Source organism: Plantibacter sp. H53 (assembly GCF_001650455.1).
Taxonomy (GTDB): Bacteria; Actinomycetota; Actinomycetes; order Actinomycetales; family Microbacteriaceae; genus Plantibacter; species Plantibacter flavus_A.
The window spans coordinates 1-57,671 of sequence record NZ_LWCT01000050.1 but is presented as its reverse complement, the minus strand read 5'-3'; the positions used below and the strand labels follow the sequence as shown (position 1 = coordinate 57,671).

The following is a 57,671-nucleotide window of genomic DNA, read 5'->3' as shown; positions in this document are numbered from 1 at the left end:
CGGGTAGGTGACGCCGTCGAGGTCGATCGTCTTGCCCGACGAGACCGTCGAGCGCGTAAGGAACGTCGCGCCGGAGGCGAGGTCGCGGAAGACGACGGCTTCGTACGTGGGGTGGATGTCAGATTTCATCAGCAGTCCTTGTTGAGTGGATGGTGTGGGTAGTACCCGCGCTCGGAACTCCAGGCACGAGGCAGAAAGCTCTTGGCTCCGCGAGCCAAAGGTCGACTTTACCAGACTCAGCGCGCGTCTGCTCGCCTGCCGAGGTCGACCCGCCGAGGCGCGGCCGTCAGGAAGGTGTGACGGCCGAGCGTCCGGCGCGGGCGGAGCGGGCGTGGAAGCGTCCGTCCTCCTCGGTCAGCTCGATCGGGAGGTCGAAGGTCTCACTGAGGTGCTCGGCCGTGAGGGTCTCGGCGATCGGTCCGGCGGCGACGACGCCGCCGTCGCGAACGAGCAGGACGTGCGTGAAGCCGACGGGGATCTCCTCGACGTGGTGGGTCACCATGATGATCGCCGGTGAGTCGTCGGCGCTCGCGTAGCCGCCGAGCAGCTCGACGAGCTCCTCGCGCGTGCCGAGGTCGAGGCTCGCGGCCGGCTCGTCGAGCAGGAGGAGTTCGGGGTCGGTCATGATGGCCCGCGCGATCTGCACGCGCTTCTGCTCGCCGTCGCTGAGCGTGCCGAAACGGCGGTCGGCGAGGTGGTCGAGCTTCCATTCGGCGAGGACCCGCGAGGCCCGCTTCACATCGATGTCCTCGTACTGCTCGACCCAGCGGCCGGTGACCGAGTAGGCCGCCGTGAGCACGACGTCCAGGACGGTCTCCTCCGGCGGCACCCGCTTCGCGAGGGCGGAGGACGCGAAGCCGATGCGCGGTCGCAGCTCGAAGACGTCGACCCGGCCGAGCGTCTCGTCGAGCACGGAGACCGTGCCCTTCGAGGGGTGGATGAGCGTCGCCGCGAGCTGCAGGAGCGTCGTCTTGCCTGCGCCGTTCGGGCCGAGGACGATCCATCGCTGGTCGCCCGTCACCGTCCAGTCGACGCCATCGAGGATGGGGTTGAGATTGCGGACGACGGACACATCGGAGAACTGCAACACGCTCGGCATGGTCCTAGCCTATCCGCCAAGACTCGTCGCGCGTCGCCGTCCTCCGAGGTGTCCGCAGGTGGTTCAGACCAGGCTGCGGTACAGCTCCGCCGTCTGGGTGGCGATGCGCGACCAGCTGAAGTCGGACTCCGCGCGTCGGCGACCAGCGGCCCCGTAGGCCCTCGCCTGGGCGGGATCCTGGACGACCTCGGTGAGGGTGGCGGCGAGGTCGGCGACGAAACGCTCCGGGTCGAGCGGGGTGCCGGTGCCGTCGGACGCCTGCGCGAGGGGGACGATCCTCCCGGTCACACCGTCCTGCACGACCTCAGGGATGCCGCCGGTCCCCGTCCCGACCACGGCGGCACCGCAGGCCATCGCCTCGAGGTTGACGATGCCGAGCGGCTCGTAGATCGACGGGCACACGAAGGTCGTGGCGGCGGTGAGGACGGTGCACAGCTCGTGACGCGGGAGCAGCCGTTCGATCCACACGACCCCGGTGCGCTCGCGCTGCAGCTCCTCGACGAGCCCCTTGACCTCGGTGAGGATCTCGGGGGTGTCGGGAGCGCCGGCGCACAGGATGAGCTGCACGTCGGGCGGCAGCAGGCGGGCCGCGCGGAGCAGGTACGGCAGCCCCTTCTGACGGGTGATCCGACCGACGAAGACGACGGAGGGACGGGACGGGTCGATGCCGAGCGACCGCAGCAGCTCGTCGTCCACGCGTGGCTGCCAGTCGGTCAGGTCGATGCCGTTGTAGATGACCTGCACCTTGGCCGGGTCGAGGCTCGGGTACGACCGCAGGATGTCGCGGCGCATGCCGTCGCTGACCGCCACGACGGCCGCGGCGCCTTCGTAGGCGGACTGCTCGATCCAACTGGACACGCGGTACCCGCCGCCGAGCTGCTCGGCCTTCCACGGCCGGAGCGGCTCCAGACTGTGCGCGGTCACGACGTGCGGGATGCCGTGCAGCAGCGACGCGAGGTGACCGGCGCCGTTCGCGTACCAGGTGTGCGAGTGCACGAGGTCGGCTCCGGCGACGTCCTGGGCGATCAGGAGGTCCGTCCCGAGTGTCGTGAGGGCGCCGTTCGCCCCCTGGAGCTCGGCCGGGACACCGTAGGCGACGGTTTCGGCCTCGTCGCGTGGAGCGCCGAAGCAGCGCACGGTCACGTCGATGTCGCTACGGAGGGATTTCACCAGCTCCGACACGTGGACGCCTGCGCCGCCGTAGATCTCCGGCGGGTACTCCTTTGTCACAAGATCAACTCGCATGTCTAGACGCTAGTACAGGTCTCGTCCGGCATCTATTGTGAAGCCATGGCCGCCTCAAAGAAGATCTTCGGAATCGTCCTCGCTGGTGGGGAAGGGAAGCGGTTGATGCCGCTGACCGCAGACCGCGCGAAACCGGCCGTACCGTTCGGCGGGCAGTACCGTCTGATCGATTTCGCGCTGTCGAACCTCATCAACTCCGGACTCACCCAGATCGTCGTCCTCACCCAGTACAAGTCCCACAGCCTCGACCGCCACGTCTCGCAGACCTGGCGGTTGTCCGGCCTGCTCGACTCCTATGTCGCGTCCGTGCCGGCGCAGCAGCGTCTCGGGAAGCGCTGGTTCAGCGGATCCGCCGACGCGATCCTGCAGAGCCTCAACCTGATCCGCGACGAGAAGCCCGACATCGTCGTGGTCGTCGGCGCCGACCACGTCTACCGCATGGACTTCGCGCAGATGATCGAGGCGCACATCGCCTCGGGCAAGAAGGCGACGGTCGCCGCGATCCGTCAGCCCATCTCCCTCGCCGACCAGTTCGGCGTCATCGACGTCGACGCGGACGACCCGACGACCATCGCCCGCTTCCTCGAGAAGCCGCTCGACGCGCCGGGCCTGCCCGACTCCCCCGGTGAAGTGCTCGCCTCGATGGGCAACTACGTCTTCGACGCCGACGCCCTCATGCAGGCGGTCATCGACGACGGCGAGGTGACGAGCTCGAACCACGACATGGGTGGCGACATCGTCCCGTACTTCGTCGATCGCGGCGAGGCGGGCGTCTACGACCTCCAGCGGAACGATGTACCCGGATCGACGGATCGCGATCGCTACTACTGGCGCGACGTGGGGACGATCGAGTCGTTCTACGAAGCCCACCAGGACCTCATCTCGACCCTCCCGATCTTCAACCTGTACAACCGGGACTGGCCGATCTTCAGTTCTCAGCTGAACTCGCCGCCGGCGAAGTTCGTGCGGGACGCGAAGGGCAACCTCGGCCAGACCATCGACTCGATCGTCTCCCTCGGTTCGCTGCTGTCCGGTGCCCACATCGAGCGCAGTGTCCTCGGGCCATGGGCGCTCGTGGAATCCGGCGCCCACGTCTCCGACTCGGTCGTGTTCGACAAGGTCCACATCGAACCGGACGCCGTCGTCAAGCGGGCTATCCTGGACAAGGATGTGGTGGTCACCTCCGGCGCGAGCGTCGGTGTCGACCACGACCGTGACCGCGCTCGCGGCTTCACCGTCACCGAATCCGGTCTCACCGTGGTTGGCAAGGGAGTACGCGTCGTTCCATGAGTACCGAGCGTTCGGCAGTGGCGGATCCAGAAGCAGCACTCCCCCCACAGGCCGGACGAGGCGTCCGGTTCCTCGCGGTCCTCGACGCCGACTCGACGCTCATCGAGAACGAGGTGATCGAGCTCCTCGCCGAGGAGGTCGGCAGCCTCCCCGAGGTCGCCGCCATCACCGAGCGTGCCATGCGCGGTGACCTCGACTTCGCCGACAGCCTCCGGGCCCGGGTCGCGACGCTCGCGGGCCTGCCCGTCGACCGGATCCCGGTGATCGCCGAACGGATCCGGACGACGACAGGCCTGGAGACGCTGATCGGCCGGCTGCATGCGCACGGGTCACGGATCGGTGTCGTGTCCGGCGGGTTCCATGAACTGCTCGACCCGCTCGCCGAGGCACTCGGCCTCGACCATGTGCGGGCGAACCGCCTCGAGACGGCCGACGGTCGGTTGACGGGAGGTCTCAGCGGTCCCATCATCGACGCGGCGGCGAAGGCGGCCGCACTGCAGGAGTGGGCCGACGAGGACGGCGTGCCGTTGGCACGGACGATCGCGATCGGCGACGGAGCCAACGACCTCGAGATGATGGCCGTCGCCGGGCTCTCGGTCGCGTTCAACGCGAAGCCGATCGTCCGCCGCCATGCCGACGTCGTCGCCGGGCGGGTCGACCTCGCCGGCGTCCTCCCGCTCCTCGGGCTCTGATCCGCGCGTCGGGGGTCAGCGCCCGAGTTCGGGTTCTGCTCGGTGCGGTGCTGCCCGGGTCAGTGACCCATGCCGAGGCCGCCGTCGACCGGGATCACGGCGCCGGAGATGTACCCCGCGTCGTCACCGGCGATCCACGTGACGACCTTCGCGACCTCGTTCGCACTCGCGAAACGCGCTGCCGGGATGCTCTTCTTGTACTCGGCCTGGGTCTCGGCGGGCAGTTCGGCGGTCATGTCGGTCTCGATGAACCCCGGGGCGATCACGTTCGCCGTGATCCCACGTGCACCGAGCTCGCGGGTGATGGACCGCGCCATGCCGATGAGGCCGCTCTTCGAGGCCGCGTAGTTGACCTGACCGGCCGACCCGTAGAGGCCCACGACGCTGGAGATGAGCACGATGCGTCCGAAGCGTGCCTTGAGCATGCCCTTGGACGCGCGCTTGACGACGCGGAAGGAGCCGCCGAGGTTCGTGTCGACCACCTGGTCGAAGTCGTCCTCGCTCATCCGCATGAGCAGGGTGTCCTTCGTGATGCCCGCATTCGCGACGAGCACCTCGACCGGCCCGAGCTCCGACTCGATCTCGCTGAACGCCGCGTCGACGGAGGCTGCATCGGTGACGTCCGCGCGGACCGTCAACGTGCCCGCTGGGCCCTCGCCGGATCGAGCGGTGACGGCGACGCGGTGACCCTGCGCGACGAACTCCTCGGCGATGGCGAAGCCGATCCCCCGGTTGCCTCCGGTGACGAGTACGGTGCGTGGTGCGGTCATGGTCGATTCCTCTCCTGCGGCGATACCGGCCGACTCGTGCGGCGGCCGTCGGGGCGCACGGCGTTCCGGCCGCGGACCCGTACCAGCATATGGGGGTCCTCCGGTTCTCCCGGTGATTTGGGGGCTTCGCCCACCCGCCGAGCGCGTAGGCTGGTCGTGGCATGAAGCAGCAGAGCATCACCTCCCTCCCACCGGCTCCCGAACAGGAGCGCCGGCAGCGGTTCATCAAGTACTCGATCACCATGGGTGTCCGGTTGCTTTGCCTCGCTGCGCTCCCGTTCGTCCAGGGCGGTTGGATGTTCGCGGTCGCGGCCGGTGCCATCTTCCTGCCGTACGTCGCCGTCATCATCGCGAACGCCGGATCGCTGCCGTCGCAGGGGGCCATCGAGCGCCCCACCGGTGTCGTCGTGTCCCAGCGGCCGATCATCGTCGACGACTCGGTTCCGCCTCGTCCCACCGACCAGGCATGATCGGGTTCGGTGCCGAGCCCGACGGCGTGATCTGCTCCCGGGCCGGCTGCCGCGCGGCGGCGAGCTGGCGGATCGAGTGGCGCAATCCGAAGATCCACGCGGAGGACCGCGTGAAGGTCTGGACCGCCTGCGACGAACACGTCGACTTCCTGGAGGCCTTCCTCGAAGCCCGCTCCTTCCCCCTTGAGCGGCGTCCGTTGACATCGGCGGTCGGCTCATGAGCGCGGGTTGGCGGTTCGCCTTCAGCCGCCGTTGGCTCGGCTACCTCGGCGTCGCGATCGTGTTCGCGATCGTGTGCGTCCTGCTCTCCAACTGGCAGCTCGCTCGGGCGAGCGAGAAGGAGGAGGAGGTCCAGCGCATCGAGACCAACTGGGACGCGACTCCGATCCCGCTCGACGAAGCGCTGCCGTCGCTCGACTCGTTCAGCGTGGCCGACGAATGGCACCCGGTGTCGATGAGTGGCACCTACCTGCCTGACGAGCAGCTGCTGGTGCGGAACCGTCCCAGGAACAACCAGGCCGGCTTCAACGTCCTCACGCCGCTCCGACTCGCCGACGGAGACGTGTTCATCGTCGACCGTGGCTGGGTCGCCGCGAACGATTCACTCGAAGCACCCGAGTCGGTCCCGGCGCCTCCGAGCGGAGAGGTCTCGGTCGTCGTCCGTATCCGACCCGGCGAACCGACGCTCCCGGGCCGCGGGGCCGCCGACGGGCAGGTGGCCACGATCAACCTCCCGCAGATCGCCGAACTCCGCGGCGAGACCCTCTACTCCGGTGCGTACGGCATGCTCCTCTCGGAGAGCCCGGCGCCGGCCGAATCGGCGCCGCTCGGTCCGATCAAGCCCGAGCCGAACGAGGGGATGCACCTCTCGTACGCGCTGCAATGGGTGGTCTTCGCGCTGATGGGCTTCATCTTCCTCGCCTATGCCATCCGTCAGGAGTACCGCATCCTGAACTCCGACGACCCGAAGGAACAGCGGCGTGCGGCTGCACGCGCCGAACGGCTCGCCGCGAAGGCACGGTCCGACGCCGACATCGAGGATGAGATCCTCGAAGCGAGTCGCTGACGCGAGTGCGACGAGCCGTCGACGGACGGGGCGTACCCGGCCGGTGATGCTCACGGACCGGGAGCGCTGGCCCGCTGGCGCTAGGCCAGGCTGACGAGGTCCTGGTAGTCCTTGTTCCAGTGGTCCTCGACGCCGTCGGGCAGGATGAGCACCCGCTCGGGGTTGAGCGCCTCCACGGCGCCCTCATCGTGACTCACGAGCACGACGGCACCCTCGTAATGGGCGAGCGCGTCGAGGATCTCCAGACGGCTGGCCGGGTCGAGGTTGTTGGTCGGTTCGTCCAGGAGGAGCATGTTCGCGCCCGAGACGACGATCATCGCGAGAGCGAGTCTCGTCTTCTCGCCACCGGACAGCACGCCCGCGAGCTTGTTGGAGTCGTCGCCGGTGAACAGGAACGAGCCAAGGACCTTGCGCGCTTCCATCTCGGTGATGTTCGGCGACGAGGAGACCATGTTCTCGAGCACGCTGCGCTTCACGTCGATCGTCTCGTGCTCCTGCGCGTAGTAGCCGATCCGCAGGCCGTGCCCGGGCTCGAGCTGCCCGGTGTCGGGCTGGTCCACTCCGGCGAGGATCCGCAGCAGGGTCGTCTTGCCCGCACCGTTGAATCCGAGGATGACGACCTTCGAGCCACGGTCGATCGCGAGGTCGACGGCCGTGAAGATCTCGAGCGAGCCGTAGCTCTTCGACAGGTTGCTCGCCATGAGCGGCGTCCGGCCACAGGGCGCCGGGGTCGGGAACCGCAGCTTGGCCACGCGGTCTTGCGCGCGGACCTCCTCGAGCCCGGAGAGCATCCGTTCAGCGCGAGCCACCATCTGGTGGGCCGCAGCAGCCTTGCTGGCCTTCGCACCGAACTTGGCCGCCTGGAGCTGGAGCGCGGTCGCCTTCTTCTCGACGTTGGTGCGCTCCTTCTTCCGGCGCTCCTCGTCGGCCTCGCGCTGACGCTGGTAGTTCTTCCAGTTCATGTTGTAGATGTCGATGACGGTGCGGTTCGCATCGAGGTAGAAGACCCGGTTGACGGTCTCGCCGACGAGCTCGATGTCGTGCGAGATCACGATGAACCCGCCCTTGTACTGCTTGAGGAACTCACGCAGCCAGACGACGGAGTCGGCGTCGAGGTGGTTGGTCGGCTCGTCGAGGATGAGCGTCTCGGCGTCGGAGAAGAGGATGCGCGCGAGTTCGATGCGGCGGCGCTGTCCGCCCGACAGCGTCTTCAGCTGCTGATCGAGGATGCGATCGGGCAGGTTCAGGTTCGACGCGATCGAGGCCGCCTCGGCCTCCGCGGCGTACCCGCCGAGCGCGTTGAACCGGTCGGTGAGGTTGCCGTACTTCTTCATGGCGGCTTCCGCCACCTTCGGGTCGTCGCTCGCCATGGCCATGCTCGACTCGTGCATGCCGAGTGCGAGCTGGCCGAGACCACGCGCATCGAGGATGCGGGTGCGGGCGAGGTCCTCCGGGTTGCCGGAGCGTGGGTCCTGCGGCAGGTACCCGATCTCGCCACCGCGATCGATCTTGCCGTTCGTCGGGAGGGTCTCCCCCGCCAGCGTCTTGGTCAGGGTCGTCTTCCCGGCACCGTTACGGCCGACGAGGCCGATCTTGTCGCCGGCGGACACGCGGAAGTTCACGTGCTCCATGAGCACGCGTGCCCCCACGCGGATCTCGAGGTCGTGCACACTCAGCACAGGCATAGTCCATTTCTTCGGGTGCGTTTCGACAACGCGGAGGGTGGGGGTCAGCCTCCCAGTATAAATCGTGAATCCGATGCTCAGCACCGCGGCCGTTCCGGCAGGGTCCCGGCGCGGCCGGATGTCCGTCAACGCAGGGCGGAGATCCGTCCGACCGCCTCGGTGAGGAGCTCGGGCGAGCAGGCCAGGTTGAGCCGTGCGTGGCCGACGCCTCCGGGCCCGAACGGGGCTCCCTCCTGCAGGGCCACGCGTGCTTCGCGCAGGATGCGCCGCGCCGGGGGCTCCGTCCAACCGAGCCCGGTGCAGTCCAGCCAAGCGAGGTACCCGGCGGCGGGCGGTCGGTAGCCGACCTCGGGCAGCTCGGCACCCAGCAGCTCACCGAGCAGCCGCCGGTTGCCGTCGATCAACGCGAGGAGCCCGTCCAACCAGGGCTCTCCCGCCTCGAAGGCGGCGACCGAAGCCAGCACACCGAACTGGCCCGTCCGCCAGAACACCTCGACCGGCATCCCCGCGACCACGCTCCGCGGTCCGGGTGCGGCGGTGACCATCACCGCGCACTTCAGGCCGGCGAGGTTCCAGGCCTTGCTCGCCGACAGGACGGCGTACCCGTGTTCGGCGGCCTCGTCGGACACGCTGAGATAGGGGACGAACCGCTCGCCCGGTTGGGTGAGCGGAGCGTGGATCTCATCACTCACGACCGTGACCCCGTAGCGCGCTGCCAGTGCGGCGACCGAGCGCAGTTCGTCGATCGTGTGCGGCCGACCGATCGGGTTGTGCGGGTTGCAGAGCAGGAAGGCCTTCGCGCCGTCGCGGAACGCGGCTTCGACACCGTCCAGGTCGAGCCGCCAGCCTCCGGCGGGATCGTCGGCGCGGCTGGACCCGAGCAAGGGGACGTCCACCACGACTCCCCCGGCCTCGGTGACGAGGTCGAAGAACGGCGGGTAGACCGGCGAGGTGATCACCACGCCCTCGCCGGGTGAGATGACGCGACGCAGGATCTCGACGATGCCCATGCTGACGTCGGCGGTGGTGAACACGGAGCCGGGATCCACCTCCCAACCCCAGCGTCGCGCTGCGAAGTCGGCGAACGTCTGTGGGAGCCGTGTGCGGCTCGCGACGTACCCGGCGTCGCCGCGGTCGATGGCCGCGTGCAGGACCTCGCGGACCACGGGTGCCAGCGGGACGTCCATCTCGGCCACGAACATGGGCAGGACGTCGTCGGAGTACTCGGACCACTTCTCGCTCGTCCGGCTGCGCAGGACGTCGAGGGGGTCGGCGGACACGATCTCGGTCATGCGTCGACCCTATCCGGGATCAGCCGGGCGACGCTGCCGGGAACAGGACGACGGACGGCTGCACTGCAGCCGTCCGTCGTCGTGGAGGATCGATCAGATCGAGAAGCCGAGGGCACGCATCATGTCGCGCCCGTCGTCCGTGACGCGCTCCGGGCCCCACGGCGGCATCCACACCCAGTTGATGCGGAAGGCGTCGACGATGCCGTCGAGCGCTTGACCCGTCTGCTCCTCGAGGACGTCCGTGAGCGGACATCCGGCGGAGGTCAGGGTCATGTGGATGATGAGCGCGTCGTTCTCGTCATCCCAACCCAGGTCGTAGATGAGACCGAGGTCGACCACGTTCACCCCGAGCTCGGGGTCCATGACGTCCTTGAGCGCCTCTTCGACCTCGTCGAATCGTTGCGGACTGAGCGTTGTTACCATGTCGTTATCTTAGACCGCTGGCGCGGCTTCAGGCACCTTCCGGGGCGACGACGGCGTCCACGAGGAAACGGTCGTAGCCTTCGTTCTCGAGGCGGTCGGCGAGCTCGGGACCGCCCTGCTCAGCGATCTTGCCGGCGACGAAGACGTGCACGAAGTCCGGCTTGATGTAGCGGAGGATACGCGTGTAGTGCGTGATGAGCAGGACGCCGAGACCCGTGTTCTCCTTCGCGCGGTTGACGCCCTCGGACACGATCTTGAGGGCGTCGACGTCGAGGCCTGAGTCGGTCTCGTCGAGGACTGCGAACTGCGGCTTCAGCAGCTCGAGCTGGAGGATCTCGTGACGCTTCTTCTCGCCACCGGAGAAGCCCTCGTTGACGTTGCGTTCCGCGAAGGCAGGCTCCATGCGCAGGTTCTTCATCGACTCGCGGACGTCCTTGATCCAGCCGCGGATCGCGGGCGCCTCGCCGTCGACGGCGGTCTTCGCCGTGCGGAGGAAGTTCGTGACCGTGACTCCGGGGATCTCGACGGGGTACTGCATCGCGAGGAAGAGTCCGGCACGGGCGCGCTCGTCGACGCTCATCGCGAGGACGTCCTCGCCGTCCAGCGTGATGGATCCGCTGTCGACGGTGTACTTCGGGTGGCCGGCGATCGTGTACGCGAGCGTGGACTTGCCCGAACCGTTCGGACCCATGATCGCGTGCGTTTCGCCCGTCCGGATGGTGAGGTCGACGCCACGCAGGATCGGCTTGGTGCCCTGCTCGGTTTCGACGCTGACGTGCAGGTCGCGGATTTCGAGGACTGACATGGTGCTAGATCTCTTTCGTTGCGGTCGGGTCGATGTAGATGTCGCCGTCGATGAGCTCGACGGTGTAGACGGGGACCGGCTCGTAGGCCGGAAGGGTGAGCGGCTTGCCCGTCGTGAGCGAGAACTGTGAGCCGTGTGCCCAGCATTCGAGGTTGCCGTCCTCGACGAAGCCTTCGGACAGCGAGATGTCGCCGTGGGTGCAGACGTCGCCGATCGCGAACAGTTCGTCCGACGCGTCGCGCACGAGGGCGATCGGCACGCCGTCCACCACGACCCGCTTGGCCTGGTTGACGGCGAGCTCATCGAACGAGCACACCTTGGTCGCCATCAGTGCTGCGCTCCGCCGGTGCCCTGTCCGTCGGCGCCGAGCAGTTCGGCCTCGATGGCCGCCGAGAGGCGCTCCTGCAGCTCGGTGTCACCGATCTGCTGGATGATCTCCACGAGGAAGCCGCGGACGACGAGTCGTCGTGCCTCGTCCTCAGGGATGCCTCGAGCCTGCAGGTAGAAGAGCTGCTCGTCGTCGAAGCGTCCGGTCGCGCTCGCGTGACCGGCACCGGCGATGTCGCCGGTCTCGATCTCGAGGTTCGGCACGGAGTCGGCACGGGTGCCGTCGGAGAGGACCAGGTTGCGGTTCTGCTCGTAGCTGTCGGTGCCGACGGCACGGTTGCTGATGAGGACGTCGCCGATCCACACGGACCGCGCACCCTCGCCCTGCAGTGCGCCCTTGTAGGTCACGCGACCGCGGGTGTTCGGTGCGTCGTGGTGCATGTAGACCTGCTGCTCGAGGTGCTGACCCGCGTCGGAGAAGTACACGCCGAGCGAGTCGAGGTCCGAGCCCTGACCGGCGAGGTGCAGGGTCGGGTTCACCCGGACGACCTTGCCGCCGAGCGACACCACGACGTGCTTGAGGTGGGCGTCGCGACCGATGGACGCGAAGTGGCTGGCGAGGTGCACGGCGTCGTCGTCCCACCACTGCACGGTCACGACGGTCACGTCGGCCTGCTCGCCGACGACGATCTCGACGTTCTCGGTGAGGCGGGCGTCGCCCGCGTTCTCGATGATGATGAGGCCGCGGCTGAACGGCGCGGCGGTGATGACGGTGTGCGCAGCGCGGGCGCCGTCGCCGAGCCCGCTCCGCTCGAGGCGCAGGGTCTTGGACTCCTCGCCCGTGACCGAGATCGCCAGTGCCTGGTCGAAGCTCGACCAGGCGTTCGCGGAGGCGCGCTCCTCCGGCACGCCGGCGGAGCCGACGCGGGCGTCGTCGCGACTGATCCACTCGACGCTGAATCCGTCGACGTCGTCGTGCGTGATCGGGGTGGGCGAGCCGTCGAGCTCCCCCGCGGTGAGGTCGGTGAACTGCGCGACCGGGCTGAGCTTCCAGACCGCCTCGCGTCCCGTCACCGCTGGGAAGTCGGCGACATCATAGGAGCTGAAGCGCTCCGATCGGGTCTGCACCGGGATGACGCGTCCTGCGCCGTCGCTGTGTGCCGTGATGCCGTGCTGTCCTTCGGTCTGAGTCGGTGCTGCAGTCGTCATTAACCGACGGATCCTTCCATGCCCATCTCGATGAGCTTGTTGAGTTCGAGTGCGTACTCCATGGGCAGTTCGCGGGCGATCGGCTCGATGAAGCCGCGGACGATCATCGCCATGGCCTCGTCCTCCGGCATGCCGCGGCTCATGAGGTAGAAGAGCTGCTCCTCGCTGACCTTGGACACCGTCGCCTCGTGTCCGAGCTGGACGTCGTCCACGCGGATGTCGATCGCCGGGTACGTGTCACTGCGGGAGATGGTGTCGACCAGGAGCGCGTCGCAGCGCACGGTGTTGGCCGAGTGATGGGCGTTGGCGTCCACCCGGACCTCGCCGCGGTAGCCCGCGCGTCCGCCCCCTCGGGCGATCGACTTGGAGACGATGGACGACTGCGTGTACGGAGCCATGTGGATCATCTTCGCGCCGGCGTCCTGATGCTGACCGGGACCGGCGAAGGCGACGGATAGGGTCTCGCCCTTGGCGTGCTCGCCCATGAGGTAGATGGACGGGTACTTCATCGTGACCTTGGATCCGATGTTGCCGTCGATCCACTCCATGGTCGCTCCCTCGGCGGCCGTGGCGCGCTTCGTGACCAGGTTGTAGACGTTGTTCGACCAGTTCTGGATCGTCGTGTAGCGGACGCGGGCGTTCTTCTTGACGATGATCTCGACGACCGCGGAGTGCAGCGAGTCCGACTTGTAGATCGGCGCGGTGCAGCCCTCGATGTAGTGCACGTAGCTGCCCTCGTCGGCGATGATCAGCGTGCGCTCGAACTGACCCATGTTCTCGGTGTTGATCCGGAAGTAGGCCTGCAGCGGGATCTCGACGTGCACGCCGGGCGGCACGTAGACGAAGGAGCCACCCGACCATACGGCGGTGTTCAGCGCGGCGAACTTGTTGTCGCCGGACGGGATGACCGTGCCGAAGTACTCCTCGAAGAACTCGGGGTGCTCGCGCAACGCGGTGTCGGTGTCCATGAAGATGACACCCTGCGCCTCGAGTTCCTCGTTGATCTGGTGGTAGACCACCTCGGACTCGTACTGCGCGGCGACGCCGGAGACGAGGCGCTGGCGCTCCGCCTCGGGGATGCCGAGCTTCTCGTAGGTGTTCTTGATGTCGTCCGGCAGGTCCTCCCAGGTCTGAGCCTGCTTCTCGGTGGACCGGACGAAGTACTTGATGTTCTCGAAGTCGATCTCGGAGAGGTCGGCGCCCCACGTCGGCATGGGCTTGCGCTCGAACAGCTGCAGGGCCTTGAGGCGGCGCTGCAGCATCCACTCCGGTTCGCTCTTCAGCGCGGAGATGTCGGCCACGACCTCGGTGGAGATGCCGCGGCGCGCTGAAGCGCCGGCGACGTCGCCGTCGTGCCATCCGAACTCGTATTGGCCGAGTCCGGCGAGCTCCGGGCGATCGATCAGGATGTCTGACATGTGTCCCTCTTTCCTCCCTGGAGACAACCACCGGCTGGAGGTCGTCATTCCCTCCCATGGCACGCGCCTGATCGGAGCGGATTGGGGAGGGGATGTGCGGGCGGCTTCTTCGCGAACCTACAATGTTCATGAACCATGGCGCTTCTCGCGCGCACCGTGAACCTCATAATCCTACAGCTTCCTGTGGGTTGTGGGTGAGGACGGTGGATACCGCAGCCGTGGCCACCGCGAACCGAAGGATCGACCCGTGTCACACCACTCCAAGACCACCGGTCGACCGACGCCGGAACCGTCCCTTCCCGACCGGGTGCGTGCCACCCGGTTCTGGCAGTGGTTGCCGACGACGATCGACAAGCGCGTGCGTGTCGTCGCCTGGCTCTCCTTCGCCTTCCAGCTCGTCCTCATCGGGACCGGGGGCGCCGTCCGCCTGACGGCCTCCGGGCTCGGATGCCCGACGTGGCCGCGCTGCACGGACGACTCCTTCGTCAACACGCCGGAGATGGGCATCCACGGGTTCATCGAGTTCGGCAACCGCCTCCTCACCTTCGTCCTCGCGGCCATCGTGATCGCCGCGTTCCTCGCGGTGATCCGTATGCGTCGGCAGCGCCCCGACCTCTTCCGGCTGACCCTGCTCCAGGGATTGTCGATCCCCGCGCAGGCGGTCCTCGGCGGCATCACGGTCCTCACCGGGCTGAACCCGTACGTGGTCGGGCTGCACTTCGTCATCTCCATCGTCCTGGTCGCCCTCGCGACGATGCTCGTCCATCGGGTCCACCGCGGTCCCCGTGGCGCGGTGATGGTCATGCCCGGCTGGTACCTCGGCGTCGTCCACCTGACGAGCCTCTTCGTCGCCGTCACCGTCGTGTTCGGCATCCTGACGACGGGCTCGGGCCCGCACGCCGGCGACAACTCAAAGGAAGTGCCGGCGCCGCGCAACGGGTTCGACCCCGAGTTCCTCCAGCACCTCCACAGCTGGCCCGCCTACGCGACGCTCGCCGGCACCATCGTGCTGCTCGTCGGCGTGATCGCGCTCGGCGCCCGCCGCGGGTCGCGCGGGGTGCGCACCGCGGTCTCGACCCTGCTGGCGGTCGAAGTGGTGCAGATCATCGTGGGGCTCACCCAGGCCCGCCTCGGACTCCCCGAGGTGCTCGTGGGGCTGCACATGGTGCTCGCCGGGTTGCTCGTCGCCGCGATGACCTGGGTCGTGCTGCAGCAGCGGATCCCGGTCCGGACCGCGTCACGCGTCGAGGAGTCGGCATCCCTCAGCGTCTCCCGCTGATGGCTCAGCTTCGCTCCTGCTGACGGGTCAGCGGGCCTGCTGACGGCTCACTGCACCTGCTGACGACTCAGAGCATCCCGACCGCGGTCACGCGGACGACCGCGGTCCCGGACTCGTCGGAGGCGTCGAGGTCGATGACGGCGCTGATCCCCCAGTCGTGGTCGCCGGCCGGATCGGCGAACACCTGACGCACCCGCCAGACACCGCCCGTGTCGCCCACGGGGCGCTCGTCCTCGTCGTCGACGACCAGCAGCGCCGGGCTCCGTGCTGCAGCACCGGTCGGGAGTTCACCGTGCTCCTCGAAGTACGGATCCATGGCGTCGGCCCAGGCGTCGGCGTCGAATCCGGCCGTCGCGTCGAGCTCGCCGAGCGCGTCGTAGTGCTCCAGCGACGCGAGCTGGACCCGGCGGAAGAGTTCGTTCCGGACGAGGACGGTGAACGCCCGGCGGTTGGCGAGGACGCTCCGTGGCGTGGGCGGGAGTGACCGACTCGCCTCCGCATGGCGTTCGGGGTCCGGGTGGGACAGTTCCTCCCACTCGTCGAGCAGACTCGAGTCGACCTGTCGGACGAGTTCGCCGAGCCACTCGATGAGGTCCTGGAGCTCCTCGTCCTTGAACTCGTCCGGCACGCTCTGCCGGATCGCCCGGAAGGCGTCGGAGAGGTACCGCAGAACGAGTCCCTCGGACCTCGAGAGACTGTAGAACGAGACGAACTCGCTGAAGTTCAGTGCACGCTCGATGAAGTCGCGCACGACCGCCTTCGGGCGGAGCTCGAGGTCGAGTGCCCACGGCTGCGCGGCGGTGTAGCTCGTGAACGCCGCCTCGAGGAGTTCGGCCAGCGGTCTCGGATGGGTGACCGCCTCGAGGAGCTCCATGCGCTGGTCGTACTCGATCCCCTCGGCCTTCATCGCCTGCACGGCCTCGCCTCTGGCGAGGTGCTGCTGGGCCATGACGATCTGGCGCGGATCGTCGAGCGTCGATTCGACCACCGAGATGACGTCGAGGGCGAAGCCGGGCTCCGCGGGGTCCAACAGCTCGAACGCGGCGAGGGCGAACGGTGACAGCGGAGCGTTGAGCGCGAAGTTCGGCTGCAGTTCGACCGTCAGGCCGATGACGACCTCACCCGTCTCGGGGTCGATCGTCTGGGTGATCACCCCTGCCGTGCGGAGGGTGCGGTAGATCTCGAGCGCCCGCCTGGCCAGGGCGAAGCGTCTCGCCCGAGGCTCGTGGTTGTCGAAGACGAGGGAGCGGATGGTGCCGAAGCTGTCGCCGCCGCGCGCGATGACGCTGAGCATCATCGCGTGGGTGAGCTGCATGTGGCTGGTCAGCGTTTCAGGCTCGGCCGCGACGAGGCGCTGGAAGCTCGGCTCCCCCCAGGACACGAACCCCTCCGGCGCCTTCTTCCGGATGATCTTGCGGCGCTTCTTCGGGTCGTCGCCGGCCTTCTCGATGAGCTTGAGGTTCTCGGTCTCGTGCTCGGGAGCCTGGACGACGACGGTGCCCGCGGTGTCGTAGCCGGCCCGACCCGCACGACCGGCGATCTGGTGGAACTCCCGGGCGTTCACCTGGCGCATCTTCGTGCCGTCGTACTTCGTGAGCGCCGTGAACAGGACCGTGCGGATCGGGACGTTGATCCCGACGCCGAGGGTGTCCGTCCCGCAGATGACGCGGAGGAGACCACGTTGGGCCAGCTGCTCCACGAGGCGTCGGTACTTCGGCAGCATGCCGGCGTGGTGCACGCCGATCCCGCTGCGGACGAGCCGGGACAGCGTCGTGCCGAACGCGGTGCTGAACCGGAAGTCGCCGATGGCGTCGGCGATCTCGTCGCGTTGCTCGCGGGTGACGACCTTGAGGCTGGTCAAGGCCTGTGCCCGCTCGAGCGCCGCCGCCTGCGCGAAGTGGACGATGTAGATCGGAGCCTGTCCCGTGTGGAGGAGGTCCTCCACGGTCTCGTGGATCGGCGTGGTCGCGTAGGAGAAATGGAGCGGCACCGGTCGTTCGACGCCGGTCACGATGGCGGTCTCACGGCCGGTTCGGCGCTCGAGGTCGCGCGCGAGATCGCCGACGTCGCCGAGGGTCGCGGACATGAGGACGAACTGCGTGTCCGGGAGGGTGAGGAGGGGCACCTGCCACGCCCACCCGCGGTCGGGGTCGGCGTAGAAGTGGAACTCGTCCATCACGACCTGGTCGATGCCGGCGTCCTCGCCGTGCCGGAGCGCCAGGTTGGCGACGATCTCCGCGGTGCAGCAGACGATCGGCGCGTCGGCGTTCACCGAGGAGTCTCCGGTGACCATCCCGACGTTCTCAGCGCCGAACATCTCGACGAGTGCGAAGAACTTCTCGCTGACGAGCGCCTTGATCGGGGCCGTGTAGTAGCTGCGGCGACCGGAGCTCAGGGCCGCGAAGTGTGCGCCGGCGGCGACGAGGCTCTTGCCGGTGCCCGTCGGGGTGGAGAGGATGACGTTGGCGCCGTCGACGATGCCGATGAGCGCCTCCTCCTGCGCCGGGTACAGGCTGAGTCCGCCGGCCTCGGCCCAGGAGACGAACCGGTCGAAGACGATGTCGGGGCTCTCCCCCGTCGCAGCGATCAGCCGGCCGCGTTTCGCTGCGTCAGCCACCGGGTCAGAACGGGAGCAGCGGGTCGATGCCGACGGCGAGGAACAGGAGGGTCAGGTAGGTGATCGACCCGTGGAAGACGCGCATCGGCGAGACGTGCTCGTGACGGATCGCGAGGTTGTAGAGACGGTGGGTCTCGTAGACGAACCAGCCGCCGGACAGGAGGGCGACGGCGCTGTACAGCAGCCCCATGTCGGCCACAGGGATGAGCAGGAGCGAGCAGACGACCGTCGCCCATGCGTACAGGATGACCTGGAGGCCGACCTGCGCGCGACCGCGGACGACGGCGAGCATCGGCACGCCGACGGCCTGGTAGTCGCTGCGGTACTTCATGGACAGCGGCCAGTAGTGCGGCGGCGTCCAGAGGAACACGACCGCGAAGAGGATGATCGGTGCCCACGAGAGCGAACCGGTGACGGCGGCCCAGCCGATGACGACGGGGAAGCAGCCCGCGATCCCACCCCAGATGATGTTCTGCTGGGTGCGTCGCTTCAGCCACAGCGTGTACACGAAGACGTAGAAGAGGATCGCGCCGACGGACAGCGCGGCCGCGAGCCAGTTGGTGGTGGCGAGGAGCCAGACCGTCGAGACGACGCCGAGTGTCCATGCGAACACGAGCGCCTCGCGCGGCGTGAGCTCGCCGGTCACCAGGGGGCGCTTCTTCGTGCGGTCCATGACCGCGTCGATGTCGCGGTCGATGTAGCAGTTGAACGCCGCTGCGGAGCCGGCGCTCAAGGACCCGCCGATGACGGTCGCGATGACGAGCCACCAGTCGGGCAGACCGCCCTTCGCGAGGATCATGACGGGGATCGTCGTCACGAGGAGCAGCTCCATGACCCGCGGCTTGGTCAGGGCGATGTACGCCTTCGCCTTGCGTCGGAAACCGAGCTTGGGGCTCGACACACGTTCTGCTACAGCGACGTCCATTGCTCCTCTAACGTTCGGTTCACCACGCACTGCTCGCCCGGTGCGCGGTCCGCAGACGATTCTACGACACGCGCAGGCGGCTCCCTACTCACGGTGCGCAGGCGCACGGTCCCTCACCAGGTGACGCCCGACGTGCAAGCGCTGCAACGATCCGTGACGTCGCGTGTTCGCGCTCGTCGAACATCGACCCTCCGCTGCAGGGGTTCGCTATGCTGGGAAGTGCTCGCCAGCCACTGTGCACGCGTGCGCCCCCCTTCACCCAGTTCGAAGAGCGGTGTCGTGTGCTCGGACGCCGAAGACGACGTGGGCCGCGAACGCACAGAAGAAGGCTCGACCGCTCGTCGGCCTCCTGTTCCGATGAGAAGGGTCAGTATTCAGTGGCAGATCTGCAGTGGGAAAGCATTGACAGCAAAGCAGTCGACACGGCGCGCATCCTCGCCGCCGACGCGGTGGAGAAGGTCGGCAACGGCCACCCGGGAACGGCGATGAGTCTCGCCCCCGCCGCCTACCTGCTGTTCCAGAAGGTCATGCGACGCGATCCGAAGGACCAGGACTGGCTCGGACGCGACCGCTTCGTCCTGTCGGTCGGGCACAGCTCGCTGACCCAGTACGTCCAGCTCTACCTGGGCGGCTACGGTCTGGAACTCTCCGACCTCGAGGCGCTCCGCACCTGGGGCTCGCTCACGCCTGGTCACCCGGAGTACGGCCACACCGACGGCGTCGAGATCACCACCGGTCCGCTCGGCCAGGGGCTCGCCTCCGCCGTGGGCTTCGCGTACGCGTCCCGCTTCGAGCGTGGCCTGTTCGACCCCGAGGCCGAGGCCGGCACGAGCCCGTTCGACCACTTCGTCTACGTCATCGCCGGCGACGGCGACCTGCAGGAAGGCGTCACGAGCGAGGCCTCCTCGCTCGCCGGTCACCAGCAGCTCGGCAACCTCATCGCGATCTACGACTCCAACCAGATCTCGATCGAGGACGACACCAACATCGCCTTCACCGAGGACGTCAAGGCCCGCTACGAGGCCTACCACTGGCACGTCCAGGTCGTCGACTGGAAGAAGACCGGCGAGTACGTCGAGGACGTCCACGCGCTCAACGACGCGATCGAGGCGGCGAAGGCCGAGACCGACAAGCCGTCGCTCATCATCCTGAAGACCATCATCGGATGGCCGGCTCCCAAGAAGCAGAACTCCGGCAAGATCCACGGTTCGGCGCTGGGCGCCGAGGAGCTCGCGGCCGTCAAGGAGGTGCTCGGCTTCGACCCCGAGCAGAACTTCTTCGTCGCCGACGAGGTCATCGAGCACACCCGCAAGGCGATCGACCGCGGTGCCGAGGCACGTGCCGAGTGGCAGCAGACGTTTGACGCCTGGGCCGCGGCCAACCCGGAGCGCGCTGCGCTGCTCGAGCGTCTCGAGGCCGGCGAACTCCCCGAGGGTGTCGAGTCGGCGCTGCCCGTGTTCGAGGCCGGCAAGGACGTCTCGACCCGCGCCGCATCCGGCAAGGTGCTCAACGCCCTCGGCCCGGTCATCCCCGAGCTGTGGGGCGGTTCGGCCGACCTCGCCGAGTCGAACAATACGACGATCGAGGGCGGTGCGTCGTTCATCCCGAGCGAGCACTCCACCCACGAGTGGACCGGGAACCCTTACGGTCGCGTCCTGCACTTCGGCATCCGCGAGCACGCCATGGCCGCGATCCTCAACGGCATCGTCCTGCACGGCCCGACCCGCGCGTTCGGTGGCACCTTCCTCATCTTCAGCGACTACATGCGTCCGGCCGTCCGTCTCGCCGCGCTCATGAACGTGCCGTCCATCTTCGTATGGACCCACGACTCCGTCGCCCTCGGTGAGGACGGCCCCACCCACCAGCCGATCGAGCAGCTCGCCTCGCTCCGTGCCATCCCGAACCTCGCCGTCGTGCGACCGGGTGACGCGAACGAGGTGGCCTATGCCTGGCTCGAGATCCTCAAGCGTCGCGGCGGCCCGACCGGCATCGCGCTGACCCGTCAGAACATCCCGGTGTTCGAGCGCGGCACGGGCGACGCCACCGGCGAGACCTTCGCTGCAGCGTCGAACGTCGCCAAGGGTGCGTACATCCTCGCCGAGGCGCCGGGTGGAACGCCGGACGTCATCCTCATCGCGACGGGCTCCGAGCTCCAGCTCGCCGTCGAGGCCCGCGAGGTCCTGCGCGGCGAGGGCGTCAACGCCCGCGTCGTCTCGGTGCCCGCATTGGAGTGGTTCGAGGAGCAGTCCGCCGAGTACCGCGAGTCCGTCCTCCCGAAGGCCGTCACCGCACGCGTCTCCGTCGAGGCGGGTCTCGGCCTGACCTGGAAGAGCATCGTCGGCGACGCAGGCCGGACCGTGTCGATCGAGCACTTCGGTGCGTCCGCCGACTACAAGACGCTGTTCCGTGAGTTCGGCATCACCACGGAGGCAGTCGTCTCCGCAGCACACGAGACGCTCGGCAAGTAGCCCGGGCGAAGGAGACAGAAGAACATGACTGAAACCCCAACCGCCCAGCTGTCCGCCGCCGGCGTCAGCATCTGGCTCGACGACCTCTCCCGCGGACGCATCCAGTCCGGTGGGCTGGAGCAGCTCATCGCCGACCGCAACGTCGTCGGTGTCACGACGAACCCGACGATCTTCGCGTCCGCGCTCAGCAACGGCGACGTCTACGCCGAGCAGGTCGCCCAGCTCGCCGCCGACGGCAAGGACGTCACCGAGGCAGTCTTCGAGATCACCACCGACGACGTGGCCGCGGCATCGAAGATCTTCCGTGGGGTCTACGACGCCTCGAACGGGTACGACGGCCGCGTGTCGATCGAGGTCGAGCCGGGCTTCGCGCACGACGCCGCCGCGACGATCGAGCAGGCCAAGCAGCTCTGGGCCAAGGTCAACCAGCCCAACGCGATGATCAAGATCCCCGCGACGGTCGAGGGCCTCGAGGCCATCACCGCCGTCATCGGCGCCGGCATCAGCGTCAACGTCACGTTGATCTTCAGCCTCACCCGCTACCGCGAGGTCATCAACGCGTTCCTCACCGGTCTCGAGCAGGCGAAGGCCGCGGGCCACGACCTCTCGACGATCCACTCGGTCGCCTCGTTCTTCGTGTCGCGGGTCGACACCGAGATCGACAAGCGTCTCGACGCGATCGGCAGCCCCGAGGCGACCGCACTGAAGAGCAAGGCCGGCGTCGCGAACGCCCAGCTCGCCTACCAGGTCTTCGAGCAGGAGTTCGCGAGCGAGCGTGCCACCGCGCTCCTCGAGGCCGGCGCCAACAAGCAGCGTCCGCTCTGGGCGTCGACGGGTGTCAAGTCCGCCGACCTCCCCGACACGCTCTACGTGACCGAGCTCGTCGCCGACGGCGTGGTCAACACCATGCCGGAGAAGACCCTCGAGGCGACCTTCGACCACGGCGTCATCACCGGCGACACCGTCACCGGCTCCTACACGGCTGCGAACGAGGTCCTCGACGCCATCGCCGCACTCGGCGTGTCCTACGACGAGGTGACGGCGCTGCTCGAGCGTGAGGGCGTCGAGAAGTTCATCGTGTCCTGGGACGAGCTGCTCGAGACCGTGAAGACGGCTCTGGAGGCCTCCAAGTGAGCTTCAAGATCCGCGTGAGCGGCGCGGCGGAAGCCGCTGTCGCATCGGTGGTCCCCACGCTCGTCAGCGACCTCGTCGCGTCGCGCATCACGGACCAGGACCCCACGCTGTGGGGTCCTGCGGCCGAGGCCGAGGCGTCCAAGCGCCTCGGCTGGGTCCAGGCGGTCTCCATCTCCCGCCCGCTGGTCGAGCCGATCCTCGCGCTCCGTGAGCAGTTCAACGACGAGGGCATCGACCACATCGTGCTCGCGGGCATGGGCGGTTCCTCGCTCGCACCCGAGGTCATCACGAACACGCTGGGCGGCAACCTCACCGTCCTCGACTCGACCGCTCCCGGTCAGGTCCTCGCGGCCCTGGCGGACCGCCTCGAGACCTCGGTGCTCGTCGTCTCCTCGAAGTCCGGCTCCACGGTCGAGACCGACAGCCAGCGCCGTGCCTACGAGGCCGCGTTCACGGCTGCGGGGATCGACCCCGCCGGCCGCATCGTCATCGTCACCGACCCGGGCTCCCCGCTCGAGGCGGCGGCGAACGAGGCCGGCTACCGGGTCTTCAACGCCGACCCCAACGTCGGCGGTCGCTACAGTGCGCTCACCGCCTTCGGACTCGTGCCGTCCGGTCTGGCCGGTGTCGACATCGGCGCGCTGCTCGACGAGGCCGACGCGGTACTCGGTGAACTCGCGATCGACGACGCTTCGAACCCGGGACTCATCCTGGGCGCGGCGATCGGCGGCACCGTTCCGCTGCGCGACAAGGTCGGTCTCATCACCGACGGGACGCACATCGTCGGATTCCCGGACTGGGCCGAACAGCTCATCGCCGAATCGACCGGCAAGTCCGGTCGCGGTCTGCTGCCTGTCGTGCTCAACCCGCTCGCTCCCGAGCTCGAGTCGAAGCCGGCCGACCTCCAGATCGTCCGCATCGTCGACGATGCCCACGAGTTCCACCTGCTGCGCCACGACCGCCACGAGGGCGAGATCCTCGTCAGCGGCAGCCTCGGCGCGATGATGCTGGTGTGGGAGTACGCGACCGTCGTCGCCGGGCGCCTCATCGGCATCGACCCGTTCGACCAGCCGGACGTCGAGTCTGCGAAGGTCGCCACCCGTGGTCTGCTCGACAACCGTCCGGAGCCCGAGGCACCCGCCTTCGTCGCCGACGGTGTCGAGGTCCGAGGCTCGGCCGGTCTGCTCGACGGCGTGACCACCCTGTCCGGCGCCGTCGAGGCACTGCTCGCGCAGCTGCCCTCCGACGGCTACGTCGCGATCCAGGGCTACGTCGACCGTCTCGCCTCCCCGCAGCTCGAGAGCATCCGCGACCTCGTCGCGGCGAAGGCGGCACGACCCACGACCTTCGGGTGGGGTCCCCGCTTCCTGCACTCGACGGGTCAGTACCACAAGGGCGGCCCCGCGAACGGCGTATTCCTGCAGATCACCGAGACGGCCCCCGTCGACCTGGAGATCCCCGAGCGCCCGTTCACCTTCGGCCAGCTCATCGAGGCCCAGGCGGGCGGCGACGCCCGCGTCCTCGCCGAGCACGGTCGTCCGGTCCTCACGCTGACCCTCACGTCGCCGGACCAGAACATCGTCACCCTCTTCGACGCCGTCAACGACTAGCGCGTCACTGCACAAGGAGCTTCATGTCCCCGGTGGAAATCACCCCGGAGTCCAACCCGCTGCGGGTGGACACCGACCGACGCCTCAATCGGATCGCCGGTCCGAGCGGCCTCATCATCTTCGGCGTGACAGGCGACCTGTCCCGCAAGAAGCTGATGCCGGCCGTGTACGACCTGGCGAACCGGGGCCTCCTGCCCCCTGGCTTCTCACTCGTCGGGTTCGCCCGACGGGACTGGGAGGACCAGGACTTCATGGAGGTCGTCCACGAATCCGTCAAGCAGTACGCCCGGACCGAGTTCCGAGAGGACGTCTGGAACCAGCTCGCCCAGGGCATCCGGTTCGTCCCCGGTGAATTCGGTGACGACGCGGCGTTCGAGAAGCTGAAGGAGACCATCGAGGAGCTCGATGCGGATCGCGGGACGATGGGCAACCACGCGTTCTACCTCTCGATCCCGCCGAAGGCCTTCCCGCAGGTCACCGAGCAGCTCCGTCGCTCGGGACTCGCGGAACCCGCTGACGGTCAGTGGCGCCGGGTGGTCATCGAGAAGCCGTTCGGCAGCGACCTCAAGACGGCTCGCGAGCTGAACGACATCGTGCAGTCGGTCTTCCCGTCGGACTCGATCTTCCGGATCGACCACTACCTCGGCAAGGAGACCGTCCAGAACATCCTGGCGCTCCGGTTCGCGAACCAGCTGTACGAGCCCATCTGGAACGCCAATTACGTCGACCACGTGCAGATCACCATGGCCGAGGACATCGGCGTCGGGGGTCGTGCCGGGTACTACGACGGCATCGGAGCGGCGCGCGACGTCATCCAGAACCACCTGCTGCAGCTCCTCGCCCTCACGGCGATGGAGGAGCCGATCTCCTTCAACGCGGCAGACCTGCGCGCGGAGAAGGAGAAGGTCCTCGCTGCCGTCCGCCTCCCCGACGACCTCGGGGCCGCGACGGCCCGTGGGCAGTACGCCGGTGGTTGGCAGGGTGGCGAGCACGTGCTGGGCTTCCTCGACGAGGACGGGATGAACCCGGAGTCGACGACCGAGACCTACGCGGCCATGCGGCTCGACATCAACACGCGTCGGTGGGCCGGCGTGCCGTTCTACCTGCGTGCCGGGAAGCGCCTCGGACGCCGCGTCACCGAGATCGCGGTCGTCTTCAAGCGTGCTCCGCAGTACCTGTTCGCGGAGAGCCAGACCTCGGCGCTCGGCCAGAACGCCTTGGTCATCCGCGTCCAGCCCGACGAGGGTGTCACCATCCGCTTCGGTTCGAAGGTCCCGGGTGCCGGCACCCAGGTCCGCGACGTCACCATGGACTTCGGCTACGGCCACGCCTTCACCGAGGCGAGTCCCGAGGCGTACGAACGTCTCATCCTCGACGTCCTGCTGGGCGACCCGCCCCTCTTCCCCCGTCACGAGGAGGTCGAGCTCTCCTGGAAGATCCTCGACCCGATCGAGGAGTACTGGGCCGCTCAGGACACGCCGCTCGAGCAGTACGCTCCCGGCACCTGGGGCCCCTCCTCGGCCGACGACCTCATGAACCGCGACGGACGCACCTGGAGACGACCATGATCGTAGACCTGCCAGACACGACCACGAGCAAGCTCTCGAAGGCGCTCGTGACCATCCGCGAGGACGGCGGCGCCGTCGCCCTGGGTCGCGTGCTCACCCTGGTGATCTCGACGCGGCTCGGAGCCGAGGAGGAAGCCATCGAGGCCGCCAACGAGGCCTCCCGCGAGCACCCCATGCGGGTCATCGTCCTCTCCACGGAGCACGACGACCAGCAGTCCTCCATCGGCGACCGGCTCGATGCCCAGATCCGCGTCGGCGGCGACGCCGGAGCGAGCGAGGTGGTCATCCTCCGCGCCTACGGTGCGGTGGCCGAGAACGAGGAGAGCCTCGTGACCGGTCTGCTCCTGCCCGACGCACCCGTCGTCGCCTGGTGGCCCGGTGAGGCACCCGAACGCGTCTCGACGTCACCGATCGGCCGCATCGCCCAGCGTCGTATCACCGACGCGTCCGCGGCGGCGGACACCCACGCCGCGCTTCGCGGTCGCGCGGCGAACTACGCCCCCGGAGACACGGACTTCGCATGGACCAGGCTCACGCTCTGGCGTGCCCAGCTCGCGGCGGTGCTCGACCAGCCGCCGTACGAGCCCGTCACGGCGATCGAGGTGTCCGGAGCATCGGACTCCCCGTCGACCGAGCTGCTCGCCGCCTGGCTCCAGTTGCAGTTGCAGGTCGACGTGACCCACGAGCTCAGCATGGCCCACGGGTCGAGCGGCATCCACGGTGTCCGCCTCACGCGGGCGTCCGGCAACGTCGTCCTCGAGCGACCCGTTCCCGACATCGCGACGCTGATCCAGCCCGGACAGCCGACGCACGACCTCTCGCTCCCCCGTCGCAGTCTGCGCGACTGCCTCGCCGAGGAACTCCGCACGCTCGACCCGGACGTCTTGTACGGACAGGTCATCACCGTGGGCCTCCCCGGCCTCGGCGAGCCGGTCACGCTCCGCGCTCGGACCAGCTGATGCCGACCGAGCGACGCGTCCTCGTCTATCAGGACCGCGACCAGCTGACGACCTCGGTCGCCAAGCGGTTCCTGTCCCGAACCCGTGAACTGCTCGAGTCGCAGGAGACGGTCCACGTCGTCCTGACCGGCGGGACGGTCGGCACGGGGACGCTCGCCGCCGTGGCGGCGTCGAAGGACCGCGACCGGGTGGACTGGTCCCGGGTGCACCTCTGGTGGGGAGACGAGCGCTGGGTCGCTCGGGACGACGCCGATCGGAACGAGTTGCAGGCACGGGAGGCCTTGCTGGAAGCTCTGCTGGCGCTTCCGGAGCGTGGCCTCGTCGCCGAACACGTGCACGGATACCCGGCGCCGGAGGACGGCATCGACCTCGACGCCGCTGCGGTGCGGTACGCGGACGAGCTCCGTCGGTTCGCGCGACCCGGCGAGGACCACCCCCGGTTCGACATCACGTTCCTGGGTGTCGGTCCCGACGGTCACGTCGCGTCGCTCTTCCCGGAGCGGGCCGAGGTCTCGGTCACCGACACCTCGGTGGTCCCGGTGCGGAACTCCCCCAAGCCGCCATCGGAACGACTCAGCCTGACGCGGCCGGCCATCAACTCCTCCGTGCGGGTCTGGCTCGTCCTCGCCGGCACCGACAAGGCGTCGGCACTCGGCCTCGCCCTCGCGGGTGCCAGCTACAACGAGGTCCCCGCCGCCGGGGCCAAGGGACGCAAACGGACGGTGTTCTTCGTCGACCAGGATGCTGCCGCCGAGGTCCCGGATTCGTTGATCCTGCCGGAGTACTAGCAGAGGCCGGCCGCCGAGCCGGTGCCAGCATGCAGAAAGGCCGTTCCCCGAGGGGAACGGCCTTTCCACATATGTGGTCCTGGTTACTTCGCTGCCGTACCGCGGCGTGCACGGAGCTGCTGGAGTGCTTCTTCGAGCAGCTGCTCGGCTTCTTCCTCCGTGCGCCGTTCCTTCACGTAGGCGAGGTGGGTCTTGTACGGCTCGAGCTTCGCGACCTCCGGCGGGTTCGCCTTGTCGCGACCGGCCGGCAGACCGGACGTCGGGCAGTCGATCGTCTCGGGGATCTCCTCGTCGGGGACGTTCGCCGCGAAGTGGCGGACCGTCTCGTTGCCGAGGGCGTCCCAGTAGGAGATGGCGATGCGGTCCGCGTGGTAGCCGTGGTCCTGCTCGCCCATGGGACCGGCGCCGACGCGTGATCCCCTGATAGCGCTTCCGCCTGATGCCATGGTGTTTCCTCTTTCTCGTACTGTCGAGAGTGGTTCGGGTGTGGTGCGTCGAGTTGCGTCCCCGGGATCGGGGCTTCGCGGCCGGTCTAGGCGGCGGCGAACTTCGTCAGGAGCCCGATCACGACGATGCAGGCGCCCCAGGTCAGGCCGAGGATGACGGTGAAGCGGTTGAGGTTGCGCTCGGCGACCCCTGACGAACCGAGGTTGCTGGAGGAGCCGCCGCCGAACATGTCGGACAGACCGCCGCCGCGGCCCTTGTGCAGCAGGATCAGGAAAGTGAGCAGGAGGCTGGTGATGCCGAGCAGCACCTGCAGGATGACCTGGAGAATCTCCACGTGAGACCTTTCGCATTCGCGTTCAGAGGGGCTGAACCGCCGTCCAGTATACCTCGACGGTTCAGCGGACACGGCTCGGCCCGCGGCTGGTGCCGCGGGCCGAGCCGTGTCGGTACTGCTGGTGCAGCAGGTCGGTCAGAGTCCGACGTGCTGCGAGAAGCGGGCGATCCCGGCGAACTCGTCGGCGAGCAGGCTCGCACCGCCGACGAGGGCACCGTCGACGTCGGGTTCGCGCATGAAGCCGGCGATGTTCGAGGCCTTCACCGAACCGCCGTAGAGGATCCGCGTGCGCTGCGCCGCCTCATCGCCGAGGACCTCGGCGAGCGTGCTGCGGAGAGCGGCTGCGACCTGCTGCGCCTGGTCGGGCGTCGCCGCCTGACCGGAACCGATGGCCCACACCGGCTCGTAGGCGACGACGATGTCCGCGTCCGGTGCGAGTCCGTCGATGGCAGCCTTGAGCTGCGCCACGGGGACGGCCGACGGGCCGTGTTCCTCGAGGTCTTCGGCGGTCTCACCGATGCAGATGACGGGGACGAGGCCGTGTCGCACGGCTGCGGCCGTCTTCGCCTGGACGACCTCGTCGGTCTCGTTGTGCAGGGTGCGGCGCTCGGAGTGTCCGACGAGCACGTAGCGGCAGTCGAGCTTCGCGAGGAACGCTCCGGAGATCTCACCGGTGTAGGCGCCAGCGTCGTGCTGCGACAGGTCCTGCGCGCCGTAGGCCAGCTTGAGCTTGTCGGCGGCGACGATCGTCTGGACCGAGCGGAGGTCCGTGAACGGCGGGAAGATGGCCACCTCGGCGTCGGCGTAGTCGTGCTTGCCGTCCTTGAGCGTCCAATCAAGCTTCTGGACGAGCGCGATCGCCTGGAGGTGGTCCAGGTTGAGCTTCCAGTTGCCGGCGATCAGGGGCACACGCGTGCGCCCGGGGGTTACTGCTGCCATCCGAGGACCTCCAGTCCAGGCAGACGCTTGCCCTCGAGGAACTCGAGGCTGGCGCCGCCACCAGTTGAGATGTGACCGAACTGGTCATCATCGAAGCCGAGCGCACGAACCGCTGCGGCCGAGTCACCGCCACCGACGACGCTCAGGCCGTCCGTGCGGGTGAGTGCTTCAGCGACCGCGCGCGTACCGGCGGCGAAGGGCGCGAGTTCGAACACGCCCATCGGGCCGTTCCAGAACACCGTCTTGGACGCGGCGACGATCTCGGCGAACGCTGCAGCCGTGTCCGGTCCGATGTCGAGTCCGAGCCCTGCGGCACCGAACGGGGTGTCCTCGATTGCGTCGGCCGGGCGCACGACGTGCTCGGCGTCGGCGCCGAACGCCGAGGCGACGACGACGTCGGTCGGCAGGACGATCGTCACGCCGAGCTCGTCGGCCTTCGCGAGGTACCCGCGGACGGTCTCGATCTGGTCCGCTTCGAGCAGGCTCGAACCGACGGCGTGCCCCTGGGCGGCGAGGAAGGTGAACAGCATGCCACCGCCGATGAGCAGCGAGTCGACGCGCGGCAGCAGATGGCCGATGACGCCCAGTTTGTCGGACACCTTCGAGCCGCCGAGGACGACCGTGTAGGGGCGCTCCGGGGTCTCGGTGAGACGGTCGAGGACCTCGAGCTCAGCGGCGATGAGCAGTCCGGCAGCGCTCGGGAGCAGCTTGGCGAGCTCGTACACGCTCGCCTGCTTCCGGTGGACGACACCGAAGCCGTCGGAGACGACGACGTCGCCGAACGCGGCGAGCTTGGCGGCGAACGCCTCGCGTTCGCCGGCGTCCTTGCTGGTCTCGGCGGAGTTGAAGCGCAGGTTCTCGAGCAGCACGACGTCGCCGTCGGTCTGTGCGGCGACGGCGTCGGTCGCGGCACTGCCGACGGTGTCGGCGGCGAAGGTCACGGGCTTGCCGAGGAGTTCGGACAACCGCTGCGCGACGGGCGCAAGGCTGTACTTCGCGTCGGGTGTACCGTCGGGCCGGCCGAGGTGCGAGACGATGACGACACGCGCACCCTGGTTGATGAGCGCGTTGAGGGTGGGGAGTGCCGCGCGGATGCGGCCGTCGTCGGTGATGACGCCGTCCTTCAGCGGGACGTTGAGGTCGAGGCGGACGACGGCTCGGCGACCGCTGAGGTCGCCCAGCGAGTCGAGGGTGCGAAGGGTCATGAGGAGGGTCTTTCTCTGCGCTGAGCCACGACCACCGACGAAGCCGAACGGGCGCCCTGAAGATGATTCAGGACGCCCGTTCGGACCACACGGTGTCTGGCTGCTCGGGTGAGGAGTGCGGCAGACAGCCGGTTGGTTAGAGGCGGTCCGCGACGTACTCGGTGAGGTCGACGAGGCGGTTCGAGTAGCCCCACTCGTTGTCGTACCACGAGGCGACCTTGACCTGCGAGCCGATGACCTTGGTGAGGCCGGCGTCGAAGATCGAGGAGTGCGGGTCGGTCACGATGTCGCTCGAGACGATCGGGTCCTCGGTGTACTTCAGGATGCCCTTGAGGGGGCCCTCGGCGGCGGCCTTGTACGCGGCGTTGATCTCCTCGACCGTGGCCGGGTTGGTCAGCTCGACCGTGAGGTCGGTGATCGAACCGGTCGGGACCGGGACGCGCAGGGCGTAGCCGTCGAGCTTGCCGACGAGCTCCGGGATGACCAGGCCGAGAGCCTTGGCTGCACCGGTGGAGGTCGGGATGATGTTGACGGCGGCGGCGCGTGCACGACGGAGGTCGCTGTGCGGGCCGTCCTGCAGGTTCTGGTCGGCGGTGTAGGCGTGGACCGTGGTCATGAGGCCACGCTCGATGCCGAAGTTGTCGAGCAGGACCTTGGCGAGCGGCGCGAGGCAGTTCGTCGTGCAGGACGCGTTCGAGATGATGTCGTGCGTCGCGGCGTCGTAGGTGCCCTCGTTGACGCCGAGGACGATCGTGGCGACGTCGCTGCCCGTGGCGGGAGCCGACACGAGGACCTTCTTGGCGCCGGCGGTGATGTGCTTGCGGGCGTCGTCGGACTTCGTGAAGCGACCGGTCGACTCGATGACGATGTCGACGCCGAGCTCGCCCCAGGGGAGGTCGGCGGGGTCGCGCTCCGCGAGCACGATGATGGGCTTGCCGTTGACGATGATCTTGTCGCCGTCGAGCTCGACCGTGGCGTCCAGACGACCCGTGATGGAGTCGTACTTCAGGAGGTGGGCGAGCGCCTTGTTGTCGGTGAGGTCGTTGACAGCGACGATCTCGAGGTCGCTGCCCTTGGCGAGGGCGGCGCGGAAGAAGTTGCGGCCGATGCGGCCGAAGCCGTTGATGCCGATCTTGACGGACACAGATGACTCCTGATACTGAGGCGCCAGACGGCGCGATTGTACGGTCTGCTCGGAGTGAGCGCCCTCCCCGAGTGAGGAGGAAGGTGGTCCGTCCCGGCCCGTGGGACCGGGACGGACCGGTCAACTACGACAGTACCAGCAGGCCGTTGGTCTGCTTGCGCGCGACCTCGAAGCGTGCCTGGACGTCGGCCCAGTTGACGATGTTCCAGAACGCCTTGACGTAGTCGGCGCGGACGTTCTTGTAGTCGAGGTAGTAGGCGTGCTCCCAGACGTCGAGCAGCAGCAGCGGGACGGTACCGGCCGGGAAGTTGCCCTGCTGGTCGAAGAACTGCTGGATGTTGATGCGCTGACCGAGGGTGTCCCAGGTGAGCGCGGCCCATCCGGATCCCTGCACGCCGAGCGCCGCGGCGGTGAAGTGCGCCTGGAACTTGTCGAAGCTGCCGAAGTACTCGTCGACGGCCGACTCGAGCTCGCCGGTCGGCTTGTCGCCGCCGTCCGGGGAGAGGTTGTTCCACCAGATGGTGTGGTTGACGTGACCGCCGAGGTTGAACGCGAGGTCCTTCTCGAGCTTGTTGACGTTCGTGAAGTCGTTGGCGTCACGGGCCTCAGCGAGCTTCTCGAGGGCCGTGTTCGCACCGGCCACGTAGGTGGCGTGGTGCTTGTCGTGGTGGAGCTCGGTGATGGTCGCACTGATGTGCGGCTCGAGCGCACTGTAGTCGTACGGCAATTCGGGCAGTGAGTAAACAGCCATTCTTCGTGATCTCCTCGTGTTGTCCCGTGCGCTGTCTGCACACGGCTCTGAGCGTCATCACCCAGTCTAGTGAGCGGCAACCGTCGGGGGTCGGGGCTTGTTCCCAGCATGACGAACCGCGACGATGGCGGGTCGGCGAGGATTCACGAGCTGGTTCAGTCCTCGTAATCCGCCGGGAGGTTGGCGTCCGTGCCCGGGATGCCGAGATCGCTCGCGTGCTTGTCCGCCATGGCGAGCAGGCGCCGGATGCGGCCGGCGATGGCGTCCTTCGTCATCGGAGGGTCGGCGAAGTGGCCCAGTTCGTCGAGGCTGGCCTCACGGTGGTCGAGGCGCAGGGCACCGGCGTACTGCAGGTGGTCGGGGACCTCGTCGCCCAGGATCTCGAGGGCGCGCTCGACGCGCGCGCAGGCCGCCACGGCCGCCTGGGCGGAGCGGCGAAGGTTGGCGTCGTCGAAGTTGACGAGGCGGTTCGCGGTCGCCCGGACCTCCTTGCGCTGCCGCATCTCCTCCCAGGAGGTGACGGTGCCGGTGGCACCCATGAGCGACAGCATGCCGCTGATCGCGTCGCCCTCGCGGATGACGACCCGGTGGATGCCGCGGACCTCCCGCGCCTTCGCGGAGACACCGATGCGGCCGGCGGCACCGACGAGCGCCATCGCGGACTCGTTACCGGGGCACACGACGTCGAGCGACGCAGATCGGCCGGGGTCGGTGAGGGACCCGGTGGCGAGGAACGCTCCCCGCCAGACGGCGGCGAGTTCGTCGCGCGACCCGGTGGTCAGCCGGTTCGGCAGCCCGCGGACCGCACGCCGTCGTGCGTCGAGGAGTCCGGTCTGTCGGGCGAGGGTCTCGCCTCCCTCGATGACGCGCACCACGAACAGGCTCGGTTTGCCCGAGCTGCCGGGGTTCTGCACCAGGATCTCGCTGCGGATCCCGTAGAGCTCGCCGATGTCGCGACGCACCCGCTGGGCGAGGGTCGGACTGTCGAGTTCGGCTTCGATCGCCACGCGTCCGGAGATCGTGTGGAGTCCGCCGGAGAAGCGGAGCAGGGACGCGAGCTCGGCCGCTCGGACCGAGTTGCGGGTCTCGCGGACGAGCGCCAGTTCGTTCTTGACGTCGGCGGTGAGGGCCACGGTGGTTCCTATCTGTCGTGATCGCGCCGTCGGAGTGCGGCGTCGATCCTGCATGTTCGCGATCCGGAGGCGTGGTGCCTCGGACCGTTCGGGCTCCGCCGCGGCTGCGTCGGGCCCGTGGGCGTCATTCGCGCCCGAGGTCTCGGTGCCGGACGTGCACGGCGACGCCGGACTGGTTCCGCAGTCGGTCGGCGAGCTCGAGGGCGACCGCGACCGAGCGGTGCTTGCCCCCCGTGCAGCCGACGGCGATGGTGACGTGACGCTTGTTCTCACGCTGGTACCCCGCGAGGACGGGCTCGAGGGCGTGGGCATAGCTCTCGAGGAACTCGGCGGCTCCGGTCTGCGAGAGCACGTACTCACTGACCTCGGGGTCCTGACCGCTCAACGCACGCAGCTCCGGAACCCAGAACGGGTTCGGGAGGAACCGCATGTCGGCGACGAGGTCCGCATCAGGCGGCAGGCCGTACTTGAACCCGAAGCTCAGCACGGTGACCTGGACACCCGGTGTCTCCGCGCCGGCGAAGAGCTCACGCGTGGTCGTGGCGAGCTGGTGGATGTTGAGGTCGCTCGTGTCGATGATGACGTCACTCGACTCACGGATCTCGCTCAGTCGGTGACGCTCGGCCACGATGCCGTCGAGGATCGTCCCCTCGCCCTGCAGCGGGTGCGGCCTGCGGACGGCTTCGAACCGGCGGACGAGCGCCGCGTCGGTCGCCTCCAGGAAGATCATGCGGAGGTGCGTCCCGCCCCGGAGCGCCGGCACGATCTCCTGCAGCTCGCTGAAGAAGTCGCGGCCCCGGACGTCGACCACCGCGGCGATCCGCGGCAGACGTGATCCGGCGCGCTCGGCGAGGTCGACGAGGGGACGGAGCATCTGCGGGGGCAGGTTGTCGACGACGTACCAGCCGAGATCCTCGAGCGCGTTCGCGACGGTGGAGCGTCCGGCGCCGGACATCCCCGTGACGATGAGGACTTCCTGCTGGTGCTGCGGCTGGCCCGGGGTCATCGACACGCTTTCCTCGAAGGTCTGAAGTCCCAGCCTACCCATTCCGCGAGGCCTGCGAGGGCTGTGCGGAGCCGGAGGTCAACGCCTCGTGCACCGTGGCCGCCAGTTTGTCGCCGATGCCCTTGACCTCGGTGATCTCGGCCGGCGTCGCGGTCTTCAGGCGCGCGACGGATCCGAAGTGCTTGAGCAGCTCGCGGACCTTCGCCGGACCGAGCCCGGGGATCTCGCCGAGGACGGTCGAGATGTCGCGCTTCCGCTTCTGGCGCTGGAAGCTGATGGCGAACCGGTGCGCCTCGTCGCGGACCCGCTGGAGGAGGAACAGCGCTTCGCTCCCCCGCGGCAGGATCACCGGATACGGGTCCTCGGGCAACCAGATCTCCTCCAGTCGCTTCGCCAGTCCGCACAGGGTGATCCCGGTCAGGCCGGACTCCTCCAGCGCACGCGCGGCGGCGGCGACCTGCGGTTGCCCGCCGTCGACGATGAGGAGCTGCGGCGGATAGGTGAACTTCCGGCGCTTGCGCTCCCCCGTGGTCTCGTCGACCGTCTCGACGGGCTCGGACGACGTGAGGTGCGCGAGTCGCCGGGAGACGACCTGGTAGATCGAGTCGGTGTCGTCGGTGGACTCGGCGACGCCGAAGCGGCGGTACTCGTCTTTCCGGGACAGCCCATCCTCGAAGACCACCATCGACGCGACGATGTTGGTACCGCTCAGGTGCGACACGTCGAAGCACTCGATCCGCAGCGGCGCCTCGGGCATCCCGAGCGCATCGCGGATGTCCTCGAGCGCCTGCGTCCTGGCCACGAAGTCGGAGCTGCGCCGGGTCTTGTAGAGCATGAGGGCCTGCTTGGCGTTGACGACCGCGGTCTCCATGAGCGTCGCCTTCTCGCCGCGCTGGGCGACGCGGAGGGCGACCTTCGAGCCGCGGCGTTCGGCCAGCCAGTCCTCGAGGCTCTCGGCGTCGTCCGGCAGTTCCGGAACGAGCACCTCTCTCGGGACCTCGGTCCCGCTCGCGGCGGCGTACACCCGTTGGACGACGCTGTCGACGAGCTCGGCGGTCGACATGTCGAGCTCCTTGTCGACGGTCCACGACCGCACACCGCGGATGCGGCCGCCACGGACGATGAACTGCTGCACCGACGCGGCGAGCTCGTCGTGGTCGATGCCGAACAGGTCGGCGTCCACGGCGTCGCGCAGAACGACCGCGCTCTTCGCGAGCACCTGGTCGAGCGCCTGGAGCTGATCCCGGTAGACGGCCGCGGACTCGTAGTCCTGGCGGGCCGCGGCGGCCTTCATGTCGGCGGTGATGCGCGTCGTGAACCGGCGGTCGTTGCCGACCATGAACGAGACGAAGTCGTCGACGATCGCGCGGTGTTCCTCGATGGTGACCTTGCCGGAGCACGGCCCTCCGCACCGCCCGATCTGCCCGGGGAAACAGGGCTTCCCCGAGGCCATGGCCCGCTTGTACGCCGAGTCGGAGCAGGTGCGGATCGGGAAGACCTTGATCATGAGGTCGACCGTGTCGTGGACGGCCCAGATCTTCGGGTACGGGCCGAAGTACTTGGCCCCCGGGATCCGGGTGTTCCGGGTGACCATGACGCGCGGTGCCTCGTCACCGAGGGTGACCGCGAGATATGGGTACGACTTGTCGTCGCGGAACTTCACGTTGAACGGCGGGTCGTACTCCTTGATCCACGTGTACTCGAGCTGCAGCGCCTCGACGTCGCTGCCGACCGTCGTCCAGGTGACCCCGGTCGCGGTCGTCACCATGCGGCGCGTGCGCTCGTGGAGGGTGTGCAGGGGCGCGAAGTAGTTGCTGAGCCTCGCCCGGAGGTTCATCGCCTTGCCGACGTAGAGCACCCGGCCCGAGTCGTCGCTGAAGCGGTACACGCCGGGCATGGTGGGGATCTCCCCCGCCTTCGGCCGGTACGCCAGACCACTTCCGCCGCGGACGGCCGCCACGTCAGCCCGCCTTGCGGCTGCCGCCGGCCTCTGCCTCGAACAGTTCGTTCAGGAAGAAGCCCGTGTGGCTGCCGGGGACCGTCGCGAGGTGCTCGGGTGTTCCCGTGGCGAGGACCGTCCCGCCACCGGCTCCACCCTCGGGGCCCATGTCGATGAGCCAGTCGGCGGACTTGATGACGTCGAGGTTGTGCTCGATCACGATGACCGTGTTGCCCTTGTCGACGAGCCCGCCGAGGACGAGCAGCAGCTTCCGGACGTCTTCGAAGTGCAGACCCGTGGTCGGCTCGTCGAGGACGTAGACGCTGCGCCCGTTGCTCCGCCGCTGCAGCTCCGTCGCGAGCTTGACGCGTTGGGCTTCGCCGCCGGACAGGGTCGTGGCGCTCTGGCCGAGACGGACATAGCCCAGGCCGACCTCGACGAGCGTCTTGAGGAACCGGTGGATCGAGGAGATCGGCTCGAAGAAGTCGGCAGCCTCGGCGATCGGCATGTCGAGCACCTCGGCGATGTTCTTGCCCTTGTAGTGGATGGTCAGGGTGTCGCGGTTGTACCGCGCTCCCCCGCACACCTCGCAGGCGACGTAGACGTCGGGCAGGAAGTTCATCTCGATCTTGATCGTGCCGTCGCCCGAGCAGGCCTCACAGCGGCCGCCCTTGACGTTGAAGCTGAACCGCCCGGCGAGGTAGCCGCGGACCTTGGCCTCCTGCGTCTCCGCGAAGAGGTTGCGGATCTTGTCGAAGACGCCGGTGTACGTGGCGGGGTTCGAGCGAGGGGTGCGGCCGATGGGCGCCTGGTCGACGTGGACCACCTTGTCGAGGTGCTCCAGACCCGTGACCCTGGTGTGCTTGCCGGGCAGCTTGCGCGCGCCGTTCAGCTTGTTCGCCAGGACCCGGTACAGGACGTCGTTGACCAGCGAGGACTTCCCGGAGCCGCTCACGCCGGTGACGGCAGTGAGGACTCCGAGCGGGAAGTCCGCGCTGACCTTCTTCAGGTTGTTCGCCTGCGCTCCGATCACCTGGATCTGACGCTTCGTGTCGATCGGGCGACGCTTCGCCGGGATCTCGATGGCCTTGCGGCCGGAGAGGTAGTCACCGGTGAGGGACTCGGTGTTGGCCTCGAGCGCCTCGTACGATCCGGAGTGCACGACACGGCCGCCGTTGACGCCCGCGCCGGGACCGATGTCGACGATCCAGTCGGCGGTGCGGATGGTGTCCTCGTCGTGCTCGACGACGATCAGCGTGTTGCCGAGGTCGCGGAGGGCGACGAGGGTCTCGATGAGTCGGCGGTTGTCGCGCTGGTGCAGGCCGATGCTCGGTTCGTCGAGGACGTAGAGCACGCCGGTGAGGCCCGAGCCGATCTGCGTCGCGAGGCGGATGCGCTGCGCCTCACCACCCGAGAGGGAGCCGGCGGTCCTGGCCAGGTCGAGGTAGTTGAGCCCGACCTGGATGAGGAAGTCGAGACGCACCTTGATCTCACGGAGCACCTGCGCCGCGATGTGGGCCTCGCGGTCGCTCAGTTCGAGGCGGTCCATGAACTTCCGGGCGTCGGAGAGGCTCAGCTCGGCGACCTCCGCGATGCTGTGATCGTGGATCAGGACCGAGAGCACCTCGGGCTTCAGGCGACGACCGCCGCAGACCTGGCACGGGACTTCGCGCAGGTACTCCGACCACCGCACCCGTTGGCTGTCGGTGTCGGCCTGGAGGTACTGCCGCTCGATGTAGGGGATGACGCCCTCGAAGCCCGAGGAGTAGCTCATCTCACGGCCGAAGCGGTTCTTCCACTTGACCTTGACCTTGAAGTTGTCGCCGCGGAGTACCGCCTCCTGGACCTTGGAGGGCAGGTCGCGCCAGGGGGTGTCGAGCGAGAAGTCGAGGTCGCGGGCCAGCCCGTCGAGCAGCTTCTCGTAGTACTGGTAGAGCCCCTTGCCCTGCGTGGTCCAGGGCACGATGACGCCCTCGTTGATGCTGAGTTCCTCGTCGCCGAGGAGCAGCTCCGCGTCGACCGACATGCGCGTGCCGAGGCCGGAGCACTCCGGGCAGGCACCGAACGGGGCGTTGAACGAGAACGTCCGCGGCTCGATCTCGGTCAGCTGCAGCGGGTGGTTGTTCGGGCAGGAGAGCTTCTCGGAGAAGGTGCGCCAGGCTTCGTCGCCCTCCTCGTCGACGAAGTTGATCGTCACGAGGCCGTCGGTGAGCTGCAGTGCCGTCTCGAGGGAGTCCGTCAGGCGGCCGAGGATCTCGGGCCCGGCGACGAGGCGGTCGACGACGACCGCGATGTCGTGCTTGACCTGCTTCTTGAGCGTCGGCGGCTCCGCCAGCTGGATCGCCTCGCCGTCGACGATGGCGCGTGCGAAGCCCTTGGCCGAGAGCTCCTTGAAGAGGTCGACGAACTCGCCCTTCTTCTGGCTCACGACGGGGGCGACGATCTGGTACCGGCGTCGCTCCTCGAGCTCCATCAGCTGGTCGGCGATCTGCTGCACCGTCTGGCGTTGGATGACCTCGCCGCAGACCGGGCAGTGCGGGACCCCGATGCGCGCCCAGAGCAGCCGCATGTAGTCGTAGACCTCGGTGATCGTCCCGACGGTCGACCGCGGGTTGCGGTTCGTGGACTTCTGGTCGATCGAGACCGCAGGGCTCAGGCCCTCGATGAAGTCGACGTCCGGGCGGTCGACCTGACCGAGGAACTGGCGGGCGTACGCCGAGAGCGACTCGACGTAGCGTCGCTGGCCCTCGGCGAAGATCGTGTCGAAGGCGAGCGAGGACTTCCCCGAGCCCGAAAGACCCGTGAAGACGACGAGCGAGTCGCGTGGGATCTCGAGGTCGACGTTCTGAAGATTGTGGACGCGGGCACCGCGGACGCTGAGCGTGGAGTGGTGATCTACCTTGGCAATTGACACCCTTCGAGTCTACGCAGCACCACCGACACCGGACTCCCGAGCGGTGTCTGTGGTACTGCGCTCTCAGCGAAGCGGCGGACTAGATGTGCCCGGCCTTGGCCATCTGTCGGAGTTCCTGCTTGAGTTCGGAGACCTCGTCGCGGAGGCGGCCGGCGAGTTCGAACTTGAGTTCGGCCGCGGCGGCCAGCATCTGGGCGTTGAGGTCGGCGATGATCGACTCCAGGTCGTTCGCGCCCTCGGCGGCGATGCCCTCCCGACGCAGGTTCGGCGTCGGACTCTTCTTCTTGCCGTTGTCGCGTCCGGCGAGCAACGCCGCGGTGTCCGCACCTTCTCGGGCGAGCGCCTCGGTGATGTCGGCGATGCGCTTGCGCAACGGCTGCGGATCGATGCCGCGCTCCTCGTTGTAGGCGATCTGCTTCTCCCGGCGACGGTCCGTCTCCTCGATCGCGCGCTTCATCGAGTCGGTCAGGACGTCGGCGTACATGTGGACTTCGCCGGACACGTTGCGGGCGGCACGACCGATGGTCTGGATGAGCGAGGTCGACGAGCGGAGGAAGCCCTCCTTGTCGGCGTCGAGGATCGCCACGAGCGAGACCTCCGGGAGGTCGAGCCCCTCGCGCAGCAGGTTGATGCCGATGAGGACGTCGTAGACGCCCTGCCGGAGTTCGCTCAGCAGCTCGACCCGCCGGAGGGTGTCGACGTCGGAGTGCAGGTAGCGGACGCGCACGCCGGCCTCCGTCAGGAAGTCGGTGAGCTCCTCCGCCATCTTCTTGGTGAGGGTGGTCACGAGGACGCGCTCGTCGCGTTCGGCGCGGACCCGGATCTCCTCGAGGAGGTCGTCGATCTGGCCGTTGGAGGGCTTCACGATGATCGCCGGGTCGACGAGGCCGGTCGGGCGGATGATCTGCTCGACGATGCCGTCCGCGATGCCCATCTCGTACTTGCCCGGCGTCGCCGAGAGGTACACCGTCTGGCCGACGCGGTTCTTGAATTCGTCCCACCGGAGCGGGCGGTTGTCCATCGCGCTCGGGAGTCGGAACCCGTGCTCGACCAGGGTGCGCTTGCGGGAGGCGTCGCCCTCGAACATCGCGCCGATCTGCGGAACGGTGACATGCGACTCGTCGATGACGGTGAGGAAGTCGTCTGGGAAGTAGTCGAGGAGGCAGTTCGGTGCCTCGCCGGCCGAGCGGCCGTCGATGTGGCGCGAGTAGTTCTCGATGCCGGAGCAGAAGCCGATCTGCTGCATCATCTCGAGGTCGAAGGTGGTGCGCATGCGGAGTCGCTGCGCCTCGAGGAGCTTGCCCTCGCGTTCGAGCGACTGGAGCCGCTCCGCCAGTTCTTCCTGGATGGTGCCGATGGCGCGCTGGATCGTCTGCGGGCTGGCGGCGTAGTGGGAGGCCGGGAACACCGACACCGCGTCGAGCCTCTTCACGACGTCGCCGGTGAGCGGGTGCAGGGCGTAGAGGGCCTCGATCTCGTCGCCGAAGAACTCGATGCGGATCGCGAGCTCCTCGTAGACCGGGATGATCTCGATGGTGTCGCCGCGCACACGGAAGTTGCCGCGCGAGAAGTCGACGTCGTTGCGGTTGTACTGCATGCCGACGAACTTGCGGATGAGGCGGTCGCGCCCGATGTTCTGCCCGACCTGCAGCGCCGCCATCGCCTCCAGGTACTCCTCCGCCGCACCGAGACCGTAGATGCACGACACGGTCGACACGACGATGACGTCGCGACGGCTCAGCAGCGAGTTGGTGGTCGAGTGCCGCAGCCGCTCGACCTCGGCGTTGATGGACGAGTCCTTCTCGATGAAGGTGTCGGTCTGTGGGACGTACGCCTCGGGCTGGTAGTAGTCGTAGTAGGAGACGAAGTACTCGACCGCGTTGTTCGGCATGAGTTCGCGGAACTCGTTCGCCAGCTGGGCCGCGAGGGTCTTGTTGTGCGCCAGGACGAGCGTCGGGCGCTGGACGGCTTCGATGAGCCAGGCGGTCGTCGCGGACTTACCGGTACCGGTGGCACCCAGGAGGACGACATCGGTCTCGCCGGCGTTGATGCGCCCGGACAGCTGCTCGATGGCGGCGGGCTGATCGCCGCTCGGCTCGTACTCGCTGATCACCTCGAAGGGGCGGACGGCGCGTGTTGGTTCCATGCTTCGAGTCTACGGAGGACCACCGACACCGCCGCCCCGCTTCGCCCACAGCGGAGCGGGCGACGCGCTTAGACGCCGTCCTGGCGGTCGGGCGCCGGTACGGCCGCCGCGGCGGCGCGGTGCCAGACCGCGTCGACCTGGCTGAGAGTGTGCTCGAGCGAGCCGGAAGTGTCGATCACCACGTCGGCGACGGCGGCGCGCTGTTCCTCGGTCGCCTGGGCCGCGATCCGTCGTTCCGCCTCGCCCCGGTCGAGCCCGCGGAGGTCGACGAGCCGACGGGCGCGCTCCCCCTCCGGAGCCGCGGCGACGACCACGAGGTCGAACTCGTCGGCGCGGCCGGTCTCGACGAGCAGCGGGACATCGTAGACGACGACGGCACCGGGGTCGCTCGAGGCTTCGGCGATCCGGGCCTGTGAACGCCGTTTGACCTCCGGGTGCACGATGGCGTTGAGGTCGGCCCGCGCCTGGTCGTCGGCGAAGACGATCGAGCCGAGCGCCGCGCGGTCGAGTGATCCGTCGGGCCCGATCACGTCGGCACCGAAGCGCTGCGCGATGGCGGCCAGTCCCGGGGTCCCCGGCTCGACGGCCTCTCGGGAGAGGACGTCCGCGTCGATGATGACGACGCCGTGTTCAGCGAGCCGGGCCGCGATGGTCGATTTGCCGGAGGCGATCCCGCCGGTGAGGCCGATGAGGTACATGTCAGCCAGCGTACCCGCGGAGCGTGCAGCACCTTCGACGAGCGCCCCTCGCACAACGCAGCAGGGGGCCGCCCGAAGGCGACCCCCTGCTGGACACCGACGCTGGTCGGTGCTGGTGGGACTAGTTGCTCGAGAGCTTCTCGCGGAGGGCCGCGAGGGACTCGTCGTCAGCGAGCGTGCCGCCGCCGGCGGAGTCGCTCGAGAACGAGGAACCGGCCGACGAGGACGCGGTCGACGAGGAAGCCTGGTTGGCCTCTTCGACGGCTGCGGCAGCGACCTGCTTCTTGTGCGCTTCCCAACGAGCCTGGGCGGCAGCGTAGTCCTGCTCCCACTTCTCGCGCTCGGCGTCGAAGCCTTCCTTCCACTCCTGCGTCTCGGCGTCGAAGCCCTCGGGGTACTTGTAGTTCCCGAGCTCGTCGTACTCCGTGAGCATGCCGTAGAGGGCCGGGTCGAACTCGGTGCCCTCGGGGTCGACACCCTCGTTGGCCTGCTTGAGGCTCAGCGAGATACGGCGACGCTCGAGGTCGATGTCGATGACCTTGACGAAGACCTCTTCGCCGACCGACACGACCTGCTCGGCGAGCTCGACGTGCTTGCCGGAGAGCTCCGAGATGTGCACGAGGCCCTCGATGCCGTCTGCGACGCGGACGAACGCACCGAACGGGACGAGCTTGGTGACCTTACCCGGTGCAACCTGGCCGATGGCGTGGGTGCGGGCGAAGACCTGCCACGGGTCCTCCTGGGTCGCCTTGAGCGACAGCGAGACGCGCTCGCGGTCCAGGTCGACCTCGAGGATCTCGACGGTGACTTCCTGACCGACCTCGACGACCTCGCTGGCGTGCTCGATGTGCTTCCAGCTGAGCTCGGAGACGTGGACCAGACCGTCGACGCCGCCGAGGTCGACGAACGCGCCGAAGTTGACGATCGAGGAGACGACGCCCTTGCGGACCTGTCCCTTCTGGAGGTTGTTGAGGAAGGTGGTGCGGCTCTCGGACTGCGTCTGCTCGAGGAGCGCACGGCGCGACAGGACCACGTTGTTGCGGTTCTTGTCGAGCTCGAGGATCTTCGCCTCGATCTCCTGGCCGAGGTACGGCGTGAGGTCGCGGACGCGGCGCAGCTCGATGAGCGAAGCCGGGAGGAAGCCACGGAGGCCGATGTCGACGATGAGGCCGCCCTTGACGACCTCGATGACCGAACCGGTGACGACGCCGTCGGATTCCTTGATCTTCTCCACGTCGCCCCAAGCACGCTCGTACTGCGCGCGCTTCTTCGACAGGATCAGACGGCCTTCCTTGTCCTCCTTCTGGAGAACGAGAGCCTCGATCGTGTCGCCGACGTTGACGACCTCGGAGGGGTCGACGTCGTGCTTGATGGAGAGTTCACGCGAGGGGATGACACCCTCGGTCTTGTAGCCGACGTCGAGGAGGACCTCGTCGCGGTCGATCTTCACGACGGTGCCCTCGATGAGGTCGCCGTCGTTGAAGAACTTCAGAGTCTTTTCGACCGCTGCGAGGAAGTCCTCAGCAGATCCGATGTCGTTGATTGCGACCTGCTTGGGGGCGGTCGTTGCGCTTGTCATGTAGTAATTGCTCCAGGTGGACAATGATTCAGGCCGGCCTCGCGCACGGCTCCGGACCCGTGGATGACCACGGACGTTGATCGAAGCGATGCTGTTGTGTGAACCGATCCGGGGATCGGTGTCGCTCTGCGAGACGGGCAGGCGGATAGGACGTCACAATTGTGACAGTCCAGTCTAGCGATTTTCCGGGTGTGCAGGCAAGCCGCGGTGGGAGAGGATGTCCCGCAGCGCTGGATCGAGCGTCGGGTGCTCGAACCGGTAGCCCGCCTGCAGCAACCGCTCCGGCATCGCCCAGCGACTCTTCAGGACCAGCTCGCTCTCGGTCCGCAGGACGGACATCCCGATCTCCAGCAACCAGCGGGGTGCGGGGAGGCCGACCGGCATCCCGAGCACGTACCGCACGGTCCGCATGAATCCGCGGTTGTCGGTGGGGTTCGGTGACGTCACGTTGACGACGCCGTCGAGTTCGGGATGGCCACGGAGGAACCGGACGATCCCGATGACGTCGTCCAGGTGGATCCAGCTGAACCGCTGCCGCCCGCCCGGCGTCCCGAACCGGTGATCCGTGCCGGCGGCACGACGCGATCGGGAAGTGGGCCAGTGACCGTCCAGTTGGGGTCCGCCGAGGCCGAGACGCGCCAACCACCTGAGCGGGGTGAGTGCTCCGCCGTCCCCCAGGACGATCGCGATGCGGAGGGCGACCCGTCGTGTCCCGGGCAGCTCGTCCGCGAAGAACGCCTGCTCCCAGGCGGTCGCGACGTCGACGGAGAACCCGGAACCGATCTCACCGTCGGCCTCCGTCATCGGGCGGTCGTCGGCATGGCGGTAGATCGTGGCGGTCGACGCATTGATCCAGAGCGGCGGAGGCGAAACGGCTGCACGCACCGCCCGCGCCAGCTCCGTCGTCGTGTCCACGCGGGATCGGAGGATCTCGGCGCGGTTCGACGGGGTGTAGCGACAGTTCACACTCTTCCCGGCGAGGTTGACCAGGAGGTCCGCGCCGTCGACCAGCCGGGCGATGCCCGCGTGGTCACCCCATCGCGCGTCGGCGGCACCACGCCCGATGACGGAGACGGTGGCGCCGTCGGCCCGGAACGACTCGACCAGACGACGCCCGATGAACCCGGACGCGCCGGCGACGACGATCCGTTCAGCCGTCATCCGAGCATCGCCGTCCGCAGCGTGTCGAGCCCGACGCCACCGAGGTCCAGTGCCCGACGGTGGAAGTCCTTGATGTCGAAGGCGTCTCCGGCGCGGCGGGCCGCGTCGTCGCGGAGCTGTTCCCAGATGCGCTGGCCGATCTTGTACGAGGGCGCCTGGCCGGGCCAACCGAGGTACCGGTTGACCTCGAACCAGACGAACTCCGGCGACATGTTGACGTTGCGACCCATGAAGTCGAAGGCGTACTCGGCGGTCCAGGTCCCGCTGCCGTCCGGAAGCGGCTTGCCGAGGTGTACGCCGATGTCGAGGACGACGCGGGCCGCGCGCATCCGCTGACCGTCGAGCATGCCCAGGCGGTCCGCCGGGTCGTCGAGGTATCCGAGCTGTTCCATCAGGCGCTCGGCGTAGAGCGCCCATCCCTCGGCGTGGCCGGAGGTGCCGGCGAGCTGTCGGCGCCAGAGGTTGAGCGTCTTCCGGTTGACGACGGCCTGCCCGATCTGCAGGTGATGTCCTGGCACACCCTCGTGGTAGACGGTCGTGAGCTCGCGCCACGTGTCGAACTCGGTGACGCCGGCGGGGACGGACCACCACATGCGGCCAGGGCGTGAGAAGTCGTCCGTCGGGCCGGTGTAGTAGATCCCGCCCTCCTGCGTCGGCGCGATCATGCACTCGAGCGCGCGGATCTCCTGCGGGATGTCGAAGTGCGTGCGCCCCAGCTCCTCGACCGCACGGTCACTCGTCTCCTGCATCCACCGCTGGAGCGCGTCGGTGCCGTGCAGCTTGCGCACCGGATCCTGTTCGAGGAATGCGACCGCCTCCTCGACGGACGCGCCGGGGAGGATCTCGTTCGCGATCGCCTCCTGCTCCGACACCATGCGCGCCAGTTCCTCGATGCCCCACTCGTAGCTCTCGTCGAGGTCGACCGTCGCGCCGAGGAAGCGGCGGGACTGCAGCGCGTAGAGCTCGCGGCCGATGGCGTCCTCCTGGGTCGCAGCAGGCAGCAGTTCGTGCGCGAGGAAGTCCGCCAGACGGTTGTAGGCGACGGCTGCGGCGCCGGCACCCGTCGAGAGTTCGGCGGCGAGGGACGCCGGGAGCTGACCGTCCGCCGGTCCGGCGTTGGCGGCGAAGCCGATGAAGAATCCGTCGTCGGCGCCGGTGCGGAGGACCTGCTCGTACACCTCGGCCACCTGGCGGCGTGCCGGGGTGATCCCACGGGCGATGCCCTCGCGCAGGGTCTCGATGTACCCGTCGACCGCGTCCGGCAACGCGCCGAGGCGGGTCCGGATGGTGCTCCAGTCCTCGACCGTCGCGGTCGGCATCAGGTCGAAGACGTCGCGCAGTTCCTGCGACGGCGACGCGATCACGTTGAGGTCGCGGTACTGGAGACCGGCCTCCGACGAGGCGAGGTCGAGCTCCAGTTCCGCCGAGAGGTCGGTCTGGGTGACGCGGTCGACGGCGTCGACCGGTGCGGCGGACCGCAGCTCGCGAAGCGTGCGCGACGCGGCTTCGACGTACGCCTCGTGCCCGGCCGGCGAGTAGTCGCCGTACCGTCCGCCGACGTCCGTGCGGCCGATGTAGGTGCCGACCTCCGGCTTCAGCTGGACGAGGGTCTCCACCCAGCTCTCGGCGATGGCGTCGATCGGTGTGCTCTGACGAAGTTCTTCGTGGGACATGACGACGAGCCTAGTCCGCACCCGTCCGCCGCCCGGGTGCGGACCCGCAGGGCGCGCTCAGTGGGCTGCGGCGTCCCAGTCGTGACCGCGGCCGATCTGGACCTCCAGCGGTACCGACAGTTCGGCGGCACCGGCCATCTGTGCTCGGACGATGCGCTCCAGGGCGTCCCACTCCCCCTCGGCGACCTCGAAGATCAGTTCGTCGTGCACCTGCAGCATCATCTGCGAGCTGAGGGATTCGGAGCGTAGCTCGGACTCGATGCCGATCATGGCGCGTTTCATGATGTCGGCGGCCGAACCCTGGATCGGGGCGTTCAGCGCCTGGCGTTCGGCGTTCTCCCTGACCAGTCGGTTGGGGCTCGAGAGCTCGGGGAAGAGCCTGCGACGACCGAAGATCGTCTCGGTGTAGCCGTCGAGTTTGGCCTGCTCGACGACGTTGCGCAGGTAGTCGCGGACCGCACCGAAGCGCTCGAAGTAGTCGACCATGAGCTGCTTCGCCTCAGCGCTCGAGATCCGCAGCTGCTTCGAGAGCCCGAACGCACTCAAGCCGTAGGCGAGTCCGTACGACATCGCTTTGACCTTGTTGCGCATCGCGGGGGTCACATCCTCGGCGGCGACGCCGAAGATGCGCGCGCCGACGAAACGGTGGAGGTCCTCGCCGGACTTGAACGCCTCGATGAGGCCGGCATCGCCTGAGAGGTGCGCCATGATCCGCATCTCGATCTGCGAGTAGTCGGCGGTCAGCAGGGTCTCGTACCCGGAGCCGGCTTGGAAGGCGGCGCGGATGCGGCGTCCCTCCTCGGTGCGCACGGGGATGTTCTGCAGGTTCGGGTCGGTCGAGGAGATCCGACCGGTGCTGGTCCCGATCTGGACGTACGTCGTGTGGATGCGGCCGTCGGGCGTGATCGCCTTGTCGAGCGTCTCCACGATCTGGCGGAGCTTCGTCGCATCGCGGTGCTCGAGGAGGAGCCCCAGGAACGGGTGCGGGCTCTTCTCCTGGAGATCGGCCAGGGCGCCGGCGTCGGTCGAGAAGCCCGTCTTGTTGGCGCGTGTCTTCGGCATGGCGAGCTGGTCGAAGAGGACCTCCTGCAGCTGCTTCGGTGATCCGAGGTTGACCTCGCGGCCGATCTCCGCATACGCGTTGCTCGCGAGCTCCGCCGCCCGGTTCCCGAGCTGCTCGGACAGGCCGCTCAGGATGTCGTGGTCGACCGTCACCCCGGTCAACTCCATGTGGGCCAGCACCTGGAGGACCGGCAGTTCCATGTCGAGCAGCACGCCGAGCGACCCGGCGTCGAGCGCCGTGCGAGTGGCCTCGGCGACCCGGAGGGCGTACCAGGCGGTGCCGCCGACCCCCACGGGGTCGGTCTCGGGGACGAGCTGGTTCGGGTCGGCGACGGGCATCGTCTCGTCGAGATAGCGCGTGATGAGGTCGGCGATCGTCTTGTCGCCGCCGCTCGGACGCAGGAGCCAGCCGGCGACCGCGGTGTCGTAGCCGAGACCGTCGACCGTCAGGCCGGCGCGCGTGACCGCCTGGAGCTGCGGCTTGGCGTCGTGCATGATCTTCGGGGCGTCGCTCGCCAACCACGCTTCGAGCGGGGCGTAGTCGGCCTCACCGGGACGCCAGGCGAGCGAGACGATCTCCGTGGGGGTCGCGAGGCCGGCCGCGACCGGAAGGCCTCCGTCGAGGTCGAGGTGGAGACCGATCCCGGCGGGATGTGCGGCGACGGCACGGGTGATCCACGCCTCGAGCTCTTCGTCGAGCAGCTCCTTCTGCGGTGGCATGACCACGCCGCCCGCCTGCGGTGCGGACACATCCGTGTTGGCCTCGAGTCCGTCGAGTTTGAGGACCCGATCGAGCAGCGTGCGGAACTCGAGCCGCCCGAAGACGGCCGCCACCGCGTCCGCGTCGATCGGTCGGCGTTCGAGGTCCTTCGGCCCGACAGACAGTTCGACGTCGGTGAGGAGCCGGTTGAGTCGGCGGTTGCGGACCGCGTTCTCCTTGTGCTCACGGAGGCTCTCCCCCACCTTGCCGGTGATCTCGTCGGCGCGCTCGAGGATCTGTTCGAGGGAGCCGAACTGGTTGAGCCACTTCACGGCGGTCTTCTCGCCGACCTTCGGGATGCCCGGGAGGTTGTCGCTCGTCTCACCGACGAGCGCCGCGATCTCCGGGTACTGCTCCGGCCGGATGCCGTAGCGCTCGAAGACCTTGGCTCCGTCGTACCGGGTGAGCGCGGAGACGCCCTGGCTCGACGGGTACAGCAGGGTGACGTCGTCGGTGACGAGCTGGATGGTGTCGCGGTCGCCGGAGACGACGAGGACCCGGAAGCCCTCCTCGGCGCCCTGCTTGGCGAGGGTGGCGAGGATGTCGTCGGCCTCGTAGTCCTCTTTGCTGATCGTCGTGATGTTCATCGCCTTGAGCGCCTCTTCGAGCAGCGGCACCTGTCCCTTGAACTCCGCCGGGGTCTCACCGCGCGTGCCCTTGTACTCGGGGTACTCGCGGGTGCGGAAGGAACGGCGCGAGATGTCGAACGCCACGGCGATGTGGCTCGGGTTCTCGTTCTTGAGCAGGCTGATCAGCATGGAGATGAAGCCGTGGATGGCGTTCGTGTGCTGACCGTCGCGGGTTTGGAAGCTGTCGACCGGCAGGGCGTAGAACGCCCGGAATGCGAGCGAGTGGCCGTCGACGACGAGGAGGGTAGGCTTTTCTGATTCCGACACGCGCCCAGCCTACAAGCCGGTGCCGACACGGCTCAGGCCCGATCCGAAGGTGGACATGACGAACGAGACCGACGACGCACTCGAGTTCCTGCGGACGAGGGGCAGCGGCGCACTCGCCGCCAAGATGGGCATCGAGTTCACCGAGTTCACGGTGCAGCGATCCGTCGCCACCATGCCCGTCGAGGGCAACACCCAACCCGCGATGCTGCTGCACGGCGGGGCGTACGTCGTGCTCGGCGAGTCCCTCGGCTCCATGGCCGCCAACCTCTTCGCGGGCCCGGGCAAACTCGCGGTCGGCATCGACATCAACGCGACGCACACCAGGTCCGCCACCGGGGGCGTCGTGACCGGCGTCTGCACCCCGATCCACCTCGGTCGCTCGCTCACGGTGCACGAGATCGCCGTCACCGACGATCAGGGACGACGGTGCTCCACGATCCGCATCACGAACCTCATCAAGGACGCACCGACCGGCTGACGAACCCGGCACCGGACACAGCAGAGCGGCCCGCCCCCGAGGGGACGGGCCGCTCTTGCGACGAGGGAGGAGCGCTACTTCTTGGCGCTGAGCTGCTCGATGATGGCCTGCGCGACATCGTGCATGGTGAGGCGACGGTCCATGGAGGCCTTCTGGATCCAGCGGAACGCCTCGGGCTCGGTGAGGCCCATCTTCTCGTTGAGGAGGCCCTTCGCCCGGTCGACGAGCTTGCGGGTCTCGAAGCGCTCGACCATGTCGGCGACCTCGGCCTCGAGGGTGATGATCTGCTGGTAGCGCGAGAGGGCGATCTCGATCGCGGGAAGGAGGTCGTTCGGCGTGAACGGCTTCACGACGTAGGCGAGGGCGCCTGCCTCGCTCGCCCGCTCGACGAGCTCCTTCTGGCTGAAGGCCGTGAGGAGGACCACCGGGGCGATGTGCGCCTTCCCGATGCGCTCGGCCGCGGAGATGCCGTCGAGCTGAGGCATCTTGACGTCCATGATCACGAGATCCGGACGGAGTTCCGTCGCGAGGGCGACAGCGGTCTCGCCGTCGCCGGCCTCGCCGACGACCTCGAAACCGTTGTCGCGGAGGATCTCGACGATGTCGAGGCGGATGAGGGATTCGTCCTCAGCGACGACGACGCGCCGTGGGGCTGCGGGAGGGGTCTCTTGCTCGGTCACCCTCAAATCCTACGGTACTCTGATGCAGGTTGCTGTTCGCCGTGCGGCGGACGCGCCGGTGTGGCGGAATGGCAGACGCGGAGCACTCAAAATGCTTTGTCGAAAGACGTGTGGGTTCGAGTCCCACCACCGGTACCAGGAACGAGCTGATGGCCCACCGGGTGCACTCGACCTGCCGACACGATGGGACCCGACACCATGACCGCAGAGCACACCGACCCGCGCCAGGACGTCCACGACGCCAGCACCGACGACCGGCTCCAGGGCATCCTCGTGCAGGTCGCAGCCGACCGGTCCCTCACCCCGGACCTCGACGTCCGGGCAGCGCTGGCGGACCGTCTCAGTGACCAGGGCATCGACGTCGACGCCGCCGAGCTCGACCGTCTCGTCGCCTCTCTGCCGGGTCAGCCCGGCGAGGAGCCCGGACCATTCCTCACGGACGGCGCGACCTCGGCGGACGACGCGAACTGATCAGAAGCCTCGCTCGACGGCGGCGGCCGGACCGTCGGCCTCCGTCGTCAGCTCCGGTCCGCCGACGGCGTCGCCCGTCCAGGTGTCGACCCGCCAACCGGTCGTCGTGTCCCCGTCGACGATGATGACGCCCGTGTTCGTGATGGGGTGCGTGCCGATGAAGTGTCCGTCGACGTTCGCCCCGCGCAGCCCGAGCCAGGACCGGAGCATCGCTCCGTGGCTCACGACCACCACGCTCTCCAGTCCGGAGCCCTCGAGCTCCTCGATCACCGCGTCGAAGCGCGCGAACACCTCATGGCCGTTCTCGCCGCCCGGCATCCGGGTGTCGAGGTCGCCCATCGCCCACGCCACGATGGTGTCGATGTAGACCTGGACGGCCTCGGGCGACCCGAGCATCTCGTTGTCGCCGGCGCTGATCTCCCGGAGTCCGTCATGGACGATCACGGGAAGCCCGCTGACGTCGGCGACAGGTGCGGCGGTCTGTTGCGCCCGCACCGCGGTGGAGGCGTAGACCGCGTCGATCCGCTCCCCCACGAGCGCTTTGGGGAGGGCGGCCGCCTGCGTCTCGCCGAGTTCGGTGAGGACGGCCCCGGGGATCGCGGTGTCGAGCAGGCCGGCGACGTTGGACGAGGTCTGACCGTGTCTGATGAGGATGAGGCGCATACCTCCAGGGTAGGCGAGCGACCGGACGGCGGTCATCTCCCGGTGCGGAGTGTGCCGGGATCAGCTGCGCGGGGTCCACTGCGGTTCGGCGCTCCCCAGGACGGCCGCCGGGGACGCGTGGTCGTCGAAGGCGCTGAGCGCGGGGCGGGCCGTCGTCACCGCACCGTGGGTGACCAGGCACCGCGCTCCCGGGAGGTCGGACGGCGGGCGTTCCTCGGTTCGCGAGAGTCGCTGGAGCGCAGCACCGACGCGCGCGAGCGACACCGACGACCGGCCGGCATCACCGCCACCGACGACCCTCGCCACGTCGTCGACGATCGCCGCCGCCAGCAGGTATCCCGCGCTGTGGTCGAGCGCCTGCGCCGGCAGGGCACCCGGGACGCCGTCATGGCCCTCGACCAGTGCGATGCCCGTCGCGGCCTGGACCAGGCTGTCGAAACCTCGTCGATCACCCCATGGGCTCGTCGTACCCCAGGCGTCGACGGAGCCGGTGACCAGACCGTCGCGACCTCGCAGACCGAGGCGCTCGAGGGCGTGTGGCCGGTACCCCGTCACCAGGATGTCGGCCTCGTCGCTCAGCGTCTGCAGTGTCGCGAGGCCGCGCGGTGTCGACGCGTCGAGGGTCGCCGTCCGCTTCCCCTGGCCGCTGTCGGTGTGCTGCCAGGGGATCTCGGGGACCTGCGGTGGATCCACGCGCAGGACGTCCGCACCGAGGAGCGCGAGGGTCCTCGTGGACACGGGACCGGCGATCACCCGCGTCAGGTCGAGGACGCGGAGGCCGCGCAAGGGTTGCCGGCGCGTGGGCCGCACCCACGAGGCGATCCTCGAGCCGCTGGAGCCACCGTGGCGCCTGACGAGCGGTCCGTCACCGACCGAGGCCTGCGGTGTGGACGACCATTCGGCAGCGCTCCGGACGGCGACGAGCAGTGCGCCGACCCCGGCGGCCTCCGATTCCAGGTCGAGGGCCGAGCGGGAGGCGATCGCCGAGGCGAGCTCTGCGCGGGTGGCCTCGTCGCCGATCCCGAGCATGGCGCTCAGGCGGCGGCGATGGTGCGGGTAGTTCGCGTGCGTGCGCACCCAGCCGTCTGCCGCGGCGAAGAAGCCGGACAGTGGCGCGAACGCGTCCACGGCTGCTCCGTCGATCCGCAACAGGCGGTCGCTCTGGTAGGCCGCGGCGATCCGCTCGAGGTCGAGAGCCGTGTGCATCGGCTCGTATCCGAGGGCGATGCGGAGTCGGTCGGCGGCATCCTCCACGGCGCCGACGGCGACCGCGGCGAGCTCCAGGACGGCGAATCGGGAGGCCAGGAGTCCCGCCGCACCGGTCGCCTCACGGTCGACGCCTCCCGGCTCCAGGCCCACTGCGCTGCGGAGGGTGTCGTCGACGAGGACGGAACGGTTCATGGGCATCAGGCTAGACCCACGGCGTCCGGAATCGCGGTGCCACCGCACACCCGGCGGACGACGAAGGCCGTGGTCCCCGTACGGGAGGACCACGGCCTTCGCTGCTGTCGACGACTAGAGGACGTCGCCCACCTTGTGGACGCGGATGTCGTTCGTCGTCCCGGGGATGCCGGGAGGGGAACCGGAGATGATGATGACCGGCTCACCGACGGCGGCCTTGCCCGTGGCGACGAGGACCTCGTCCACCTGGGCGACCATCTGGTCGGTGTGCGTCACGCGCTCGACGACGAAGGACTCGACGCCCCAGTTCAGCGCCATCCGACGACGGATGGCCGGGTCGGGCGTGAACGCCAGGATCGGGATCCGGTTGCGGAGACGGGCCATGCGGCGGACCGACTCCCCCGACTCCGTGAAGACGCAGAGGAACTTCGCCTCGACGAAGTCCGCCACCTCGACGGCCGCCAACGTGATCGCTCCGGCCTGGGTGCGCGGCTTCGTGCCGAGCGGCGGAACGCGGTCGAGACCGTGGATCTCGGTCGACTCGACGATCCGGGCCATGGTCTGGACCGTGATCACCGGGTAGGCGCCGACACTCGTCTCGCCACTGAGCATGACCGCGTCAGCACCGTCGAGCACCGCGTTCGCGACATCGGAGGTCTCCGCGCGGGTCGGGATGGGGCTGGAGATCATCGACTCGAGCATCTGCGTCGCGACGATGACCGGCTTCGCCATGCGGCGAGCGAGCTCCACCGCACGCTTCTGCACGATCGGGACGGCCTCGAGCGGGAGCTCGACACCGAGGTCGCCACGGGCGACCATGATCGCGTCGAACGCCTCGACGATGCCCTCGAGGTTCTCGACGGCCTGCGGCTTCTCGATCTTGGCGATCACGGGGACCTTGCGGCCCTCCTCCGCCATGATCTCGTGGACACGGTCGATGTCGGCTGCGTCGCGCACGAACGACAGGGCGATGAGGTCGGCGCCGAGACGCAGTCCCCAGCGGAGGTCCGCTTCATCCTTCTCGCTGAGCGCGGGGACGTTGACGGCGACGCCGGGGAGGTTGATGCCCTTGTTGTTCGACACGGGGCCGGCGACGATGACGCGCGTGGTCACGACGGTGTCGTCCGCTTCAACGACCTCGACCTTGACCTTACCGTCGTCGATCAGGAGGAAGTCGCCCGGCTTGACGTCCTGGGGCAGGCCCTTGAACGTCGTCGAGGAGATCTCCTTGGTGCCGAGGATGTCCTCGGTCGTGATCTTGAAGATGTCGCCGACGGCGAGGTCGTACGGGCCGCCCTCGAACTTGCCGAGGCGGATCTTCGGGCCCTGCAGGTCGACCAGGACGGCGACGGCACGGCCGGAGTCCTCGGTGGCCTTGCGCACGTTGGCGTAGATGGCCTCGTGCACGTCGTAGCTGCCGTGGCTCAGGTTCATCCGGGTGACATCGACCCCCGCATCGATGATGGCCCGGATGTTCTCATAGCTGGAGACTGCAGGCCCCAGCGTTGCGACGATCTTGGCTCGTCTCATGTGTGTGTGTTCTCCATGATTTCTGCGCGCGAGGCGCTTCGGTACTCACTGCTCGGCATGATGCGTCCGACGCTTGTCGTCCGCTTGAAAGCCTAGAGGGAGATGGGCTGGTCCGTGGGACGGACCGGGAAGGGAAGCTGGGTCTCGCCCTCGAGGTACTGGTCGACGGCCGCCGCCGCAGCGCGGCCCTCGGCGATCGCCCACACGATGAGGGACTGGCCACGACCGGCGTCACCCGCGACGAACACGCCGGGCTGGTTGGTCTGGTAATCGTGCTCCCGCGCCACGTTGCCACGCCCGGTGAAGGGGAGCTGGAACTGCGACTCGAGGGTCTCGTCCTCCGGGCCCGTGAATCCGAGTGCGAGCAGGACGAGGTCGGCCGGGATCTCCCGCTCGGTGCCACTCTTCGGCACGCGACGGCCGTCGATGAACTCCGTCTCGGCGACGCGGATCGCCCGCACCTCGCCGGCCTCGTTGGCGAGGAACTCGACGGTCGACACCAGGTACTCGCGGTTGCCGCCCTCCTCGTGTGCGCTCGCGACCTCGAAGAGCGTCGGCATCATGGGCCACGGCTGGTGCTCGGGCCGCTCCCCCGCCGGCTGCGTGCCGATGGCGAGATTCGTGACGGAGGCGGCACCCTGACGGTGCGCCGTGCCGATGCAGTCGGCACCGGTGTCGCCGCCGCCGAGGACGACCACGTGCTTGTCCTCCGCCGTGATCTGGTCGGCGACGGTGTCGCCGGCGCCGACGCGGTTCGCCTGCACGAGGTACTCCATCGCGAAGTGGACCCCGGAGAGGTCACGACCGGGGATCGGCAGGTCGCGCGGCACCATCGCGCCGGTGGCGATGACGACGGCGTCGTAGCGGGCGCGGAGCTCGTCCCAGCTGATGTCGACCCCGATGTTCACGCCGGCGCGGAACCGGGTGCCCTCGTCCTGCATCTGCTTCAGCCGGATGTCGAGGTGCTTCTTCTCCATCTTGAAGTCGGGGATGCCGTAGCGCAGCAGACCACCGATGCGGTCGTCGCGCTCGTAGACCGCGACCGTGTGCCCGGCACGCGTCAGCTGCTGGGCTGCGGCGAGACCGGCCGGACCGGAACCGACGACGGCGACCGTCTTGCCGGTCAGCCGCTCCGGCGGGTGGGACTCGACCCAACCGTTGGCGAACGCCTGGTCGATGATCGACACCTCGACCTGCTTGATGGTCACGGCGGGCTGGTTGATGCCCAGCACGCACGAACTCTCGCACGGCGCCGGGCAGAGACGGCCTGTGAACTCCGGGAAGTTGTTCGTGGCGTGCAGCCGCTCGATGGCCGAGCGTCCCTCGCCTCGCCACATCAGGTCGTTCCACTCCGGGATGAGGTTGCCCAGCGGGCAGCCCTGATGGCAGAACGGGATGCCGCAGTCCATGCAGCGACCAGCCTGCTTGCGGACGGTCGCGGGGTCGCTCTGCTCGTAGACCTCTTTCCAGTCCATGATGCGGACCGGCACGGGCCGGCGCTTCGGGAGCTCGCGCTCCGGTACCTTCAGGAATCCCTTGGGATCAGCCACCGGTCACCTCCAGGATTCGGTTCCATACGATGTCGCCGTCGGGGTCGAGCCCCTCGTCGAGTGCGGTCTGTCGGGTCGCCAGGACCGCCGCGTAGTCACGCGGGAGGACCTTGACGAACCGGGCGAGTGAGTCTTCGATGTCGGCGAGCAGCCGGCCGGCCAGCGGAGAACCGGTCTCCACGACGTGCCGTTCGAGGAGGTCGCGGACGATCTCGGCGTCGGCACTGTCGAGTTCGGACAGGGTGAGCTCCCCCGAGGCGAGGGAGTCGCGGTTGACCTGGTCGCGTTCGAGGTCGAACACGTAGGCCGTGCCGCCGGACATGCCCGCGCCGAGGTTCCGGCCGGTCTGACCCAGGATGACGGCGAGACCACCCGTCATGTACTCGAGCGCGTGGTCACCGACGCCTTCGACGACCGCCGTGGCGCCGGAGTTGCGCACCAGGAACCGCTCGCCGACGATCCCGCTCAGGAACATGGTGCCCTGGGTCGCGCCGTACCCGATGACGTTGCCGGCGATCACGTTCTCCTCGGGCGCGAAGGCTGCGTGCTCGGATGGCCGGACGACGATCTGTCCGCCGGACAGGCCCTTGCCGACGTAGTCGTTCGAGTCGCCGATGAGCCGCAGCGCGATGCCGCCGGGGAGGAACGCGCCGAAGGACTGCCCGGCCGAGCCGCGCAGGGTGATGTCGATGCTCCCTGCCGGGAGCCCGTTCTCGCCGTGCCGCCTGGTGACCTCGTGGCCGAGCATGGTGCCGACCGCCCGCTCCGTGTTGCGGATGGGCAGGTCGACCGAGAAGTGGCCACCGTGTTCGAGCACGTCCGAGGCGGCCGTGATGAGCTGCTGGTCGAAGTGCTTCTCGAGCTCGTGCTCCTGCGGCCGGCGGTTGATCCGCGGCTCGTCGTCGGCGAAGACGGGACCCACGAGGACCGGGGCCAGGTCGAGCCCGGACGCCTTCCAGTGGTCGATCGCCCGGTCGGCGTCGATCAGTTCGTTGTGGCCGATCGCCTCCTCGAGCGTCCGGAACCCGAGCTCGGCGAGGTACTCGCGCACTTCCTGGGCGATGAACTCGAAGAAGTTCACGACGAACTCCGGCTTGCCGGTGAACCGCTCGCGCAGCACCGGGTTCTGCGTCGCGACGCCGACCGGGCAGGTGTCGAGGTGGCACACGCGCATCATGACGCACCCGGAGACGACGAGCGGTGCCGTCGCAAAGCCGAACTCCTCGGCGCCGAGCAGGGCCCCGATGACGACGTCGCGTCCGGTCTTCATCTGACCGTCGACCTGCACCACGACCCGGTCGCGCATGTTGTTGAGCATGAGGGTCTGCTGCGTCTCAGCGAGACCCAGCTCCCAGGGCGTGCCCGCGTGCTTCAGGGAGTTCAACGGGCTTGCGCCGGTTCCGCCGTCGTGACCGGAGACGAGGATGACGTCCGAGAGCGCCTTCGCGACGCCCGCGGCCACCGCACCGATGCCGGACTGGCTGACCAGCTTGGTGTGGATCCGGGCCTTCGGGTTCGCACGCTTCAGGTCGAAGATGAGCTGCTTCAGGTCCTCGATCGAGTAGATGTCGTGGTGCGGCGGCGGCGAGATGAGGCCGACGCCCGCGGTGGCGTGCCGCGTCCGCGCCACCCACGGGTAGACCTTCGTCGGCGGCAACTGCCCGCCCTCACCGGGCTTCGCGCCCTGGGCGAGCTTGATCTGGATGTCGTCGGCGTGCGTGAGGTACATGCTCGTCACGCCGAACCGGCCGGAGGCGACCTGCTTGATCGCGCTGCGGCGCGTCGGGTCGAGGAGCCGGTCGACGTCCTCGCCACCCTCACCGGTGTTCGACTTGGCACCGATGCTGTTCATCGCGATCGCCAGCGTCTCGTGCGCCTCGCGCGAGATGGAGCCGTAGCTCATCGCGCCGGTCGAGAACCGCTTCACGATCGAGGCGACCGACTCGACCTCGTCGAGCGGGACGGGCGGGCG

49 protein-coding genes and 1 tRNA gene (1 of these 50 running past the window's edge) are annotated in these 57,671 nt (G+C 68.4%); 15 read left to right on the top strand and 35 right to left on the bottom strand.

Annotation, left to right across the window (positions count from 1 at the left end; translation table 11 throughout):
- The 3 genes from A4X17_RS17565 to glgA form a co-directional block, all read right to left on the bottom strand.
- Positions 1-129 carry the 5' portion of a type B 50S ribosomal protein L31 gene (locus A4X17_RS17565; RefSeq protein WP_056005588.1) on the bottom strand. It extends 120 nt beyond the left edge of the window, so 129 of the gene's 249 nt are visible here — the first part of the coding sequence; it begins with the start codon at positions 127-129; its stop codon lies beyond the left edge, outside the window.
- A gap of 157 nt (positions 130-286) precedes the next feature.
- A complete protein-coding gene (locus tag A4X17_RS17560; protein ID WP_064296948.1) occupies positions 287-1,099 on the bottom strand; it encodes an ABC transporter ATP-binding protein in 813 nt (270 codons plus the stop codon).
- A 63-nt stretch (positions 1,100-1,162) separates the two neighbouring features.
- Complete coding sequence (gene glgA / locus A4X17_RS17555) at positions 1,163-2,344, bottom strand: glycogen synthase (RefSeq protein WP_064296947.1); 1,182 nt, start codon at positions 2,342-2,344, stop codon at positions 1,163-1,165.
- Positions 2,345-2,389: 45 nt separating this feature from the next.
- On the opposite strand from glgA, the gene A4X17_RS17550 reads away from it, so the two are divergent.
- Together A4X17_RS17550 and serB are read left to right on the top strand one after the other, a co-directional pair.
- Entirely contained in the window at positions 2,390-3,634 is a 1,245-nt protein-coding gene (locus A4X17_RS17550; protein WP_064296946.1) for a glucose-1-phosphate adenylyltransferase, read from the top strand.
- Between the two features lie 17 nt (positions 3,635-3,651).
- Positions 3,652-4,326 (top strand): phosphoserine phosphatase SerB, encoded by a 675-nt coding sequence (gene serB, locus A4X17_RS17545; RefSeq protein ID WP_064296945.1) that lies wholly within the window; start codon positions 3,652-3,654, stop codon positions 4,324-4,326.
- A 59-nt stretch (positions 4,327-4,385) separates the two neighbouring features.
- On the opposite strand, the gene fabG is transcribed toward serB, so the two are convergent.
- Complete coding sequence (gene fabG / locus A4X17_RS17540; RefSeq protein WP_064296944.1) at positions 4,386-5,096, bottom strand: 3-oxoacyl-ACP reductase FabG; 711 nt, start codon at positions 5,094-5,096, stop codon at positions 4,386-4,388.
- 161 nt (positions 5,097-5,257) lie between these two features.
- Here fabG and A4X17_RS17535 point away from each other — a divergent pair, with 161 nt between their 5' ends.
- From A4X17_RS17535 to A4X17_RS17525, 3 genes are read left to right on the top strand one after another with little or no spacing between them, the layout of a single operon-like run.
- On the top strand, positions 5,258-5,566 hold the full coding sequence (locus A4X17_RS17535) for a DUF3099 domain-containing protein (protein WP_064296943.1): 309 nt from the start codon (positions 5,258-5,260) through the stop codon (positions 5,564-5,566).
- Positions 5,563-5,787, top strand: a complete 225-nt coding sequence (locus tag A4X17_RS17530; RefSeq protein ID WP_064296942.1) for a hypothetical protein — start codon at positions 5,563-5,565, stop codon at positions 5,785-5,787. The genes A4X17_RS17535 and A4X17_RS17530 overlap by 4 nt, the downstream gene beginning before the upstream one ends.
- Positions 5,784-6,632 carry an SURF1 family protein gene (locus tag A4X17_RS17525; protein ID WP_064296941.1) on the top strand — a complete coding sequence of 283 codons (849 nt, stop codon included), beginning with the start codon at positions 5,784-5,786 and terminating at the stop codon, positions 6,630-6,632. Before A4X17_RS17530 ends, A4X17_RS17525 begins: the two co-directional genes overlap by 4 nt.
- 80 nt (positions 6,633-6,712) lie before the next feature.
- On the opposite strand, the gene abc-f is transcribed toward A4X17_RS17525, so the two are convergent.
- The 7 genes from abc-f to sufB all read right to left on the bottom strand — a co-directional run bounded on the left by abc-f (position 6,713) and on the right by sufB (position 13,791).
- Positions 6,713-8,311 (bottom strand): ribosomal protection-like ABC-F family protein, encoded by a 1,599-nt coding sequence (abc-f, locus tag A4X17_RS17520; RefSeq protein WP_056005615.1) that lies wholly within the window; start codon positions 8,309-8,311, stop codon positions 6,713-6,715.
- A 131-nt stretch (positions 8,312-8,442) separates the two neighbouring features.
- Positions 8,443-9,609 carry a MalY/PatB family protein gene (locus A4X17_RS17515; protein WP_064296940.1) on the bottom strand — a complete coding sequence of 389 codons (1,167 nt, stop codon included), beginning with the start codon at positions 9,607-9,609 and terminating at the stop codon, positions 8,443-8,445.
- Between the two features lie 93 nt (positions 9,610-9,702).
- On the bottom strand, positions 9,703-10,032 hold the full coding sequence (locus A4X17_RS17510; protein WP_064296939.1) for a metal-sulfur cluster assembly factor: 330 nt from the start codon (positions 10,030-10,032) through the stop codon (positions 9,703-9,705).
- Between the two features lie 28 nt (positions 10,033-10,060).
- Positions 10,061-10,837, bottom strand: a complete 777-nt coding sequence (sufC, locus tag A4X17_RS17505) for a Fe-S cluster assembly ATPase SufC (protein WP_064296938.1) — start codon at positions 10,835-10,837, stop codon at positions 10,061-10,063.
- 4 nt (positions 10,838-10,841) lie between these two features.
- Positions 10,842-11,165 carry a non-heme iron oxygenase ferredoxin subunit gene (locus A4X17_RS17500; protein ID WP_064296937.1) on the bottom strand — a complete coding sequence of 108 codons (324 nt, stop codon included), beginning with the start codon at positions 11,163-11,165 and terminating at the stop codon, positions 10,842-10,844.
- Positions 11,165-12,373 (bottom strand): Fe-S cluster assembly protein SufD, encoded by a 1,209-nt coding sequence (gene sufD, locus A4X17_RS17495; RefSeq protein WP_064296936.1) that lies wholly within the window; start codon positions 12,371-12,373, stop codon positions 11,165-11,167. Before sufD ends, A4X17_RS17500 begins: the two co-directional genes overlap by 1 nt.
- The gene (gene sufB / locus A4X17_RS17490) at positions 12,373-13,791 is read right to left on the bottom strand and encodes a Fe-S cluster assembly protein SufB (RefSeq protein ID WP_064296935.1); all 1,419 of its coding nucleotides are present in this window, start codon (positions 13,789-13,791) and stop codon (positions 12,373-12,375) included. Before sufB ends, sufD begins: the two co-directional genes overlap by 1 nt.
- A 307-nt stretch (positions 13,792-14,098) precedes the next feature.
- Here sufB and A4X17_RS17485 point away from each other — a divergent pair, with 307 nt between their 5' ends.
- Positions 14,099-15,070 (top strand): heme A synthase, encoded by a 972-nt coding sequence (locus tag A4X17_RS17485; RefSeq protein ID WP_064297028.1) that lies wholly within the window; start codon positions 14,099-14,101, stop codon positions 15,068-15,070.
- 67 nt (positions 15,071-15,137) lie between these two features.
- Here the strand turns inward: A4X17_RS17485 and A4X17_RS17480 are convergent, their stop codons facing one another.
- Both A4X17_RS17480 and A4X17_RS17475 read right to left on the bottom strand, forming a co-directional pair.
- Entirely contained in the window at positions 15,138-17,687 is a 2,550-nt protein-coding gene (locus A4X17_RS17480; RefSeq protein WP_064296934.1) for an RNA helicase, read from the bottom strand.
- Between the two features lie 4 nt (positions 17,688-17,691).
- The gene (locus A4X17_RS17475; protein ID WP_064296933.1) at positions 17,692-18,612 is read right to left on the bottom strand and encodes a heme o synthase; all 921 of its coding nucleotides are present in this window, start codon (positions 18,610-18,612) and stop codon (positions 17,692-17,694) included.
- Positions 18,613-18,989: 377 nt separating this feature from the next.
- Between A4X17_RS17475 and tkt the strand changes: the two genes are divergently transcribed.
- From tkt to pgl, 6 genes are read left to right on the top strand one after another with little or no spacing between them, the layout of a single operon-like run.
- Positions 18,990-21,080, top strand: a complete 2,091-nt coding sequence (gene tkt, locus A4X17_RS17470; RefSeq protein ID WP_064296932.1) for a transketolase — start codon at positions 18,990-18,992, stop codon at positions 21,078-21,080.
- A 24-nt stretch (positions 21,081-21,104) separates the two neighbouring features.
- Positions 21,105-22,214, top strand: a complete 1,110-nt coding sequence (gene tal, locus A4X17_RS17465; RefSeq protein ID WP_064296931.1) for a transaldolase — start codon at positions 21,105-21,107, stop codon at positions 22,212-22,214.
- Positions 22,211-23,824: a glucose-6-phosphate isomerase gene (locus A4X17_RS17460; protein WP_064296930.1), complete on the top strand. Its 1,614-nt coding sequence runs from the start codon at positions 22,211-22,213 to the stop codon at positions 23,822-23,824. Before tal ends, A4X17_RS17460 begins: the two co-directional genes overlap by 4 nt.
- A gap of 23 nt (positions 23,825-23,847) precedes the next feature.
- Complete coding sequence (gene zwf, locus A4X17_RS17455) at positions 23,848-25,392, top strand: glucose-6-phosphate dehydrogenase (RefSeq protein WP_064296929.1); 1,545 nt, start codon at positions 23,848-23,850, stop codon at positions 25,390-25,392.
- Entirely contained in the window at positions 25,389-26,351 is a 963-nt protein-coding gene (locus A4X17_RS17450; RefSeq protein WP_064296928.1) for a glucose-6-phosphate dehydrogenase assembly protein OpcA, read from the top strand. Before zwf ends, A4X17_RS17450 begins: the two co-directional genes overlap by 4 nt.
- Entirely contained in the window at positions 26,351-27,139 is a 789-nt protein-coding gene (gene pgl, locus A4X17_RS17445) for a 6-phosphogluconolactonase (protein WP_064296927.1), read from the top strand. The genes A4X17_RS17450 and pgl overlap by 1 nt, the downstream gene beginning before the upstream one ends.
- Positions 27,140-27,222: 83 nt before the next feature.
- Here the strand turns inward: pgl and A4X17_RS17440 are convergent, their stop codons facing one another.
- The 16 genes from A4X17_RS17440 to polA form a co-directional block, all read right to left on the bottom strand.
- A complete protein-coding gene (locus A4X17_RS17440; protein ID WP_064296926.1) occupies positions 27,223-27,585 on the bottom strand; it encodes an RNA polymerase-binding protein RbpA in 363 nt (120 codons plus the stop codon).
- Between the two features lie 86 nt (positions 27,586-27,671).
- A complete protein-coding gene (secG, locus tag A4X17_RS17435) occupies positions 27,672-27,920 on the bottom strand; it encodes a preprotein translocase subunit SecG (protein ID WP_056005661.1) in 249 nt (82 codons plus the stop codon).
- Positions 27,921-28,055: 135 nt separating this feature from the next.
- Positions 28,056-28,859, bottom strand: a complete 804-nt coding sequence (gene tpiA / locus A4X17_RS17430; protein ID WP_064296925.1) for a triose-phosphate isomerase — start codon at positions 28,857-28,859, stop codon at positions 28,056-28,058.
- A complete protein-coding gene (gene pgk, locus A4X17_RS17425; protein WP_064296924.1) occupies positions 28,847-30,064 on the bottom strand; it encodes a phosphoglycerate kinase in 1,218 nt (405 codons plus the stop codon). Before pgk ends, tpiA begins: the two co-directional genes overlap by 13 nt.
- Positions 30,065-30,200: 136 nt before the next feature.
- Positions 30,201-31,208 carry a type I glyceraldehyde-3-phosphate dehydrogenase gene (gene gap, locus A4X17_RS17420; protein ID WP_064296923.1) on the bottom strand — a complete coding sequence of 336 codons (1,008 nt, stop codon included), beginning with the start codon at positions 31,206-31,208 and terminating at the stop codon, positions 30,201-30,203.
- A gap of 124 nt (positions 31,209-31,332) precedes the next feature.
- Positions 31,333-31,959, bottom strand: coding sequence for a superoxide dismutase (locus A4X17_RS17415; protein ID WP_064296922.1), 627 nt, complete (start codon positions 31,957-31,959; stop codon positions 31,333-31,335).
- A gap of 155 nt (positions 31,960-32,114) precedes the next feature.
- The gene (gene whiA, locus A4X17_RS17410; protein WP_064296921.1) at positions 32,115-33,092 is read right to left on the bottom strand and encodes a DNA-binding protein WhiA; all 978 of its coding nucleotides are present in this window, start codon (positions 33,090-33,092) and stop codon (positions 32,115-32,117) included.
- 124 nt (positions 33,093-33,216) lie between these two features.
- Entirely contained in the window at positions 33,217-34,098 is an 882-nt protein-coding gene (gene rapZ / locus A4X17_RS17405) for an RNase adapter RapZ (protein ID WP_064296920.1), read from the bottom strand.
- Positions 34,099-34,132: 34 nt separating this feature from the next.
- A complete protein-coding gene (gene uvrC, locus A4X17_RS17400) occupies positions 34,133-36,058 on the bottom strand; it encodes an excinuclease ABC subunit UvrC (RefSeq protein WP_079002525.1) in 1,926 nt (641 codons plus the stop codon).
- A gap of 1 nt (position 36,059) precedes the next feature.
- Positions 36,060-38,951: an excinuclease ABC subunit UvrA gene (gene uvrA / locus A4X17_RS17395; protein ID WP_064296919.1), complete on the bottom strand. Its 2,892-nt coding sequence runs from the start codon at positions 38,949-38,951 to the stop codon at positions 36,060-36,062.
- 79 nt (positions 38,952-39,030) lie between these two features.
- Positions 39,031-41,097, bottom strand: coding sequence for an excinuclease ABC subunit UvrB (gene uvrB, locus A4X17_RS17390; RefSeq protein WP_064296918.1), 2,067 nt, complete (start codon positions 41,095-41,097; stop codon positions 39,031-39,033).
- A 68-nt stretch (positions 41,098-41,165) separates the two neighbouring features.
- Positions 41,166-41,795, bottom strand: a complete 630-nt coding sequence (gene coaE / locus A4X17_RS17385) for a dephospho-CoA kinase (RefSeq protein ID WP_064296917.1) — start codon at positions 41,793-41,795, stop codon at positions 41,166-41,168.
- Positions 41,796-41,916: 121 nt separating this feature from the next.
- Positions 41,917-43,374 (bottom strand): 30S ribosomal protein S1, encoded by a 1,458-nt coding sequence (gene rpsA / locus A4X17_RS17380; RefSeq protein ID WP_056005690.1) that lies wholly within the window; start codon positions 43,372-43,374, stop codon positions 41,917-41,919.
- 174 nt (positions 43,375-43,548) lie between these two features.
- The gene (locus tag A4X17_RS17375) at positions 43,549-44,535 is read right to left on the bottom strand and encodes an epimerase (RefSeq protein ID WP_064296916.1); all 987 of its coding nucleotides are present in this window, start codon (positions 44,533-44,535) and stop codon (positions 43,549-43,551) included.
- Entirely contained in the window at positions 44,532-46,208 is a 1,677-nt protein-coding gene (locus tag A4X17_RS17370; RefSeq protein ID WP_064296915.1) for a DUF885 domain-containing protein, read from the bottom strand. Before A4X17_RS17370 ends, A4X17_RS17375 begins: the two co-directional genes overlap by 4 nt.
- A gap of 57 nt (positions 46,209-46,265) precedes the next feature.
- A complete protein-coding gene (gene polA, locus A4X17_RS17365; protein ID WP_064296914.1) occupies positions 46,266-48,926 on the bottom strand; it encodes a DNA polymerase I in 2,661 nt (886 codons plus the stop codon).
- A 55-nt stretch (positions 48,927-48,981) separates the two neighbouring features.
- Here polA and A4X17_RS17360 point away from each other — a divergent pair, with 55 nt between their 5' ends.
- Complete coding sequence (locus A4X17_RS17360; protein ID WP_064297026.1) at positions 48,982-49,404, top strand: hotdog fold thioesterase; 423 nt, start codon at positions 48,982-48,984, stop codon at positions 49,402-49,404.
- 74 nt (positions 49,405-49,478) lie between these two features.
- Here the strand turns inward: A4X17_RS17360 and A4X17_RS17355 are convergent, their stop codons facing one another.
- Positions 49,479-50,084 carry an ANTAR domain-containing response regulator gene (locus A4X17_RS17355; RefSeq protein WP_064296913.1) on the bottom strand — a complete coding sequence of 202 codons (606 nt, stop codon included), beginning with the start codon at positions 50,082-50,084 and terminating at the stop codon, positions 49,479-49,481.
- A gap of 54 nt (positions 50,085-50,138) precedes the next feature.
- On the opposite strand from A4X17_RS17355, the gene A4X17_RS17350 reads away from it, so the two are divergent.
- A tRNA-Leu gene (locus A4X17_RS17350) sits at positions 50,139-50,222 on the top strand.
- Positions 50,223-50,282: 60 nt separating this feature from the next.
- Positions 50,283-50,555: a hypothetical protein gene (locus A4X17_RS17345; protein ID WP_157583597.1), complete on the top strand. Its 273-nt coding sequence runs from the start codon at positions 50,283-50,285 to the stop codon at positions 50,553-50,555.
- On the opposite strand, the gene A4X17_RS17340 is transcribed toward A4X17_RS17345, so the two are convergent.
- The 5 genes from A4X17_RS17340 to A4X17_RS17320 all read right to left on the bottom strand — a co-directional run.
- Entirely contained in the window at positions 50,556-51,218 is a 663-nt protein-coding gene (locus tag A4X17_RS17340) for a histidine phosphatase family protein (RefSeq protein ID WP_064296911.1), read from the bottom strand.
- A 60-nt stretch (positions 51,219-51,278) separates the two neighbouring features.
- The gene (locus tag A4X17_RS17335; RefSeq protein ID WP_082916265.1) at positions 51,279-52,619 is read right to left on the bottom strand and encodes a CoA transferase; all 1,341 of its coding nucleotides are present in this window, start codon (positions 52,617-52,619) and stop codon (positions 51,279-51,281) included.
- A gap of 114 nt (positions 52,620-52,733) precedes the next feature.
- A complete protein-coding gene (gene pyk, locus A4X17_RS17330) occupies positions 52,734-54,149 on the bottom strand; it encodes a pyruvate kinase (protein WP_064296910.1) in 1,416 nt (471 codons plus the stop codon).
- Between the two features lie 92 nt (positions 54,150-54,241).
- Complete coding sequence (locus tag A4X17_RS17325; protein ID WP_064296909.1) at positions 54,242-55,699, bottom strand: glutamate synthase subunit beta; 1,458 nt, start codon at positions 55,697-55,699, stop codon at positions 54,242-54,244.
- Positions 55,692-57,671: glutamate synthase-related protein (locus tag A4X17_RS17320; RefSeq protein ID WP_255376698.1), on the bottom strand; the 1,980-nt coding region annotated here is incomplete at its 5' end. The genes A4X17_RS17325 and A4X17_RS17320, both read right to left, overlap by 8 nt.

Bases quoted from the DNA above. Each gene is read 5' to 3' on its own strand.
- rpsA (WP_056005690.1), bottom strand. From the start codon at position 43,374: ATGACAAGCGCAACGACCGCCCCCAAGCAGGTCGCAATCAACGACATC.
- sufC (WP_064296938.1), bottom strand. From the start codon at position 10,837: ATGTCAGTCCTCGAAATCCGCGACCTGCACGTCAGCGTCGAAACCGAG.
- A4X17_RS17560 (WP_064296948.1), bottom strand. From the start codon at position 1,099: ATGCCGAGCGTGTTGCAGTTCTCCGATGTGTCCGTCGTCCGCAATCTC.
- zwf (WP_064296929.1), top strand. From the start codon at position 23,848: ATGTCCCCGGTGGAAATCACCCCGGAGTCCAACCCGCTGCGGGTGGAC.
- A4X17_RS17375 (WP_064296916.1), bottom strand. From the start codon at position 44,535: ATGACGGCTGAACGGATCGTCGTCGCCGGCGCGTCCGGGTTCATCGGG.
- sufD (WP_064296936.1), bottom strand. From the start codon at position 12,373: ATGACGACTGCAGCACCGACTCAGACCGAAGGACAGCACGGCATCACG.
- A4X17_RS17530 (WP_064296942.1), top strand. From the start codon at position 5,563: ATGATCGGGTTCGGTGCCGAGCCCGACGGCGTGATCTGCTCCCGGGCC.
- sufB (WP_064296935.1), bottom strand. From the start codon at position 13,791: ATGTCAGACATCCTGATCGATCGCCCGGAGCTCGCCGGACTCGGCCAA.
- A4X17_RS17370 (WP_064296915.1), bottom strand. From the start codon at position 46,208: ATGTCCCACGAAGAACTTCGTCAGAGCACACCGATCGACGCCATCGCC.
- A4X17_RS17525 (WP_064296941.1), top strand. From the start codon at position 5,784: ATGAGCGCGGGTTGGCGGTTCGCCTTCAGCCGCCGTTGGCTCGGCTAC.
- A4X17_RS17500 (WP_064296937.1), bottom strand. From the start codon at position 11,165: ATGGCGACCAAGGTGTGCTCGTTCGATGAGCTCGCCGTCAACCAGGCC.
- pgl (WP_064296927.1), top strand. From the start codon at position 26,351: ATGCCGACCGAGCGACGCGTCCTCGTCTATCAGGACCGCGACCAGCTG.
- A4X17_RS17335 (WP_082916265.1), bottom strand. From the start codon at position 52,619: ATGAACCGTTCCGTCCTCGTCGACGACACCCTCCGCAGCGCAGTGGGC.
- A4X17_RS17440 (WP_064296926.1), bottom strand. From the start codon at position 27,585: ATGGCATCAGGCGGAAGCGCTATCAGGGGATCACGCGTCGGCGCCGGT.
- A4X17_RS17450 (WP_064296928.1), top strand. From the start codon at position 25,389: ATGATCGTAGACCTGCCAGACACGACCACGAGCAAGCTCTCGAAGGCG.
- A4X17_RS17550 (WP_064296946.1), top strand. From the start codon at position 2,390: ATGGCCGCCTCAAAGAAGATCTTCGGAATCGTCCTCGCTGGTGGGGAA.
- A4X17_RS17535 (WP_064296943.1), top strand. From the start codon at position 5,258: ATGAAGCAGCAGAGCATCACCTCCCTCCCACCGGCTCCCGAACAGGAG.
- A4X17_RS17475 (WP_064296933.1), bottom strand. From the start codon at position 18,612: ATGGACGTCGCTGTAGCAGAACGTGTGTCGAGCCCCAAGCTCGGTTTC.
- A4X17_RS17360 (WP_064297026.1), top strand. From the start codon at position 48,982: ATGACGAACGAGACCGACGACGCACTCGAGTTCCTGCGGACGAGGGGC.
- A4X17_RS17510 (WP_064296939.1), bottom strand. From the start codon at position 10,032: ATGGTAACAACGCTCAGTCCGCAACGATTCGACGAGGTCGAAGAGGCG.
- pyk (WP_064296910.1), bottom strand. From the start codon at position 54,149: ATGAGACGAGCCAAGATCGTCGCAACGCTGGGGCCTGCAGTCTCCAGC.
- coaE (WP_064296917.1), bottom strand. From the start codon at position 41,795: ATGTACCTCATCGGCCTCACCGGCGGGATCGCCTCCGGCAAATCGACC.
- uvrB (WP_064296918.1), bottom strand. From the start codon at position 41,097: ATGGAACCAACACGCGCCGTCCGCCCCTTCGAGGTGATCAGCGAGTAC.
- tpiA (WP_064296925.1), bottom strand. From the start codon at position 28,859: ATGGCAGCAGTAACCCCCGGGCGCACGCGTGTGCCCCTGATCGCCGGC.
- rapZ (WP_064296920.1), bottom strand. From the start codon at position 34,098: ATGACCCCGGGCCAGCCGCAGCACCAGCAGGAAGTCCTCATCGTCACG.
- A4X17_RS17345 (WP_157583597.1), top strand. From the start codon at position 50,283: ATGACCGCAGAGCACACCGACCCGCGCCAGGACGTCCACGACGCCAGC.
- pgk (WP_064296924.1), bottom strand. From the start codon at position 30,064: ATGACCCTTCGCACCCTCGACTCGCTGGGCGACCTCAGCGGTCGCCGA.
- glgA (WP_064296947.1), bottom strand. From the start codon at position 2,344: ATGCGAGTTGATCTTGTGACAAAGGAGTACCCGCCGGAGATCTACGGC.
- A4X17_RS17415 (WP_064296922.1), bottom strand. From the start codon at position 31,959: ATGGCTGTTTACTCACTGCCCGAATTGCCGTACGACTACAGTGCGCTC.
- fabG (WP_064296944.1), bottom strand. From the start codon at position 5,096: ATGACCGCACCACGCACCGTACTCGTCACCGGAGGCAACCGGGGGATC.
- tal (WP_064296931.1), top strand. From the start codon at position 21,105: ATGACTGAAACCCCAACCGCCCAGCTGTCCGCCGCCGGCGTCAGCATC.
- A4X17_RS17340 (WP_064296911.1), bottom strand. From the start codon at position 51,218: ATGCGCCTCATCCTCATCAGACACGGTCAGACCTCGTCCAACGTCGCC.
- A4X17_RS17515 (WP_064296940.1), bottom strand. From the start codon at position 9,609: ATGACCGAGATCGTGTCCGCCGACCCCCTCGACGTCCTGCGCAGCCGG.